This is a genomic window from Thiohalorhabdus denitrificans (assembly GCF_001399755.1).
Lineage (GTDB): Bacteria > Pseudomonadota > Gammaproteobacteria > Thiohalorhabdales > Thiohalorhabdaceae > Thiohalorhabdus > Thiohalorhabdus denitrificans.
The window spans coordinates 513,771-568,476 of the sequence record NZ_LJCP01000010.1 but is presented as its reverse complement, the minus strand read 5'-3'; the positions used below and the strand labels follow the sequence as shown (position 1 = coordinate 568,476).

The following is a 54,706-nucleotide window of genomic DNA, read 5'->3' as shown; positions in this document are numbered from 1 at the left end:
CGGTGGCTCCCATCGGCCTGGGGCTGGGCCGCATCGGCAACTTCATCAACGGCGAGCTGTGGGGGCGGCCCGCCGATCCCGATCTCCCCTGGGCCATGGTCTTCCCCCACGTCGACCGGGTCCCTCGCCACCCCTCCCAGCTCTACGAGGCCCTGCTGGAGGGGCTGGTGCTGTTCCTCGTGGTCTGGCTCTACGCCCGGGTGCCCCGCCGCCACGGCCGGGTCTTCGGGTTGTTCCTGCTGCTGTACGGGGTGCTCCGGTTCGGCGTGGAGTACTTCCGGGCCCCGGACCCCCACCTGGGGGCCGTTGCCCTGGGGCTCTCCATGGGCCAGTGGCTGTCGGTGCCCATGGTGGCGGTGGGCGCCTGGCTGGTGGCCGCACCGCCCGGACGGCACGGGGAGGCGGCTCCGGGGCGGGATTAGCCCCCTAGGCTTTCCTGGCCCGGCCGGGGCTCTCCTAGGGCCCTCGATGGGGGGCGGGGTCCGCCCGGTGCTCCACGCGCAGGAACCGTCCCACCAGGGGCCACCCCGCCAGGGCCGAAATCCCCGTTACCGCGAAAAAAAGTAGGCCCAGGGCGACGCCGCCGCCCGGCGGATGCCCGGTCCAGGTCAGGCCGTAGAGGAAGACCAGCTCCCGCGCTCCCAGGCCGCCGATGGTCACGGGGGCCAGGGCGGCGATGGCCGACAGGTAGAACAGCAGCAGGTAGAGGGTTCCCTCCAGGCCCAGGGCCTGCATCAGCGCCCAGGCGCTGGCGCCCTGCAGGACTTGTACGCCCAGGGAGATCCCTAACGCCGGCAGGGCCGTTCCCCGGAAGCGGGGGAACAGGCCGTTGGCCAGTGCCGGGTAGAGCAGGAGAGCGCCCGCCCCGGCCGCCGCCCACGCCCAGGCCCCGTTCCACAGGGCGGCGAGGCCCAGCGCCAGGGCCCCCAGGGCGGCCAGCCCTGCGGCCCGGTCCAGTACTAGGGCGCGAATCAGGGCCCCCAGCCCGACGCTGAAGCGCCGTCCCAGCCAGTACGCCTTCAGCCCGTCTCCGCCGATCCCCCCGGGAAGGTAGAGGTTGCAGAACATCCCCGCGTAGTAGAGCCGCAGCTGCTCCCCGATGGGGGGAAGGGCCTGGAGGGGGCGCAGCAGAACCTGCAGCCGTACCGCGCTGAGCGCCTGGGAGCCGTTGAACAGCAGCAGGGCGGCCCCCAGCCAGAGGGAGCTGGCTTGGGCCAGCTCCCTCCCCAGGACATCGAGGTCGAGGGCGCCGAGCAGGAGGGCGAGCGCCCCGGCCAGGAAGAGGAGGCGGACCAGGATCCTAGCCGCTGCCCACAAACTCTTCCTTGACCCGGTAGGGCCGCTTTTTCTGGGACTCATAGTAGGTCCGCATCATCAGCTCGGCGAGGAAGCCGGTGGTGATCAGCTGGAAGCCCACCACGGTGAGCAGGAAGCCGAGGAAGAGCAGGGGCCGGGTGCCGATGGTCTCCCCCAGCATCTTCAGCAGGACGAGGTAGAGGTCCACCAGCAGGCCTCCCGCCAGCACCACCAGGCCCGAGCTGCCGAACAGGTGCATGGGCCGGGAGGAGTACTTCTGCAGGAACACCATGAGGGCCAGGTCCGATAGTACCCGCATGGCCCGCCCCAGGCCGTATTTGGATTGCCCGCTGACCCGCGGGTGGTGCCGGACGTCCATCTCCGTGATCCGGGCGCCTTGAAGGTTGGCGAGAACCGGGATGAAGCGGTGCAGCTCGCCGTAGAGGCCCAGGTTCTTGGCCGTCTCCGCCCGGAAGACCTTCAGGGTGCAGCCATAATCCGAGAGCTGGATCCCCGTCAGGCGGCCGATCAGGAGGTTGCCCGCCTTGCTGGGCAGCTTGCGCGACAGCCAGCCGTCCTGCCGCCCTTTTCGCGTGCCCGCCACCACGTCCCAGCCCTCGCGCTCCATGCGCTCCACCATGCGGGGGATATCCTCAGGATCGTTCTGCAGGTCCCCGTCCAGGGTGGCGATGTAGTCCCCGCGGGCGGCGTCGATGCCGGCGGCCATGGCGGTGGTCTGCCCGTAGTTCCGGGACAGCACCAGGACCCGGATGCGGGCGTCGGCCAGGGCCTTGATGGCTTCGGCGGTGCCGTCCCGGGAGCCGTCGTCCACGAAGATGACCTCGTGGTCGAGCCCCGCCAGGACTTCCCGGAGGTTCTCCAGCAGGGGCCGGATGTTGCCCTTCTCATCCATGACCGGGATAACGACGGAGAGCTTCATCGGGCTTCCTTGCACCTAGGGGCGTGGCCGCGGGGAACCATCCCCAGACATATCACGGTCGTGGCCTCCTGCCAGCCCGGCGGGTTCGGGCGTTGCCGGGACCGGGGCCGGCTGACGGGCCCTGGCCGGGAGGCTTTGCCTGCCAGGCGGCAGGGCCAGGGCCGCCAGGCAGACCAGGACCCCGGCGCCCGTCGCCAAGCCTCCCACCCAGCGGTGGAAGGCGGGATTCGCCGCTTCCTGCGCGGGGAACAGGGCCAGCGGGGCCGCCACCGCCACCAGGGCGCCGCCGAGGGCCAGCAGGGCTCCCCGGGCCAGCCAGGGGCCCGGGCGCAGGCCGCGGGCCCGCAAGGCCCGGGCCGCCCCCAGGGCGGCGCCCACCCACAGCCACCAGCCCAGGACGCGCCCGGGCGAGAGCCCGCTGGCGTAGCGGACGCCCTCGGCGAAGGGGGCGAAGAGCAGTCGGGCCGGGGACGGCGGGCCCAGGGAGCCGGCCACCACCGGGGTGATCCGTCCGGGGTCGGGGGAGCGCAGGGCCTCCAGCACCCGCCGGTCCGGGGGGTTGTCGGTGCCCCCGGACCCGGGATGGACCAGGGTCCAGGTGCGCCAGGTGCCGCTCCAGCCGTGCCAGTCGCTGCTCGCCACCAGGGCGAGGCCGCGACGCCTGGCCTCCTCGAGGATGGCCCGTCGCGTATCCTCCGGGACATCCGGGTGGCCCAGGTTGGCGATCTCGAAGCCCTTCACGCCGGCCTCGGCAAGGTCGTTCACCGCCCCGGGGCTGAGCTTCCAGGCCAGGGCCAGGGCCGCGCCCCCGTGGCGCTCATGCACGGTCGTGAAGAAAGCGGCGACTTCCTCCTGGGAACGGGGCCGGTCGGGAAGGGTAGGGCCCGGTTCCACCCCGAGGCCCAGCACATGCCCTTGGGGCGCATTCAGCTCGACGCCCGGGATGACGCTCGGGAGGTTCGGGTCGCCGTTGTGCCCCGCGGCGCTGAAAGCGCCACCGGGGTCCTTGTGCTCCGTCACCGCCACCACGTCCATGCCCCGAGCCGCCAAAAGCTCGAGCCCGGGGCGGGGGGCAGGGAGGCCGTCGTGGGAAGCGTGGGTGTGCGTGTGCAGGTCCGCCACCACCGTCCCGGGGTCGGCCGCCTCCAGGCGCCAGTGAGGAAAGGGAGCCAGCAGGTAAAGCCCGACGTAAGCAAGGAAGATCAAGCCCGCCAGCGCGCCGCCCAGAACGGCGGCGAGGGGAAGGAGGGGGCCGTGCCGGGTCGCGTACCTCCACCCCAGCAGGCCGCCTCCCACCATGACCCATCCCAGGGTGGCGTAGACCGCCAGCCGGGGATCCGGAGCTCCCGCCAGGGCATGGCCCACGGCAGCGACGGGCTCCACCAGCACGCCGGTCCAGGGGTATTCCAGGGTGGCCCCGGCCACGGGCGCCCCGGTCCGGGCGTCGAAGGGGCCGTGAGGATCCACGGGGAGCAGGGCAAGAAGGGTCAGGACCACGGCCGCCCCCAGGCCCAGGACCTCCGCGCGAGCCCACCCCAAACGTTTCCGCAATTCCCGTTCTCCAGCCGGACCCCGTGTATCCCACCTTGGCCGGGGGGGGCGCGGACCGGGAACTCGGAGCAGTTCCTAAGGGATTCCTTTACCCGGCTCCGGCCGGGTTCCGGGGCTGTCTGTCCAACCGCGGAAGGGTGACCGCCTTCCGGGGGGAGGCTCGGTAATGTCCCTGATTGTTGGCGCATCGGGCAGCCAGCAAGGTGAGAAACGTAAGGGGGAAAGACGGGCGGCAAGGAAGGCGGCAAGGTATTGGACGCGAACAAGGTATTCTTCGGGCTATTCCTGTCTTCCCTGGTTTTCCTCGCCTTCGTGGGGGGCTCCCTGGCCACGGTGGCGGAGGTGTTCCCGGCCGAATACATCCGCAACGCCTATCGGGCTGCCAACGCCTTCGCTCTCAAGTCCACCAGCCAGGGCAGCCCCTACTGGTCGGACCTGTGGATGCCCACGCGGACGTCCAAGCAGGGGGTGGTGGCCCACGACCCGGATCGGGCCCGCCAGGGCCTGACCCTGTTCACCTCCGGTCACGGCCCGAAGGCCTACCTGCTGGATATGGATGGCGAGGTGGTCCATTCCTGGGAGCGGCCTTTCAGCGAGGTCTGGGATGATACCTCCACGGTGGCCGATCCCGTTCCGGACAGCCACACCTACTTCCGGAAGGCCCGGGTCTTCCCCGACGGCGACCTGCTGGCCATCTACATCGGCGTGGGCGACACGCCGTGGGGGTACGGGATGGTGCGGCTGGATCGGGACGCCCGAGTGATCTGGAAGAACCTGGACCGCTTCCACCACGACTTCGCGGTGGCCGAGGACGGCCGCATCTTCGGGCTCACCCACGCCTTCCGCCGGGAGAAGCTGGAGGAGGTCGATCACATCAAGCCCCCCTTCCTGGAGGACTCCCTGGCGGTACTGTCGCCCGAAGGGGAGACCACCAAGAAGATCTCCCTGGTGGAGGCCTTCAACGCCTCCGAGGAATACCGCCGGCTGCTCTGGCGGATCCCCTACTACAGCCTCGAGGATCCCCTCCACACCAACGGCGTGGACTACCTCGACGAGGAAGCCGCGGAGCGCCTTTCCCGCAAGGTCCCCGAGGCCGCCGAGGGGCAGGTGCTCCTGTCCTTCCGGGAGCTGGCCGGCGGCGCCCTGGCCCTGCTCGATCCGGAAACGGAGGAGGTGGTCTGGGCCCTGCGCGGTCCATGGCTCTCCCAGCACGATCCCGACATCCTGCCCAACGGCAACCTCCTGCTCTTCGACAATCGGGGGCATTTCGGGCCGGGCGACCGCTCGCGGATCGCGGAGGTGGATCCATCCACGGGGGGCGTGGTGTGGGCCTTTTCCGGAGACGAGGAACGCCCCCTGGAGAGCCGTATACGCGGGGCCCAGCAGCCCCTGGACAACGGCAACATCCTGATCACCGAGTCCAACGGCGGCCGGCTGCTCGAGATTACCCCGGACGGAGAGGTGGTGTGGGAGTACGTCAATCCGCGCCGCGCCATGGATGAAGACGGCAAGAGTTTCACCCCCGTGGTCAGCTGGGGGCAGCGCGTCACCCCGGAGTACCTTTCGTCGGGCTTCCGGGACCAATTCGGGGACAAACGGCTAGTAAAGGGACAGGGCCTGCAATGATCGGAAAAGCCGCGTTCGTGCCGCTCCTGCTCATGGCCGCCGGGTTCAGCGAGGCGGCCTTCGCCTATGTGGGGCCCGGTGCCGGGCTGAGCCTCCTCGGGGCCCTTTGGGGTTTGCTCCTGGCACTGGGGGCCGCCTTGCTGTTTCTCGTCCTGTGGCCCCTGCGCAGGATGCGGAGGCGGAAGAAGGAGCAGGCCCGGGCCGGGGAGGACACAGGTCCGGCTCAAGGAGAAGCTGAGCCGGCCGGACCCGAACAGGAGCACCGGTACGAAGAGACCGAGTCCGCCCGGGCCCGCCGGATGGACGAGTGACCGTGGAAGGCCGTTTGCCGAAGGCCCGGGCCCAGCAGGCAGGTGACTAGGCCCGTCATGGGAATCCTGGAGGCCCCCGCCCCCCTGTTCTCCTGGCTGGATGCCCAGATGGAGGGCCTGTTGCCGCCCTGGGGGCGGCTGGTTGCCTGGGGGGCGCTCGCCGCCCTGGTTTCCATGGGCCTGTATCGGGCCCTCTCGGCCCAGGGGCGTATCGCCCGGGGCAAACGGGAGCTGGCCCGGGCGCGGCGGGAGCTGGATGGCTATGACGGCGAGCTCGGGGGTGCCTGGCCCCTGATCCGGCACTTGCTTCGAACGGCCTTCGGGCAGGTGGGGCGGGTGGGCGGTCCGGCCGTGGCGGCCTCGCTACCGCTACTGTCCCTGCTGATCTGGCTGAGCACCGCCTACGGCTACGCCTACCCGCCGGCGGGGACCGAGCCGGAGCTCCGTCCCCGACCGGCGGAGCTGGAGGCCCGATGGCGGGAGGCGCGAAGGAACGGGACGGAGGAGCACGCGGCGCCCCGGGTTGTGGTTGCTGACGGCGAAGGCCGGGTGGTGGCGGAGGTGGCTCTGCGGGAGCCGGTCCCCATCCTCCACAAATGGCGTTGGTGGAATGCCCTTGTGGGCAATCCCGCCGGATACTTGCCCGACGAAGCGGCGGTGGAGCGGGTCGAACTGGAGCTGCCCCGCCAGGAGGTGCTCCCCCTGGGACCGTCCTGGGCCCGGGGCTGGGAGCTCAGCTTCTTCCTGGCCCTGATCGCCGCCTCCGTCGCGCTCAAGGTGCTGTTCCGCATCGAATAGGGGAAAGGCGACGGGCTTGGGAAGGGAAACGGCTGTCCATACTGGCTTCGAGGTGGACCCCTGGCTGCATGTCCTGGGGCGGTGGGCCAGCGGCCACCCCCGGTTCTGGACCCGCCTGGGGAACTGGGAGACGCGGTTGTTGCAAGAGCCGCTGGCGGATGTGGTGGTGGAGCGCCCGGTCTATATCGCCGGGCTGGCGCGATCCGGGAGCACTCTCCTCCTGGAGCTTCTGAACGCTTTCCCCGGGGTGGCCACCCACCGCTACCGGGACTTCCCCTTCCTGCACATCCCCTATCTGTGGAACCGCTTCCTCGATCGCGTTCCGCGGCGGGACACCCGGCCCCGGGAGCGGAGCCACCGGGACGGCATCACCATCACCCCCGAAAGTCCGGAGGCCTTCGAGGAGATGGTGTGGATGGCCTTCTTCCCGCTGCTCCATGACCCCGCTAGCAGCGACATCCTGGACGGATCCACCAGCCACCCCGGCTTCGAGTCCTTTTACCGCGACCATATCCGCAAGCTGCTCCTCGCCCGCTCCGGGGACCGCTACGTGTCCAAGGCCAACTACAACGTTACCCGCCTGGAGTACCTGCTGCGGTTGTTCGCGGACGCGCGCTTCCTGATCCCGGTGCGGGATCCCGTGTGGCACGTGGCCTCCCTGATGAAGCAGCAGCGCCTTTTCCGCGAGGGCCAGCGGGAGAATCCCCGGGCGGTGGGCCATCTGCGGCAGGTGGGCCACTTCGAGTTCGGCGCGGACCGGCGCCCCATAAACGCGGGAAACCGGGAGGCGGTGGAGGAGATCGAGACCCTCTGGAAAGAGGGCAAGGAGGTGGCGGGGTGGGCCCGCTATTGGGCGGAGATCCACACCTTCCTGGCCGACCGCCTGGCGGCCAACGCCGCCCTCCGGGAGGCCTCCCTCGTGGTGCGCTACGAGGAGCTGTGCGCCGCCCCGGCGGAGGTGCTGGACCGGATCCTGGACCACTGTGGCCTTCCGGCCCCCGAGGGGCCCCTGGCCAAGGCCGCCGAGCGGGTGCAGTTCCCCACCTATTACCAGCCCGGGTTCAGCGACGGGGAGCTGGAGATTATCCGCTCCCACACCGCGGGCCCCGCGGCCCGCCTGGGTCTGGGGAGGCAGGCGCAAAGCGCCGATCTGCTGGCGGGGAATACAGGTTAATCGCAGGCCCCTAATGGGTCTCACCCATTTATGGCGCACCCGGTGCGCCGCCATCTTTGAAAGGGGTGGGAGGTTCCGATGCCGGGCCGATCCGGAAAGCTCGGGCGGTTAAGCGCGGATTTATACCCGGGGTCCGAACGGTCTTGACCCTATCAGCGGAGGCGGTGGTGCCAAGGGATCAGGTAGCGCGAAGGATTCACGAATACTTGCACGCGTGCGGGGTGGAAGATCCCGTACGCCAACGAAAGATCTGCCGGCGAGTACGCGCGGGCCTGGAGGCCCGGACCGACGATCAGGCGCAGGGGGAGGGTGGCCCTCCCTTCCGCATGATCCAGCCCCTGATCGACCGGGCGCTGGCCGTGGAGGCCGGGCTACCGGACCCGGCGGAGGAGGCGGGCCCCCGGGGCTGCCAGCCCCGCCTGCTTCGGGGCGGGCGCTGCCACCGGCCGGTTTTGAGCAGCTCCCTCACATGGAAAGGGCCCACGCCCGTTCCCGTGCGGATGCATCCCCAGGATCTGAGCGCTTTGCCTTCCATGCGCCGGATAGGCCTCCCCATACCGCGGCAGGCGGTCTCCTGGTCCTGGGTCACCATAGGGAGCCTCGCCTTCGTCATCGTGGCCTTCTGGTGAACGGCCCATGCTGAGCGGCACCGCCTGCCATCGCCACCTGCGCCGTTGGACCCTCTTGCTGCTCATCGTCGCCACCACCGCGGCCGGTACGTGGGTCCTGTACGCGGTGCTCCAGGTGCAGGGGCTGCACCCCTTCGAGAAGGGACTGCTGGCCCTCTTCCCAGTTCTCTTTGCCTGGATCGCCACGGCCTTCTGGACGGCCATGGCGGGGTTGTGGGTGCAGGTGCGGGGCCGGGATCCCTGCTGGCTCTCCACGGCCGGCACGCCCCCTGGAGAGGCCGGCCGGGAGACCCGCATCGCCCTGGCCATGCCCATTTATGAAGAGGATCCCCAGCGGGTCCTCGCCGGCTTGCGGGCCACCTACGAATCCCTGCAGCAGACCGGTCAGGCCCACCGTTTCGACCTGTACATCCTCAGCGATTCCCGGGATCCGGAGACCTGGATCGCCGAGGAGCTCGCCTGGAACGCCCTGTGCGAGGCCGTGGACGGCTTCGGGAGCATCTTCTACCACCGCCGGCGTCATAATTGGGGCCGCAAGAGCGGCAACATCGCCGAGTTCTGTCAGACCTGGGGCCTGAACTACGACTACATGGTGGTGCTCGACGCGGACAGCGTCATGGACGGAGCAACCCTGGTGGAGATGGCCGCCCTGCTGGACGCCAATCCCAGAACCGCTTTGGTCCAGGTTCCGCCGGCCCCCGTCAATCAGGAGACCCTTTTCGCCCGCATCCAGCAGTTCGCGGGGGCGGCCTATGGCCCCCTGTTCGCCAACGGGCTGAGCTTCTGGCAGCTGGGGGAGGGCAACTACTGGGGGCACAACGCCATCATCCGGGTGGCCCCCTTCGTCCGGCATTGCGGGCTGCCCGAGCTCCCGGGCAAGCCGCCCCTGGGCGGCGAGATCCTGAGCCACGACTTCGTGGAGGCCGCTCTCCTCCGGCGCGCCGGCTGGCAGGTGTGGATGGCGCCGTGGTTGGGGGGGAGCTACGAGGAGGCCCCGCCGAACCTAGTGGAGCACCTCAAGCGGGACCGGCGCTGGTGCCAGGGCAACCTGCAGCACAGCCGGCTGCTGTTGGCCCAGGGGTTCCGGCTACCCAGCCGGGTCCATCTCGGCATGGGGATCCTCACCTACCTCAGCTCGCCCCTGTGGCTGGTCTTCCTGATCCTCGCCGGCGGCGAGGCCCTGCGCCGCAAGCATACCGATCCGGTCTATTTCCAGGAGGGGAGCCCCTTTCCGGTCTGGCCGCCCTCCTTCTTCCTGGAGGCGGCCACCCTGCTGGTGATCACCCTGGGGTTCCTGTACCTGCCCAAGCTGGCCGGCTACCTGCTGTTGCTCCGGGATCCCCGCCTCCGGGCCCGCTTCGGGGGCAGCGGGCCGGCGGGGATGAGCATGCTGCTGGAGAGCCTGTTCTCGGCCCTGCTGGCACCCATCCTGATGCTGTTCCAGACCCGGTTCGTGGTGGCCAATCTGCTGGGGCGGGCCGTGGGCTGGACCCCGCAGAGGCGGGAGGCGGCCGGGGCGGAGCTGTGGCCGCTGCTGGCGTCGGTGGGCTGGCAGACCCCCATCGCGGTGGCGGTGGGGCTCTGGGCCTACCTCAACCTGCCCACCTTCTTCCTCTGGCTGTTGCCGGTCCTGGCGGGGCCGTTGCTAGTGGTCCCCATCACGCTGTTTTCGGGGATGGTTTCCTGGGGGCGGGCGGCCCGGCGCCGGAGCCTGTTCCTCATACCGGCCGAGAGCGATTCACCGGCTGTGCTACGCAGGCTCAAGGAGCTCACCAGCAGCCTCACGCCGGTCCCCGGGGCGCCCCCCGCGGAGCGGGGCTACGTCCGCCAGGCCATCACGGATCCCTTCGTCAACGCCCTGCACGTCTCCTTGACCGGATCCGCGCACAAGCCCCTCAGCGAGCAGTATTACCTGGATTCCATGCTCACGAGGGTGCAGGAGCGGGGCCTGGAGGATCTGGGGGAGGCGGAGCTGCGGGTCCTGCTCAACGACGCGGACAGCGTGCAGCGCCTGCATGCCCTGGCCTGGGAGGAACCGGAGGCCGGAAAGGTTCGCCTGGCGGCCCCCGGGTGACGCGGACCCGGGCCGTGGAGCCATAGCTGCCGGAACGGTTGGCAGCCCGGTAGGGGCGCACGGGGCTCGGGGCGTAACGTCCGCCGGAGCCTAGCTCTGACCCGGGTTCCACTGGTAGAGCCAGGTCTCGGAGAGGGCCTCTTCCCCCAGGCGCAGGAAGCAGCGCAGGTCGATGGGCTCCTCGCCCTCCCACTCCAGATCGAACTTCACCCGCCAGGCATCCGTCTCCTCCATTGGCCAGACGGCCGGATGCAGAACCTTGCCCCGCGTGGCGGAGACCACCGGCTCCACCGGCGCGTCCTTTGCCAGGATGGGAAGATCGCCGCCCCGGAAGTCGATGACGAACTTGTGCACCTTGCCGTCGGGGCGGTCGCCGGGGGTGCCGCCCTGGCCGAGGCGGGTGGCCCCCACATGGGCCACGCCCATGCGGGGAACGGGGGCCTCCGGTCCCCAGAGGAGCCGGTAGGAGAACTCCAGCTCCTTTCCGGGCTTGACGGGTTCCTTGGGGTTCCAGAAGGAGACGATGTTGTCGTGGATCTCCTCCTTGATGGGGATCTCCACCAGGTGTACGTGGCCCTCGCCCCAGTCGTTCAAGGGCTCCACCCACAGGTTCGGCCGGCGGTTGTAGTAGACCCCGGCATCCTGATAGTGGCGGAACTCCCGGTCCCGCTGGAGGAGGCCGAAGCCGCGGGGACTGGTGTCCGTGAAGCTATTGAGGGCCAGTTCCTTGGGGTTCACGAGGGGACGCCAGACCCACTCCCAGTTCCCCCGCCACATGGCCAGGCCGTCGGAATCGTGGACCTCGGGGCGGAAATCGGGGGTATCGGGGGCGTCGTTCTCGCCGTAGAGGTACATGCTGGTGGCCGGGGCCACGCCCAGTAGCTCGATGGACTGCCGCGGATAGAGCGTGGACTCCACATTCATGATGGTGGTGGACCCGGGCCGGATCTCGAAGCGGTAGGCTCCGGTGATGCTCTCGCTGTCGAGGAGGGCGTAGACGTTTATGTGGTCCTGCCCGGGCTCCGGCCGCTCCAGCCAGAAGGCCCGGAAGAAGGGGAATTCCTCGCCCTTCGACAGCCCCGTGTCGATGGCCAGGCCGCGTGCGGACAGGCCGTACTGGAGGTTCTCGCCGACGGCGCGGAAGTAGCTCGCCCCCAGGAAGGAGACCATGTCCGGGGCGAAGTTCAGGAAGTAGTGGAGCCGGAAGCCCGCAAGCCCGATATCTCCCAGGTCCGTATCGGAGCCGAAGGAGGCGTCCTCGTAGTTGAACATTTCCGGGGAGAAGCGGATGGGTCGGACCTCGCCCTCCGCAACCTCGTAGATCTTCACGGGGTGGCTGTAGTAATGCCCCAGGTGGAAGAACTGGGTACGGAAGGCCCGATCCGAGTCGTACCAGAGGGCCTGTTCGGGTCGATAGCGGATGGAGGTGTAGCCTTCGTAGCCCAGATTGGAGATGGGCTCGGGCAGATCGGACTGGCGCGGCTGAAATGGTCGGTTGGACAGGTCGCGGGCCCGTTTCTTCACCTGGTCGAAGTCGAACGGGGTGCCGGGTCCCGGAGCCTCGGGTTCGGGTGAGGGGTTTTCCTGACCGCTGACCCTGCGGCTGGAGGCCCCCACAAGACCCAGGGAAGAGAGAAGAAAGCCGCAGGCAAAGAATTGACGTCGGTCCATGCCGGTCCGCCTATGTGGATCGCGGCCCGCCCCAAAGGAGCGGCCGCGCGTTCATCCAAAAGTTTCGTAGCTGAACCTCCACAGTAGGCCGGCGGAAAAACTGGAAAAAGGGGGGTGTCCGTTTATAGTCAAGTGGTTTCGGCGGGAAAAACGTAAAAATAGTCTACGGTCCCCCCGCCAAACGGGAATCGGAGCGGGGGGGAAACGGTTTTTTTCCGTCTCGAGGATGGCAGGAAGGGGGGACGCCTACAGGTCCACCTCCCCGGTTCGGGCGGCCCGCTCCACCATGGCCACGAACTCCTCCCGCGACAGCAGTCCGTGCTCGGCCACCAGGTCCGCCACCGGCATGCCGGTGCGCTCCGACTCCTTGGCGATCTCGGCGGCCTTCTCGTAGCCGATGGCGCGGTTCAGCAGGGTGGCCAGGCCCACGCTGACCAGGGCGTACTCCCGGGCGCGCTCCCGGTCGGCCTCCATGCCGCGTACGCCCCGTTCCGTGGTCGCCGTCACCGCGGCCGTGAGCCATTCCAGGGCGTCGAATAGGGCGGAGCCCAGGGCGGGCATCATGACGTTCAGCTCCATCTGCCCGGCCCGGCTCATGGCCTGGATGGCCGCGTCCTGTCCCACCACCTGGTAGAGGGTCTGGTTGAGCATCTCGAACATGACCGGGTTCACCTTGCCCGGCATGATGGAGGAGCCCGGCTGCACCGGCGGCAGGCGGAGCTCGGCGAGACCGGTGCGGGGGCCGCTGGATAGCAGGCGGATGTCGTTGCTGATGCGGGTCAGCTCCCCGGCGAGGGCGGCGATGCGGGCGGAGAAATGGGCCAGGTCGGCCATGGACTGCATGGCCGCGGCCATGTCCGGATGGGGGGTGATCGGCCGCCCGGTGAGCCGCGCCAGTTCCTCGGCGGCCTTCTCCCGGTAGCCGCGGGGGGCGTTCAGGCCCGTTCCGGCGGCGGTGCCGCCCAGACCGATGCGCTCCAGGGCGGAGCCGGCCTCCTCCAGGCGCCGCCCTTCCTCGCGCAGGGTCCAGGCGTAGGCCCCGAGCTCGTGCCCCAGGGTGGTGGGCACGGCGTCCTGGAGGTGGGTGCGCCCACTCTTGAGCGTGTCCCGCTCCCGCTCCGCCAGCTCCTCCAGGGCCCCGGCCATGTCGTCCACGGCCGCCCTGAGCCGGGGTAGCTTGGCCAGGGCCGCCAGCCGGATCGCCGTGGGAATGGTGTCGTTGGTGCTCTGGGACTGGTTGACGTGGTCGTTGGGGTGGACCGGGTCGTAGCGCCCCGGCTCGCCCCCCAGCTCCCGGTTGGCCAGGTTGGCCAGCACCTCGTTGGCGTTCATGTTGTGGCTGGTCCCGGCGCCCGCCTGGAACCGGTCCACCACGAAATGGTCCCGGAATTCCCCGCCGAGCACGCGGTCGCAGGCCGCCAGGATGGCCCCGGCGAGCCGGTCCTCGAGGGCGCCGCAGTCCCGATTGGCCACCGCGGCGGCGCGCTTGACGCGGACCGTCGCCTCCACGAAGTCCCCGTCCGGGCCGCGCCCGGAGATGGGGAAGTTGGCCAAGGCCCGGGCGGTCTGGGCCCCGTAGAGGGCGTCGACGGGGACCTCGAAGGACCCCAGGCTGTCGTACTCGGTCCGGGTGGTTGCGCTCAAGCCGCTGCTCCCTTTGCGCCGAAGGTCGGATTGGGTGGGGATGGAAATCGGGGTTCGGGTATTGTAGGCGCGACGGGGGTCGCCGCAAAGGCGCGACGGGGGCAAAGGTTGTCCGCGGCGGGGGGCTACCCTAGAATGGCCGTTCTAATGGATGTCGGATTCCTTTACAGCCGGGTCCCGGGCCCGGATCGCCCCACCGGAGGGATACCATGCGGAAAGCGATCGCGGTGCTCGCCGTCTCCATGCTCAATGCCCCGGCCTACGCCGACCTGAACGGCGACCCGAAGCAGGGCGAGGCGCTCTACCAGGAGCATTGCGCCGGGGCATGCCACACGGACAGCGTTCACAAGCGTGACGACGTGCGCGCCACCAATCAGGCGGAGGTGGTCTCCTGGATCCAGCGCCAGTGCACCCAGGCCATGGCGCAGGACCTCTCCATCCAGGATATCGAGGATCTCGCCACCTACCTGAACGACAAGTACTACCACTATGACGAATAAATCGTGACGGGAGGCCACCGTAAAGCCAGGATCGCCACGGTCCTCATCACCCTGGGCCTGATCGTGGGCCTTGCCGGGCTCGGCGCCTACGCCGTGTCCAGGGAGCAGGCCCCCGAGGTGGTCCTGGAGGGTCTCGACGGGGACAGTTTCCGCCTGTCGGATTACCGGGGGAAGCTGGTGCTGGTGAACTTCTGGGCCCCGTGGTGCCCGCCCTGCCGGCAGGAGATGCCCGATCTGCAGGCCTTCCACGAGGCCCACGAGGACACCGTGGTAGTGGGACTGGCCATCAACTACCGGTCCCGGGAGAATGTCGCCAAGATGGCGGACATGATGAACATCACCTACCCGGTGGCCTACGCCAGCCCCCAGACGGCCGAAAAATTCGGCTCCTTCCGCGGGCTCCCCGCCACCTACCTGGTGTCCCCGGATGGTGGGATCATCGGACACCATTCCGGCATCATGTCCCGCGAGGAGATGGAGGCCTACCGGGACCGGCATGTAGGCGGTGGTTCCTGATGGGCTATCCGGTTTACCGATCCCCCTTCCCATCAACACAGCTCGTGGGTGTGCGTGCATGAAACGTGGCGCTCGGCTTCGGGGCTCCGCCGCCCTGGTATTGGCCTCCCTGGCCGTTCTACCGAACTGGGGGTGGGCGGAGCGCCCCGCCGCGCTCCCGCAGGGGCCCCTGGATCTGGATCAGGCGGTCCGCATCGGCCTGGAGAACCATCCTTCCCTGATGGCCGCCCAGGCCCGCACCAAGGAGCGGGAGGCGCAAGTGCGCTCCGCCACTGCGGGTTACCGTCCGCGCCTCTACGCCGAGGGGATCCTTCGTCAGGGCCGCCAGATCGGCGGGGAGGACGAGGGGCGGTTCACCGATGACAGCGAGGCTCGGATCGTCCTGGAGCAGGACCTGTACGATTTCGGGGCCCGGGAGGCGGCCGGCCGGGCCGCCCGCTTCGAGCGAGAGGCCGCCGAGCTGGAGCTGTTCGACGCCCAGCAGCGGCGGGTACTCGCCATCCGGCGGCAGTTCTACGACACCCTCCTCGCCGATCGCCAGGTCCAGGTCTGGAACGAGGCCATGGCGGTGGCGTTCATTCGCTGGGATTACGGGCAGGGGCGGGAGGAGCTGGGGGAGATTTCCCCCGTGGAGCTGGCCAGGCTGGAGAGCCGCTTCCGCGATTTCCGGAGCAAATACCGCGGCGCCCAGTACGACGCCCGCCTCGCTCGGGTGCGGCTGGCCCATGCCATGGGCCTGGAGGACGCCATGCCCCGGGATCTGGTCCGGCCGGACCTGGACCTCGACCGCGAACTTCCGTCCGTCCAGGAGCTGCGGAACCGGGCTTGGCGCACGAATCCGCGCCTGATCGCGGCCCGGCAGCGCCTGGACGCCGCCCGGGCGCGCACCGAGCGTCGCAAGGCCCAGCGTCTGCCCCGAGTGGTCGGGGAGGTGGGGGCGCAGCGGTATTCCCGGCAGTTCGATTTTCGCAACGATGTGGAAGCCGCCATCCGCGTGGAGGCCCCCCTGTACGAGGGCGGGCGCCTGGGGGCGCGGGTGGAGGCGGCCCGGGCCGCCGCCCAGCAGGAGCGGGCCAGCTGGCTGGAGCTCCGCCAGCAGGTGGAGGAGAACATCTACGATGCCCACCTGGACGTCCAGTCCTGGCAGGAGCGGCGCGCCTACGCCGAGGCCCTGGTGCGCCACCGGGAGCTCAAGACCGATCTGGCCCGGACCGAATACGTGCTGGAGCTGGAGACCGACCTGGGCGACTCCCTGACCGAGCAGACCCGGGCCGAAATGAAGCTGGCCGAGGCGAAATTCGGGCTGGCCATGGCCTATGACCGCCTGGACGCGCTGGTCGGCGAGCCTCTCGCATCGAAAACGGAGAAACGACAATGAAGCGGGCTGTACTGGCAAGCCTGGTACTGTTGGCGTTGGGCCCGGTGGAGGCCGTCGGGCAGGCGGCGCAGGGTCCCTGGGAGGGACGCCTGGAAGCGCGCCGAGCCCTCTCCATGGGGGCCCAGGTGAGCGGTCCCGTGGCCGAAGTGGTGGTGGAAGAGGGGGACCGGGTGAAAGAGGGCGAGCTCCTGGCCCGGATCGATCCCTCCAGCTACCAGGCGGCGCTGGCGAAGGCCGAGGCCCGGCTGGAGCGGGCCGAGGCGGTGGCCAAGGAAAGCAGCCGGGAACTGGAGCGCCAGCAGAAGATCTATGATCGCGGGCTTTCCGCCCAGCACGACCTGGAGATCGCTCAGCGGGACGCCGACCGGGATCGGGCGGCGGTGGAAGAAGCCCGGGCCGCGGTCCGCCAGGCGCGCGTGGATCTCGGCTATACGGAGATCCGTGCCCCCATAGACGGCGTGGTGGTCAAGCGCAACGTCCATCCGGGCGAGACCGTAATCGCCAACCTGCGGCCGCCGCTGTTGTTCCGGCTGGCCACGTCGGCGGAGTCCCTGGATGTGGTGGTGAACGTGGGCGAGGAGCAAGTGGCCGGGCTCGGGGAGGGGGACGAGCTGGAGGTGACCTTCCCGGCCTTCGATCGGAACCCCCTCCGGGGCGAGGTGGTCCGGATCGGTCAGGCCCCCGTGGATGCCCAGCAGGAGGAGCCGCGCTACCCGGTCCGGGTGCGGGTGCCCAATCCGGAGGGCGACCTGCGCATGGGCATGCGGGCCCGGGTCGCCGCCCCGTAGTAACGCTCCGTCGCTTCCGTCCGCCCCGAAACGACCTTCCTAGGAGCCCGCTTTAGCGGGCGAACCTGGATCGGACCGAGCTTCGAAGCCGGTAGATGCTATCGCCCACTGAGGCGTGCTCGCACGGGCCTGACCGCGTGGGCGGGGCGTCCTCAGGAGACCGCGGCCTCGGGGTCGAACAGGAAGACCCTGCCGAAAACCCAGTCCCGGCGCAGCCGGTCGCTGCGGCAGATGCCCTCCACGATCCGCCCCTGCCAGGAGTGCGGGATCCAGCGGGTGGGGTCGAAACGGGGCGCCTTCTGCGGCCCGTACCGTTCCGTGAGCCGCTGGGGGTAGTCCTCCAGGTCCTTCGCCGCGAACCGGCCCCGCTCCAGGGCCGACCGCGCCACCGCCGCGGCGTCGCGGGCGCTCTCCACCGCCGGACGGATCCCCTCGCCGGAATAGTGGCGGGCCAGCCCCGCCGCATCCCCCACCAATAGGAACCGGTCCCCGTGGGCCTGGTTGGGCACCGAGTCGTAGATCTTGTAGGGGTGGCCGCGGAACTTGGTGAGGTCCGCCTCCAGTTCGGGAGTGAGTCGCCCCAGGTCCCGCAGTTTCTCCAGGAAGCGCGGATGGGCGTCCCGGATGCGGGGGTCGCCCAGGCGGCCGATGCCGATGTTGAGGAAGTCGCCCTTGGTGAAGTACCAGGCGTAGCCGTTGAAGTCCGGCTCCAGGAACAGCTCCGGCACCTCGAAATAGGGGGTATGGGCCTGGATGCGCTCGGCGCCCACCCGTGTCTCGCTCTCCAGGGTCACCACCATGCGCTCCTCCGGAGCGTGGGTGGTGAGCTGGCGGCGGATGGGGTCCTTGGATCCCCCCGCGCCGATGGCCAGCGGGGCCCGGTAGGTGCTGCCGTCCCGGGTGGTCACCTCGAAGGCCTCGGGCCCGGCCTCCACGGTGCGGATGGTCTCGTTGGCGAACCGCGCCCCCGCCTCCCGGGCCCGCTCAAGCAGGTAGTGGTCGAACTCGGCCCGGATGATGCCGTAGCTCACCGGGCGCCGGTAGTCGGTGCGGTAGGGGGTGTCGCCCACCCAGAGCACCGCCGAGGAGAAGGGGCTGATGGTGTGGGGGTAGGCCTCCGGATCCAGCTCCAGGGCGTCCAGGATCTGCGGGGTGATCCAGCCCGCACAGAGCTTGACCCGGGGGAACTCGGCCCCGTCCAGCACCAGCACGTCCACGCCCTGCCGAGCGAGGTCCCAGGCGGCGGTGGAGCCGCCGGGCCCGCCGCCGATGACCAGCACCTCGGCGTCGAATCCCTTCTCACTCATAGAGGTCCTCCCGGGTAAGCGGTACGGGGGCGAAGCGGGGCATGCGCTTGGACGACAGCACCTGGTAGAGGAAGATCTCCCCCTCCTCGAAATAGATGCTGCTCATGGCCAGGTAGAGGATCCAGGTGCGGTAGGTTTGCTCGTCCACGTGCTGGAGGCATTGGTCGCGGTTGCTGCGCAACCGCTCCACCCATTCGGCGCAGGTTTTGGCGTAGTGCTCGCGGAGGTTCTCCACATCCTGGACCTCGAAGCGGCTGTCCTCAAGCTGGGTGATGACCGTGGACAGTGAGGGCGGCTCCCCCTCGGGGAAGACACGGTCGCTGATCCACCGGCTGCCCGGGTTGGGGCGCCATTCCCGGCCGCGGGAGATGCCGTGGTTGAGGAACAGCCCGTTGTCCTTGAGGAGGCGGTGGATGCCCTCGAAGTACCGGGCCAGGTTGCGGTGGCCGACGTGCTCGATGATGCCGATGGCGCTGATGCGGTCGTACTGCTCCACACCCACCAGGTCCCGGTAGTCCTTGTATTCGACGAGCGCCTGGTCTTCCAGGCCCTCGCGCCGGATCCACTCCTGGGCGTACTCCGCCTGCTGGCGGCTCAGGGTGACGCCGTGGGCGGTGACCCCGTAGTGCTTGCAGGCATGCACCACGAAGGATCCCCAGCCGCAGCCGATGTCCAGGAGGGTCTGGTAGGGCTTCAGGCGCAGCTTGCGGGCGATGTGGTCGAACTTGGCCCGCTGGGCGTCCTCCAGGCTGGCTTCCTCGTGGGGGAAGTAGGCGCAGGTGTAGGCCATCTGCGGGTCGAGGAAGAGCCCATAGAAGTCGTTCGACAGGTCATAATGGTGGGCGATGGACCGGCGGTCCTTGGCGCGGGTGTGGCGGAACATGGCGCTCAGATTCGCAGCAGGGTGAACAGGATCTTGAGCTTCTCGCCCAAGCGCAGGGTGGGGGCCCGCTCGATGAGGGCGTTCTTGGTCTTCAGCCCGGCGATCAGGTCGCCCTCGATGTCCAGGTGCTTGTCCACGAAGGCCTCCGCCGCCCGGTATTCGTTGGCGCGGAGGATGAGGCGGCGCACGGTGCGCGGGCTGTCGAAGATGATAACGAACCGGGGGCTGTCCGTGTAGCGCAGCTCCCGCTCCCCGACGCGGATATTGAAATCCTTGCGGCTGCGGCGGAACAGGATGTCGGCGATGATTCCAAGGCGCCGGGACACCTTGTCCTCCTGGGGAAGCACTTCCGCGGCGGTATAAAACATGGGCTCCTCTCGTTACCCTGCAAGAAGTCCGTCAACCTGGCTCCGGGACACCGGATGGCCCGGAGCGTTCGATCCAGCTCGGGAGGCTGTCGATGCAGCGACACTATACCATCCACGGCCGGGTGCAAGGCGTCTTCTTCCGGGACTCGACCCGGCGGAAGGCCCGGGAGCTCGGGCTGGGCGGCTGGGTCCGCAATCTTCCCGACGGCTCCGTGGAGGCGGTGGCGGCGGGGGACCCGGAGGCTGTCCGGGCCCTGGAGGACTGGTTCCGCCAGGGCGGGCCGCCGGCGGCCCATGTGGAACGGGTGGATGCGATGGACCAGGAGGAGAAGGCGTTCGGCGAGTTCCGGGTCCGGTAGGGCGGGTGAGGTCCGGCCCGGACCCGCGCCTTGCTGTCCGCGGAAAGCCCGCCTAGCGGCCCTCCGCCCAGCGCTGCCGGTAGGCCCGATGGATCTTCTCGGGGTAGATGGTGCGCCCCATGCTGCCGTTGTAGGCGGCCAGGGCCCGCAGGATGTCCCCCTCCTCCCGCTCCAGGTAGTGGCGGAGGATGGTGCAGCCGTAGCGCAGGTTGGTGCGGGGCTCGAACAGGTTGTCCCCGGGGCGGCCGATCTCCTCGCGCCAGAAGGGCATGATCTGCATGAGGCCCCGGGCGCCGGCGTGGGACAGGGCGAAGCGCTGGAAGTGGGACTCCACCTGAATCACGGCGAAGACCAGGCCCGGCGGGATCTCCGCCTTGCCGGCCTCCTCGAAGACCAGGGCGGCCAGGCGGCGGCGCTCCTCGGCGTCGGGGACAAAGGGGCGCAGACGGCGCATGTAGTCCTTGAACCAGACCTGCTGGTCGAACCGGTCGGCGGGGGAGTGGGGCCGGTCAAGGGCGGCGCCGAGATCCTGGCGCAGCCGCGGATCCACCGGCTCGGCGGGCACCGGACGCGCCGCGACCAGCAGGCCGGCGAGGGCCAGCAGGGGAAGGGCGATGCGCACCGGCTATCCCTCCGGTGCGGACTCGGGAAGCTCGGGGGCGGACTCGGCGGATTTCACCACCAGCACGGGCGTGGGCGCCTTGCGGACCACCCGCTCGGCGGTGGAGCCCAACAGGGCATGGCGCAGGCCCGACCGCCCGTGCGAGCCGATCACGATCAGGTCCGCCGGCAGGTCTCCGGCGAAGCGGCTGATGGCGGCGAAGGGGCGCATGGCCGACTCCTCGCAGTGCACGGTGACGGTGGCGCCCATCTCCGTGAGCTCCTTCTCCAGGCCCTCCAGGTAGCGCCGGCACTGCTCCAGCATCTCCTCGGTGAGGTCCTCGGGCGGCATCACCAGCTCGGGCCATTCGGCGTAGATGAGCTGCGGGGTGACCACGTGCAGCAGGTGCAGCTCGGCCTGGAAGCGGATGGCCATCTCCGCGGCGGAGCGCGCCGCGTGGTGGGAGGGCTCCGACTGGTCCACCGGAGCCAGGATGCGGCGGAGGTGCATGACGGTCCCCTTTGGCTGGTATCCCCCCGGCAAGCCTACCGCCATTCGGAATGGGGATAAAGGGTGGGTCAGACGTCCCCGGCCCGTGTCCGCAGGAATTCCAGCAGCCCGTCCGCCGGGGCGTCCTCGCTCTCCGCCGCGGTGCGGGCCTTGTATTCGTACACCCCGCGGTCCAGGCCCTTGTCGCCCACCACCAGCCGGTGGGGGATGCCGATCAGGTCGGCGTCGTTGAACTGGATCCCCGGCCGCTCGTCGCGGTCGTCGTACAGCACCTCGTAGCCGGCCTCCCGGAGCTCCGCGTAGACCGCCTCGGCGGCGTCCGCCACCCGCTGGGATTTCTTCTTGTTGATGGCGATCAGGGCCACGTCGAAGGGGGCGATGGCCTCCGGCCAGCGGATGCCCGCGTCGTCGTGGTTCTGCTCGATGGCGGCGGCCACGATGCGCGAGACCCCGATGCCGTAGCAGCCCATTAGCATGGGGTGCTCGCGGCCGTCGGCGTCCAGGTAGGTGGCCCCGAGACTTTCCGAGTACTTGGCGCCCAGCTTGAAGATGTGGCCCACCTCGATGCCGCGGGTGGTGTCCATGGGGGTGCGGCACTCGGGGCAGGGGTCGCCTTTCACCACCATGCGCAGGTCGGCAGCCTGGGGCTCGGGCAGGTTCTCGTTCCAGTTGACGCCCATGAGGTGCTGATCGTCCCGGTTGGCGCCGCAGACGAAGTCGGCGAGCACCGCCGCCTCGCGATCCGCCACCACCGTCACCTTCTCCACGTCCAGCCCCACCGGGCCCACGGAGCCCGGCTCGGCCCCGGCCAGCTGCTTGACGCGGTGGCCGTCCAGGAAGTGGCATTCGCCGCCCAGGGCCGGGTGGGCGGCGGCCTTGTCCTCGTTGAGCTCGTGGTCGCCGCGCAGCACCAGGGCCACCGGGCCGTGGCGGCCCTCGGCAAACAGGGTCTTCACCGTGCGATCGGCGGGCACGTCCAGCATGGCGGACACGGCGGCGATGGTGTAGGCGCCGGGCGTGTCCACGGTGCGCAGTTCCTCCCCCGGGGCGGGGCGCTCCGTCTCCGGGGCCGCCGCCTCGGCCAGCTCCACGTTGGCGGCGTAGCCGCAGGACGGGCAGGAGGCGATCTCGTCCTCGCCGGACTCGGCGAGGACGTGGAACTCGTGAGAGACGCTGCCGCCGATGGCCCCGGTGCGGGCGCGCACGGGGCGGAAGTCGAGGCCCAGGCGGGAGAAGATGCGGCCGTAGGCCTCGAACATGGCCTCGTAGGTGCGGTCCAGGCTCGCCTCGTCGGCCTCGAAGGAGTAGCCGTCCTTCATGACGAACTCCCGGGCCCGCATGACGCCGAAGCGGGGCCGGATCTCGTCGCGGAACTTGGTCTGGATCTGGTAGAGGTTCAGGGGCAGCTGACGGTAGGAGCGCACCTCGCCGCGGATCAGGTCGGTGATCACCTCCTCGTGGGTGGGCCCCAGGGCGAAGTCGCGGTCGTGGCGGTCCTTGATGCGCAGCAGCTCGGGGCCGAAGTTGTCCCAGCGCCCGGATTCCTCCCACAGCTCGGCGGGCTGGACCACGGGCATGAGCACCTCCTGGGCGCCGGCGGCGTTCATCTCCTCGCGGACCACCTGCTCCACACGCTGCACCACCCGGTACCCGAGGGGCAGCCAGGAGTACAGCCCGGCGGCCAGCCGCCGGATCATCCCGGCGCGGAGCATGAGCTGGTGGCTGACGATCTCGGCGTCGGCGGGGGTCTCGCGCAGGGTGGGCAGGAGGTACTGGGATAGGCGCATGCGGCGCGCTCCGCTGGTTGTCACGGGAACGGGGGCCACGCCGCGGGGGCGGCATGGACACGGAAACGGGTCGAGACCGGGGAGCGGGCGGGGCCCGTCCGGCTGCCTGCTACGGTACCACGCCGGCGGCCGTTCCCACCACGGAGGAGCGGATCAGGCGCCGTCGGGGAGGGGGGTGCGCTTGTCGCGCTCGATCCAGGCGTAGGCCGAGTGGTTGTGGATGGACTCGAAGTTCTCGGCGCCCACCGTGTACCAGACGATCCGTTCGTCGTCCTCCAGCCGCCGGGCGATGTCGCGGACCAGGTCCTCCACGAACTTGGGGTTCTCGTAGGCGTGCTCGGTGACGTACTTCTCGTCGGGCCGCTTGAGGACCCCGTAGAGGTCGCAGGAGGCCTCGGCCTCCGCCAGCTCCACCAGGTCCTCGATCCAGACGAAGTCGCGGGCGCGCACCTGCAGGTCCACGTGGGAGCGCTGGTTGTGGGCGCCGTACTCGGAGATGGATTTGCTGCAGGGGCACAGGCTGGTGACGGGCACCTGCACCTGGATGGTGATCTGGTAGTCCTCGGGGGTGAGGTGGCCCCGCAGGGTGACCTCGTAGTCCATCTGGCTCTCCACGCCGGAGACCGGGGCCTGCTTCATGATGAAGTAGGGGAAGGCCATCTCCAGGTGGGCCTGCTCCGCCTCCAGGCGGGCGCGCATCTCCTCGAGGATGGAGCGGAAGGACTCCACGGAGATCTCCCGCTCGTGGTCGTTGAGGATCTCCACGAAGCGGGACATGTGGGTGCCCTTGAAGTGCTGGGGCAGGTCCACGTAGGCGTTGAAGTGGGCCAGGGTGTGTTGCTCGCCCTGGGTACGGTCCTTGACCCGCACCGGGTGGCGGATGTCCTTGATGCCCACCTTGTTTATGGGGATGCGGCGCTGGTCCGGCAGGCCCTGGGTGTCCTGGATCTCGCTGGCGCAGTCCGGGAGCTCCTGCTCGGAGACGGTACGGTCGTGCACGGCCATGTACGGAACCTTCATTGGCGGCGGGAGGCCCCCGCCGCGCAATAGGTGAGTGGGATGCTGGGGAACGGCCCCTAGCTTACTTTTGGGGGCATTCCCGTGCAACGGGGCGGGGGGCCGTGTGCGCGCGCAGGGCGGCGGTCATGCCCGCCGCATCCAGGCCGTAGTCGCCCAGCAGGGCGGTGCGCTCCCCCTGCGGGATGAAGGCGTCGGGCAGGCCCAGGCAGGTGACGCGGACCTCCGGGTCCAGGGAGGCCAGGAAGGCGCGCACCGCCTCGCCCGCCCCGCCCGCCAGGGTGTTCTCCTCCACCGTGACGAGGTGGCGGTGCGTGGCCGCCAGCTCGGTGAGCAGGGCGGTATCCAGCGGCTTCACGAAGCGCATGTTGACCACCGTGGCGTCCCGCTCTTCCGCCGCCTCCAGGGCGGGGCCGATGAAGGGGCCGAAAACCAGCAGGGCCTGGCCGCCGCTCCCCTCGCGGACCACCTCGGCGCGGCCCACCTCCAGCGGGCTGGGCGGCCCGCTGGTGGCCAGCCCCACCGCCTTGTCCTTCGGGTAGCGCAGGGCGGAGGGGCCCTCCAGGGCCAGGCCGGTGGCCAGCATGTTGCGCAGGTCCACCTCGTTGGCCGGCGTCATGAGGGTGAGGTTGGGCACCGGGCGCAGGAAGCTCAAGTCGAAGTTGCCGCCGTGGGTGGGCCCGTCCGGCCCGACGATGCCGGCGCGGTCGATGGCGAAGACCACCGGCAGGTTCTGGATGGCGATGTCGTGGATGAGCTGGTCGTAGGCCCGCTGCAGGAAGGTGGAATAGATGGCCACCACCGGCCGCAGCCCCTCGCAGGCCTGGCCCGCCGCGAAGGTCAGGGCATGCTGCTCGGCGATGCCCACGTCGAAGAAGCGCTCGGGGAAGCGCTGCTCGAACTCCACCAGCCCGGAGCCCTCGCGCATGGCCGGCGTGATGCCCGTCACCCGCTCGTCGGCCGCGGCCGTCTCGATCAGGGCGTCGCCGAAGACCTTGGTGTAGGCGGGGGCACCGCCGCCGGATTTGCGGGGGGCGCCGGTGGCGGGGTCGAAGGGGGTGACGCCGTGGTATTTGGTGGGCTCGTTCTCCGCCGGCTCGAAGCCCTTGCCCTTGCGGGTGACCACGTGCAGGAGGCGCGGCCCCTCCATGCCCCGCAGGTTGCCGAGGATGGGCAGCAGCTCGTCCAGGTTGTGGCCGTCCACCGGCCCCACGTAGTTGAAGCCCAGTTCCTCGAACAGGGTGCCCGGGGTGATCAGCCCCTTGAAATGCTCCTCGGCGCGGCGGGCGATGTCACGGGCGCCGGGGATGCGGGACAGGGCGCGGTCGGCGTTGTCGCGCATGCGGTTGTACCAGCGTCCGGCGATGAGGCGGGAGAAGCGCTGCGACAGGGCCCCCACGTTGGGGGAGATGGACATCTCGTTGTCGTTGAGGATCACCAGCAGATTGGCGTTCAGGTCCCCGGCGTGGTTGAGGGCCTCGAAGGCCATGCCGGCGGTCATGGCGCCGTCGCCGATGATGGCCGCCACCGCCCGCTCCTCCCCCTGCGCGGCGGAGGCCTGGGCCATGCCCAGGGCGGCGGAGATGGAGGTGGAGGCGTGGCCCACGCCGAAGGTGTCGTAGGGGCTCTCGGCGCGTTTGGGGAAGCCGGAGAGGCCGCCCGCCTGGCGGATAGTACCGAAGGACTCGCGGCGGCCGGTTAGCAGCTTGTGCACGTAGGCCTGGTGGCCCACGTCCCAGACCAGGCGGTCGTGCGGGGTCTGGAAGGTGTAGTGCAGCGCCAGGGTCAGCTCCACGGTGCCCAGGTTGGCGCCGAGGTGGCCCCCGGTCTCGCTCAGCGATTCCAGGAGGTAGCCCCGCAGCTCTTCGGCCAGGTCCGGCAGTCGGGCGGCGTCGAGGCCGCGCAGGTCCTCCGGGTAGCTGATGGTATCAAGCAGTTCGGCCATGGCTCAGTGGTCCCGGTCGATGATGTAGCGGGCCAGGGCCCGCAGGGGTTCGGCGGCTTCCCCGAAGGGGGTGAGCCATTCCAGGGCCCGCTCGATCTCGGTACGGGCCAGGCGCTTGGACTCCTCGAGTCCCAGCAGGGCGGGATAGGTGGCCTTGCGGTGCTCCGCGTCGGCACCGGCGGTCTTGCCCAGGGCCGCCGTATCGCCCTCAACGTCCAGGACATCATCCGTGATCTGGAAAGCCAAGCCGATATGCCGTCCATAGGCGCCCAGGGCATCCACGGTTTCCCCGTCCGCGGTGCCCGCCAGGGCTCCCAGCTCCACGGAGGTGCGCAGCAGGGCCCCGGTCTTCAGCCGGTGGATGCGCTGCAGGGCCTCCATGCCGATGGCCCGGTCCTCCTGGGCCAGGTCCAGGGCCTGGCCGCCCACCATGCCGGCGTGGCCCGCGGCGTGGGCCAGCCGCCGCGTCATCTCCAGGCGGGTGGGGACGTCCAGCTGCCCGGCGTCGGCGATGGCCTGGAAGGCCAGGGTCTGCAGGGCGTCGCCCACCAGCACGGCGGTGGCCTCATTGAAGGCCTTGTGGGTGGTGGGCTGTCCCCGGCGCAGGTCGTCGTTGTCCAGGGCGGGCAGGTCGTCGTGGACCAGGCTGTAGGCGTGGATGCACTCCACCGCCGCCGCCGGGGCGAGGGCCGGACCCGCGTCGCCGCCCACCGCCTCGCACCCGGCCAGCACCAGGATCGGCCGCAGGCGCTTGCCGGAGCCGAGCACGGCGTAGCGCAGGGCGCCGCCGAGCGGGGAGGGAGCGAGGTCCTCGGCGCCCGGCAGGAGGTCCTCGAGGGTGCGCTCGACGCGCTCCCGCCGGTCCTCGATAAAGCTGCGCAGAAGGGGCTCCACGGGGCCTACTCGCCGTCGCTTTCGGAGGGCTCGGCGCCGTCCTCGAAGGGGGCGAGATGCTCGCCTTCCTCGGTGTCGCCCACGAGCTTGTAGACCGTTTGCTCGGCCTCCTGGAGCCGTTGCTCGCACTGGCGGGAGAGGTGGATCCCCCGCTCGAAGTCGGCGAGATCCTGCTCCAGGCCCTGCTCGCCGGATTCGAGGCGCTCCACCAGGGTCTCCAGCTCGGCGAGGGCCTGCTCGAAAGACAGATCCTGGTCCTGTTCGCCGTTGGTGTCCGGGCTCGGTTCGGATGGTTCGGTCAAGGTCGGATTGCGGACTTTGCGTTGGGAAGGGGTGAAACGCCCGGCCGGGCGATGGCCGCTAAGTTACCCCAGCTCCCCGGGAGGGTCAATTTCCGGCCCCGGGGCGCGGGCCGTCGGCCCGGCAGGTACCGGATGCAGGCGCAGGAAGTATTCCCGGTTGCCGGACTCGCCCGCCAGGGGCACCTCGAAGGCGTCGCCGGGACGGAGCCCGGAGCCCTCCGTCTGCGCCCGCACCCCTTCCAGGGCCCCCTCGCGCAGTTTCCGGTCCCGGACCACGCCGCCGCGACCCACCTTGCCCCGGCCCACCTCGAACTGGGGCTTCACCAGCACCGCCACCACCGCGTCGTCCGTAACCAGCCGTCGCAGAACGGGTAGGACGCCGCCCAGGGACAGGAAGCTCAGGTCCGCCACTAGCCAGGGGAAGGGCGCGCCGAGCAGCGCGGGATCGGCGCTCCGGATGTCCGTGCTCTCCAAGCAGCGCACCCGCGAATCGTCCCGCAGGCGGGCGTGGAGCTGGTCGGTGCCCACGTCCACGGTCACCACCTCGCGGGCGCCGCGCTGCAGGAGCAGGTCGGTGAACCCGCCGGTGGAGGCCCCGACGTCGAGGGCGCGGGTGTCGGTGGGATCGAGGGCGAAGCGGTCGAGGGCGGCCTCCAGCTTCAGGCCGGCCCGGGAGACATAGGGGATGTCGCTTCCGGTGACGGTCACCTCTGCCTCCTCGGCCACGATCCGCCCGGGCTTGGTGACCACCCGGCCGGCCACCTGCACCGATTCCGCCTCGATCAGACGGCGCGCGCGGGCCCGGCTGGCCGCGTGGCCGCGCCGCACCAGTAGGGTGTCGAGGCGCAGGCGCCGCGCCTCCGCGGGGGAAGCCTCCTCGCTCACGGGTCTCTCATGCCTCCCGGTTGGGTGCTCTCGCGGGTCCGGCGGTGCGCCGGGATCCTTCGGCGGCGGCGCGCGGATCCCGGTCCAGGCGGCCCTGGGCCCGGAACCACTCCAGGGCCTCGGCCAGGGCCTCGTCGGCGGGACGGGCCCGGTGGCCGAGCTCGGCCTCGGCCTTGGCGCTGGTGAAGTACATGCGCTTCCGGGCCAGCTTCACGCCGGTCACGGTGGCCAGCGGCTCGCGGCCGGTGAGGCCCGCCCAGGCCTCGGCGCCGTAGGCAACGGGCAGCACCAGCCCCCGCGGCAGGCGCACCCGGGGCGGACGCCGGCCCATGAGGGCGGCCACCCGGGCCAGCACCTCGCGCAGGGCGAGGTTCTCCCCGCCCAGGATGTAGCGCTCCCCGAGGCGGCCATGCTCCAGGGCCGCCAGGTGCCCGGCGGCCACGTCGTCCACGTGGACCAGGTTCAGCCCGGTGTCCACGTAGGCGGGCATGCGTCCGGCCGCGGCGTCCAGGATCATGCGCCCGGTGGGGGTGGGGCGGGCGTCCCGCGGACCCACAGGCGTGGAGGGATTGACGATGACCGCCGGCAGCCCCTCCTCCCGGACCTGGCGCCGCACCTCCGCCTCGGCGAGGACCTTGGAGCGCTTGTACGGGCCGATCTGGTCCGCCTCCGGGGCGGAGCGCGACTCGTCCGCCGGCTCGCCGTCTGCGCGCGCCGCCAGGGTAGCCACGCTGCTGGTGTAAACGATGCGCCCCACACCGGTCCGGTTGGCGGCCCGCAGGAGGGTGCGTGTGCCCTCCACGTTGGCGCGGTACATCCGCTCCGGATCGGGGACCCAGAGGCGGTAGTCCGCCGCCAGGTGGAACAGGGCCTGGCAGCCCTCCAGGGCCGGTTCCAGGGTGGATGGGTCGGTGAGATCCCCCTCCACCACCTCCACCGGCAGGTCGGCGAGGTTGGCGCGCGGTCCGCCCGGGCGGGCCAGCACGCGTACCCGGTGGCCCGCTGCCAGCAGGTGCCGCACCAGGGCCGAGCCGAGGAATCCGGTCCCTCCGGTGACCAGCGTGGTCATGGGGCGGTTCCCTGTGGGGGTCCGAACCCCGTATCCATTCTACCCCGCGCGCCGAAAAGCTCCATCAGGCGTCCCGCCCGGTGGGACGGCCGATGGCGTGCACCGGCACGGTGGCCACGGTGCCCGATTCCTCCCGCGGCTGCGCGGAGGGCGGGTCCGGGACCATGGGCCCCTCGGTGCGCGGCCCGCGCAGGGCGGTCTTCAGGGCCTTCCAGGGATGGCGCACGGTGTCCTCCACGGCCGTGGCCTCGAAGCCGCAATGGGCCATGCAGTTCTCGCATTTGGGGTGGCGCCCCACGCCGTAGGCCTCCCAGTCGGTCTCCTCCATCAGGGCCCGGAAGGTGGGGGCGTAGCCGCCGTCGGCGTGCAGGTAGCAGGGGCGCTGCCAGCCGAAGATGTTGCGGGTGGGGTTGCCCCAGGGGGTGCACTGGTACGCTTGGTTGCCGGCCAGGAAATCCAGGTACAGGGCGGAATGGCTGAGGGGCCACCTGCGCCCCTTGCCCTCGCGGAAGATGCCGCGGAACAGCTCCTTGATGCTGCGGATGCCCATGAAGATGTCGTGGCGCTTGGCCCCCTCGTAGTCGAAGGCCGGGGAGACCGTGATCCCCTCCACGCCCAGGCGCGTGGCCTCGTCGAAGAAGTCCCGCGCGCGTGCCGGGTCCTCGCCCTGGAACAGGGTGCAGTTGATGTTGACCCGGAAGCCCGCCTCGCGGAGACGCCGGATGGCCTCGGTGGCGCGGTCGTAGACCCCCTCCTGACAGACCGAGGCGTCGTGGCGCTCGCGGTCGCCGTCCAGGTGGATGGAGAAAGTGAGGTAGGGCGAGGGGGTGTAGTCCTTCATGCGCTTGATGGCCAGCAGGGCGTTGGTGCACAGGTAGACGAACTTCCTGCGCTCGATGATGCCGGCCACGATCTCGGGCATCTCCTTGTGGAGCAGGGGCTCGCCGCCGGCTACCGAGACCACCGGCGCCCCGCACTCATCCACCGCCTCCAGGCACTCCGCGGCGCTCATGCGCTGGGCGAGGATGTCGTCGGGATAGGCGATCTTGCCGCATCCCTCGCAGGCCAGGTTGCACTGGAACAGGGGCTCCAGCATGAGTACCAGGGGGTAGCGGCGGCTTCCGGCCAGCTTCCGGCCGAGGATGTACTTGCCGACTCGGTATTGCTGCAGCAGGGGGATACCCATGATTGGCCTCGTTCGGTTTGCCGCGGGGAACGGTCTCTGTTCCGGGGCGGCGGCGCCCGGGAGGAGCGCCGGCTAGGCGTCCGCCGGCACCCGGGCGGGAGGGACGTTCGCCTCCCCGGCCGGCACTTCGGTCCCGTCGCCCGCGCCCAGCCGGGGCCCCGCGATCCGTCCCGCCTCCCGGAGGGTGGCCCGGGCCCTCCGGAGGTCCAGGCCCAGGGCGGCCAGGCCGGGGAGGGCAGCGGGTTCCCGGAGGAGGGCCCGCAACAGCCCGGCCCCATGGAGGGTGCCGTCCGGGCGGAGGGCAGCCTGCGCGACCCGGGGCAGCCCGCGCCCGGCGGGGTCCGCCACCACACGGACGGCCACGAAAGGGAGTCCGGCCTCCCGGGCGACCCGGGCCACGGGGCCGCTTTCCTGGTCCACGGCCGTGGCGCCAGTGGCCCGGTACAGGTCCGCCTTGAGCGCCGGAGGGGCCGCCACCTCCCCGGCATGGAGCAAGGGCCCCGGGCTCACCGGCAGGCGGGGGGCGAGGGCCCCCTGGAGCCGGGACCGCCAGGCGGCGTCCACTGGGGGCTCGGCGGGCGCGTGGAGCCGTTCCGGCAGGATCAGGGTCCCCGCGGGCAGGGCGGGGTCGAGCCCGCCCGCTACCCCCCAGCTCATCAGGGCCTCCACCTCCTCCGTCGCCAGCCGGCGGGCGGCCGCCTCCCCCCGTTGCGGGCCCGGGCCCGATACCTCCACGCGGGCTGCCGGGCGCTTCGCTTCGGCGGGGTGCGCGGGGAGGCATGCCGCCTCCAGGGGCAGGGCGGCGACGACGCCCACGGTCACCGCGGGGTCCCCCCGGTCTGGTTGCGGTAGCGGGCCAGGGCCTGGAGGGGGAAGTACTTGTTGTAGCCGTGGTACTTCAGGTGGAACACGCGGGGGAAGCCGGGGGCGGTGAACCAGGGGGCCTCCCAGCCGCCGTCCGCCCCCTGGGTCGCCAGCAGGTAGTCCACGCCGGCCCGCACCGCCGGGCTCCGGGCCTCGCCGGCGGCCATCAGGCCGAGCAGTGCCCAGGCCGTCTGGAAAGGGGTGCTGCGCGGTGCCCGGCGGGCCCGCTCGGGCTGGAAATAGGTGTCGTTCTCCTCCCCCCAGCCGCCGTCGGGCCGCTGCACGCTCTTGAGCCAGCGCACGGCCTGCCGGATCCATGCCTCGTTCATGTCGAGGCCCGCCTGGCTCAGGCCCTCCAGCACCGACCAGGTGCCGTAGACGTAGTTGGTTCCCCAGCGGCCGAACCAGGGGCCTTCCGGTTCCTGGGCCCGCTGCAGGAAGTCCACGGCCCCGCGGAGGGCGGCCCCGGCCTCCGGATGGTCCACCCGGCCCAGGAGCCCTACGCACCGGGCGGTGACATCGCTGGTGGGCGGATCGAGGAGGGCGCCATGGTCGGCGAAGGGGATCTCGTTCAGGTAGTGGTAGGTGTTGTCGGCGTTGAAGGCGCCGAAGCCGCCATCCCGGGACTGCATGCCCACCACCCAGTCCACCGCGCGCCGGATCCGGTCCGCCTCTTGTTCCGAGTCGCCGCCGTTGTGCAGGAGATTGGCCACCGTGGCCGTGTCGTCCAGGTCCGGGTAGTGGGGGTTCTCGTACTGGAAGCACCACCCCCCGCCTGCGAGGTCGGGGTTGTCCGCGGTCCAGTCCCCTCCCTCCTCGACCTGGCGGGGACGAAGCCAGTCCATGCCCCGGGACCCCTCCTCCGGAGGGGTGCCGCCGTTGGCCTCCGTAAGGGCGTGGCAGGCCAGGGCGGTATCCCACACCGGGGAGAGGCAGGGCTGGCAATAGGCCTCGTCCCCCCGCTCCACCACCAGGTTGCGCAGCGCCCGGCCGGCCCGGATGCGGTAGGGGTGGTCGGGGCCGTAGCCCAGATGGTCCAGGGCCTCGTAGGCGTACACCATGGCCGGGAAGATCCCGCCGAGGCCGTGCTCCCCGTTCAGCCGCTCGATGAACCAGTGGGCCGCCTCATGCACGGCCCGCTCGCGGATCCGCTGGGGGAAGAGGGGCTCCGCCCGGGCGGCGGTTCGCTCGATGGAGAGGATGAGCCGGTTCGGCCAGGACCAGACCGGGAAGTAGCGGCGTTCCCGTTCCGGGGGGACGGTGAACAGCTCCCGCACCCCCAGCCGCTGGGGGTTGCGGGCCCGAACGCGGCGTGTGTAGAGGATGGACAGGGGCACCATCACCGTGCGCGCCCAGTAGGAGACCTTGCTCAGGTGGAAGGGAAACCAGGTGGGCAGCAGCACGATCTCCGCGGGCACCATGGGCACGCCGCGCCAGGGGATCTGCCCGAACTGGGCCAGCAGGAAGCGGGTGAAGACGTTGGAGCGCGCCGCCCCGCCGTGGGCCAGGATGGCCTCGCGGGCCTCCGCCATGGGCGTCTCTTCCGGGTCCACGCCCGCCAGCTTCAGGGCGTAGTAGGCCTTGACGGAGCCGCTCACGTCGAAGGGCCCCCCGGGGTACAGGGGCCATCCGCCGTGGGCCGGGTCCCGGCGGGCCCGCAGGTAGCGGACCATCCTCTCCTGCAGTCCGGGGTCGATCTCCCCCATGAAGTGCATCATCAGGATGTATTCGGCGGTGATGGTGCAGTCGCCTTCCAGCTCGAAGCACCAGTGGCCGTCGGGGAACTGGTGGTCCACAAGGGCCGCTTCCGCCGCGGCGATGGCCTGGTCCAGGGGGTATCCGGTGGTCCGCAGGCCGCCGCCCTGGTCCGTCGTCCCGAGCGCGTCGTCTTTGTAGGAAGTGGGTCTTGCCAAGGTACGCCCTTTCCGAATGGTGCTTTCAGCCTTACGCGGAGGACGGCGGGGACGGGGCGGGGTGGCCCTCGGTCGGTTCTCGGGGCTCGGAACGGAAAGTCCGTGGATCCAGGCGGTTATCGATTCCATTGTTCGAGGCTGCGCGTTGAGCTTGTCAATGCCCTGGGGGAGGACCCCAATGCTCGCGAGGGTAGGAGGGACGACCCGGGGGCTTGACCCTTTCGGGTTGCGGCCGGGGACGGCTTCCGCCAAAGATGGAACCTGGAGCCCGGGAGGGAAGGTCCCCCTTCCTTGCCGGGCATCGCATTGGTGGTTTCCGGGGCCGGGCCCCGCGACAGCGCGACGGAGGGTTCCATGGGGCAGTCCAGCGGGTCCGGTTGGGGAACGGCGCGAATCCTGCGGGGCGGCCTGGCGCGGGTGGCCCGCATGCACCTGCGGACGCGATTTTCCGTGCACGCCGACGGCCGGGAGCATTGCCCGCCGGCAGGGCCCGTCCTGGTGGTCTCCAACCACCGGCGGGATTCGGACGGCCCCCTGGTGGGGGATCTCCTGCTGGGCGTCCGGGCCGGCCGGTTCGGCGAGAGGGTGCCGCATTTTGTTGCCCGGGAGGATCTGTTCCGGAAGGGGTTCCTGCGGGAATACCTCACCGGGTGGCCGGCCTGGGCCCGGGGGGTGCTGGGCTCCCTGGATTCGGGCCCGGTGCTGAGCCTTCTGAATGTCCATCCCATGCGCAGGGTCCCGGAGCGCACCCTGGGGGAGGTGCTGGAGGAGATCGCGAATCTGGAAGGGGATCTCCCCCTGGCAAGGGTGCTGCGGCCGTCCTGGGTCGGACGCTTCGAGGACCTGGCCCCTCGTTCCGGGGAGCCGCGCGGGATCCGCGCGGCCCTGGCGCCTCGCTACCGGCCCCTGCTACGCCTGCCCCATGGCCTGCGCAAGCTGAACCATCGTTGCCTGCGGCACCACCTGCCGCGGGAGCGGGAGATGGTGGCGGGGTACCTGCAGGCCATCCGGGATGCCTTGGCACAGGGGGAAGCCGTCCACCTGGTGCCCGAGGGCCGGGTCTCCCCGCACGGCGGGGCCGATCGGGTGCGTTCGGGGCTGCATCTGCTCCTGGAACGCGGCACCCCGCCTCCGGTGGTCCTCCCCCTGGGGATCACCCACGATGACGCCACTACCGCTCGTCCCCGGGTGTTCCTGAGCCTGGGAGCGGGGTGGGTGGAGGGGGATGCCCGGAGCCGGCGGGCCCGCGCCCAGGGGGTTCAGAACGCCATCCTGGCGCAGACTGCCCTGACTTTGACCCAGGTGGGCGGCGCCCACCTGGTGGAAGCGGGGAGGCGGGGCCGGCGGGTCACCGCCGCGGAGCTCGAGGAGCGGGCGGCGGCGGAGGCGGGGGGATACCACCGGGCCGGGGCCCGGGTGGACCCGGTGCTGCTCGACCCGGCCTCCCGTGCCGAGCGGGTGGCCGCCTTCATCGCCTTCGGCCGTCGCCACGGCCTCCTGCACCCGGAGCGATCGGGCGGCTTCACGGTGGGGGAGGCGGTGCTCGGTCCCCCCCATCCCTGGCGGCCCGCGGGGCGCATTCCCTACGGCGCCAACGAGCATGCCGCCTTCGCCCGCCATTGGGCGCCGGCGGAGGCCGCACCCTCCGAGGAAGCATGGGCGCCCCGGATGCAGGAATAGGAACGGTCCGGGCCTTCCTGCGGCCCCATGTTTTCCTTCCCGTGCTGCTGGCCGCCGCCCTGGTCTTCTTCCTGCTCAGCATCTCCGACCTACCCACGGTGGTCGCTCGCCTCAAGCGGATCTCCACGGCGGCGGTTGCTGCCGGCTTCGGGCTCACCGTGGCGTACCTCGTCCTCAAGGGGGCGGTGCTGCGCAACCTCCTGGTAGGACTCGGCTACCGCATGGGGTGGCGGCCCTTCCTGCTCGCCTTCTCCATCGGCGAGCTGGCCGTGACCGTACCCTCGGGGGTCTACGCCCAGAACTACGTGCTGAGCCGCCTGGGGGTAGCCCCACCAGGCCATTCCTCCGCCGCCACCACCCTCATGATCCTGGTGGAGACCCTGGTGGTGATGGCCGCCCTGGCAGTGCTCGGCATTCCCGGGTGGGACTGGCTCGGGCCCCTGATGGTGGCCCTGATCCTCCTCCATCTGGTGGGGGTGGCGGTGGTGGTGGAGTCCCGAGCGGTGCGCCGCTGGCTGGGGTCCTTCCGGGGGACCCTGAGGCCCCTGGCCGGGGGGGTGCTGGGCATGATCAGCGGGGTCAGGCAGCTGGGCCGATCCGGGAGGCTCTGGGTCGCCCTGGTGCTTACGACGGCCTATCTGCTCGTGCAGGGAATGGGGCTGCTGGTGGTGGGACGCGCCACGGGCCTGGAGGGCCTCGCTCCGGAGCAGGCGGTGGCCGTCTTCTTCGTGGCCCTGTGGGTGACGTTGCTGGTAGCCAGCGTCCTTACCCAGCTGGGAGTGATCGAGGCGGTGGCCCTGGGGGCCGCCCAGGCCTACGGCTACGGCCTCGACGAAGCCCTGGCCGCCATCCTGGGGTACCGGGTGGTGTGGCTGGGGGCGGTCTGGCTGATCTGCGGGGGCCTGGTGCTCCGGCTGCACCGGGAGCTGGCCTCCTCAGGCTAGCACCACGTCCAGGAAGCGCCGCACCGACTCCCCGGCGGAGGCGGTGCGCGGCAGGCCGGGGAAGGTCTCGGCCTTGGCCACGTCCGCGGCCAGGTCCAGGCGGCTCTGCGTAACGCCGTGGGTGTGGCCCCGCTCCCGGTGGTAGCGGGCCAGGTATTCCTGCTCGCTCTGTCCGGGGGTGGGAACGAACAGGGCCTTTTTGCCGAGCTGGGCCAGCTCCATGAGGGTGGTGTAGCCGGAGCGGCCGATCACCAGGCGGGCCCGGTTCATCATGGCCTGCTGGGCGGGACGGTCCAGGTAGTCGTGGACGGTGATCCGGCCCCGGCCCAGGCTGCGGGAGCGGGACTCTGGCTTGCCCAGGGCCACCACGATCCGGCCCGGCAGGCCTTCCACCTCGGCGAGCACCCGCTCTTCCAGCAGGGTGCGCTGGGGCTCCTGGCCGGAGAGGGTGATGAAGTAGTCCAGGTCCTCTTCCCCGTCCTGCGGGGTAATGGTGGACAGGGGCCCGATGTAGGCCAGGCGGTCGCCCCAGTCGCGGGCGAGGTGGTGGCTGAGGTCGCCGGAGAGGCCTCCGTCTTCCGCCTCGTCCGGAACGAGGATGCGCCGGGCGTCGGCGAACAGCCGCGCCTGGGTGCCCTCCACCAGGCCCTCCAGGCGTTCCGGACGGCCGGGAATGATGTGGCGCAGGGAGTGGAAGAGGAGATAGCTGGGCACCTCGGGCAGGCAGACCCCGATGCGGCTGTCCGAGACGATGCGCGTGAAGCCCTCGCGTCGGCACAGGTTCCGTGTGAAGCGGCGCTCCCTCCGGAAGGTGGCGAGAAACAGCGGCAGGGAGAGGCTCATCTGCAGGTAGAAGCCGGCCACGCTGCGGTTGGAGGCCTTGGGGAGGTCACGAAGCTCGATGAAGGCGCACCGGTCCCCGAGCTCGCCGCGCAGGAGCCGCAGGGCCCGGCCAGTGGACAGCACCGTGACGCGGCTCCCGGTGTCCAGGAGACCGCGGATAAGCGGCAGGGAGCGAGTGGCGTGGCCGAGCCCCCAGTCGTGCACCGCGAATAGGACCTTTTCTCCGCCCATGGCTGATTCCGGCTCCGGAAATGGGGCACGGCGAGGACGAACGAGGAGACGCTGGTCCCATACAGGCAGCTTTTGCCGGCTGCCTCAAGGGGAGGGGGAAGCCGGTCCGGGGGAAGGGACAAAAAAAGACCGGGCCGCAGCCCGGTCTCGCGACGGATCCGGCGGAGCCTACAGCTCGGAGGACTTCTCCGCGAGGTAGGAGGCCACCCCTTCGGGCGTGTCCTTCATGCCGCTCTCGCCTTCCTGCCAGCCAGCGGGGCAGACCTCGCCGTGCTCCTCGTGGAACTGCAGGGCGTCGAGCATGCGCAGGGTCTCGTCGATGTTGCGGCCCAGGGGCAGGTTGTTCACCACCTGGTGCTGCACCACACCGCTGCGGTCGATGAGGAAGGTGCCGCGCAGGGCCACCGACTCGTCCACAAGGACGTCGTAGTCGCGGGCGATGCTCTTGGTCAGGTCGGCCACCATGGGGAAGCTCACCTGGCCGATGCCGCCGTTGTCCACGGGGGTGTTCTTCCAGGCCAGGTGGGTGAAATGGGAGTCGATGGAGCAGGCCACCACCGCGCAGTTGCGCTTCTCGAACTCCTTCACCCGGTTATCGAAGGCGATGATCTCCGAGGGGCAGACGAAGGTGAAGTCGAGGGGGTAGAAGAACAGCACCCGGTACTTGCCCTCGGTCTCCTTGAGGAAGTGCCACTCCTCCTGGATCTGGTTGTTCGGGTGCACGACCGGGGCGGCGAAGTCGGGGGCCTGCTTGTTGACCAGCACGCTCATGGTGGGCTTTCTCCTAGGTTTGGGGTGTCGGATGCGGGTTGCAGATGGTATTTAGACTCATTCTAAACCAGGCGGTGTATGGTAGCATGCCCCTTTTCCCCGGCCAAACGGCCGGGCGCCACTCGGGGAATCCGTAATGCCAGGAAACGCCTTCGGCGAGCTGTTCCGCGTCGCCACCTTCGGGGAAAGCCACGGCCCGGCCCTCGGTGCGGTGGTGGAGGGCTGTCCGCCCGGCCTGTCCCTGGACGCCGCGGACATCCAGCGCGACCTGGATCGGCGCCGTCCCGGGCAGTCCCGCTACACCACCCAGCGGCGGGAGGCCGACGAGGTGGAGATCCTGTCCGGGGTCTTCGAGGGGGAGACCACGGGCACCCCCATCGGCCTGCTGATCCGCAACACGGATCAGCGCAGCAAGGACTACTCCGAGATCAAGGACAAATTCCGTCCCGGCCACGCGGATTATACCTATTGGAAGAAGTACGGGCGACGGGACTACCGGGGCGGAGGGCGTGCCTCGGCCCGGGAGACCGCCATGCGGGTGGCTGCCGGGGCCATCGCCCGCAAGTTCTTGTCCGACCGCCTGGGGGTTACCGTCCGCGCCTGTCTGGAGGCCATGGGCGAGGTGCGCCTGGAGCGGCGCGACTGGTCGGCGGTCCACGACAACGCCTTCTTCAGCCCGGATCCGGAGCGGGTGCCGGAGCTGGAGGCGGCGCTCAACGCCGTCCGCAAGGAGGGGGACTCCATCGGCGCCCAGATTTACGTGGAGGCCCTCGGCCTGCCGGCGGGACTCGGCGAGCCCGTCTTCGACCGGCTGGAAGCGGACTGGGCCAGGGCGCTCATGGGCATCAACGCGGTGAAGGGGGTGGCCGTGGGCGACGGGTTCGACGTGGTGAGCCAGCGGGGCTCGGTGCACGGCGACGAGATGGACGCCACCGGGTTCCTGTCCAACCACGCCGGCGGGGTGTTGGGCGGAATCTCCACCGGCCAGCCCCTGACCGCCCGGGTGGCCATCAAGCCGACCTCCAGCATCCAGGTGCCTCGCCGGAGCCTGGATGTCCACGGCAACGAGGTGGAGGTGGTGACCAAGGGCCGTCACGACCCCTGCGTGGGCATCCGCGCCGTGCCCATCGTCGAGGCCATGACCACCCTGACCCTCATGGACCATTTCCTGCGCGACCGGGCCCAGAACGGCGAGCGCGGCGACGGGTAACCGCGGGACATTCTCCACGGAGTATCCTGTCCCCATTCGAAGGAGCCACCCTTGGAGGCCGATTCCGGAACCGCAGAAGGTAACGGGTTAAGTCGCGACCTGGCCTTCCGCTTCGGCGGCTTCTACTTCGTCTATTTCGCCACCCTCGGCGCCATCCTTCCGTACTGGAGCCTCTACCTGGAATCCCTGGGCATGGTCGCCTTCCAGATCGGGGTGCTGGTGGGGGCCATTCAGATCACCAAAATCTTCGCCCCCAACGTGTGGGGGCCCCTCGCCGATCGCACGGGCCGCCGGCTGACGGTGGCCCGCTTCACCGCCCTCGGTACCCTTCTGGCCTTCCTGCCGCTCTACGGCCTGGACACCTTCTGGGCCATGCTGCCCGTGGTGGCCCTGTTCGCCTTCTTCCATGCCGGCCCCCTGCCCCTGGTGGAAGGGGCCGTGTGGGACGTGGTCCGCAGCCGGGGGATCCATTACGGGCGCCTGCGCTTGTGGGGCTCGCTGGGCTTCATCCTCACGGCGGTGGCTCTGGGGCCGCTTTTGGATTCCCTGGGCTACGTGCGGCTGCTGGACTTCATGAACGCCCTGCTGCTGGGTATCCTGGCCTTCACCTTCCTGGTCCCCGAGCCGGGGGTGGCGGCGGGGAACGGGGCCGGCGGGGGTTCCCTGCTGGAGACCTTACGCCGGAGGCGGGTCTGGGGCTTCTTCGCCACCACCTTCCTCATGCAGGCCAGCCACGGCGCCTACTATGGGTTCTTCTCCATCTTCATGAGCGCCCACGGCTATTCCGGCCTGGCCATCGGCCTGCTGTGGGGGCTGGGGGTGCTGGCGGAGGTGGTGGTGTTCCTGTACACGGACCAGCTCGTCCGCCGCTTCGGGGTGCGCTTCATCCTGGCGGCCAGCCTGGTTCTGGCGGCCCTGCGCTGGATGGTGATCGGCAGCACCACCGCCCTGGGGTGGCTCCTGGCCGCGCAGGTGCTCCATGCCGCCACCTTCGCCACCTTCCATGCCGCGGCCGCCCACCACACCCACGAGCTGTTCCCCGGCAGCCAGCGGTCGTCGGGCTTTGCCCTCTATTCCAGCCTGGCCTTCGGCTTCGGCGGCGGGGTGGGCTCCCTGCTTTCGGGCACTTTGTGGGACTGGATCGGGGGAGGGGCCACCTTCTGGGTGGCCGGCGGCCTGGCGGCCCTGGGAGTGGCGGTCATGGGCCTGACCCGGGTGGCGGCACCGACGCGGTCCTCGGTCTAGGACCGGGGTGGCGTAGGGCTGGGCGGCCGCGTCGGGCCTGGAAGGGAGGGGTGGGGAAGGGAGCCCGCGGCGGGCGGGTCAGTCCAGGCCGCGGCTCTCCAGGAGCTTGTTGACCAGCGCCTGGGTGTCGTCGGGCTCGTCGATCTTGTCCGCGGGGGTCCAGGAGTAGTCCGGCTCCAGGCGGTAGGAGCCGCGGAAGGTGTCCGGCGGATTGCCGTTCCAGTCCTCCTCCGAGAGCATGGAGAAGTACAGCGTACCATCCTCTTTTTCATAGAGATGGTATATTTTCCCCGGCTGGCGCTGGAAGTTGCACTGGGCCTTGTGCAGCTCCATGTCCTCCTGGGCGCTGTTCATGATCTCCTCGGCCTCGGCCTGGAGCGCCTTGATCTGGTCGGCAATAACTTTTAGCTTGCCGCTCACGCGGGTATTCACCATCTGGTCGGCCTTCTCGATCTCCTGGGCCGTGTCCACGAGATTGAAGGCCGGCGCGCCGCGCTCCACGGGGTAGGGAGAGCTATGGTCGGGGCCCTGATGAATTTCCCCCTTGTCCTGGGGAGTCTTTTGGGCGTTGTCTTCTCGGGAGTTCTTCGGGTCGTCGGCCATTTGATCCTCGATAAAAGGCATCTTAAAGTTAATAGGGTAGCCTTTCGCGCGAAGGCCCTTCAACCTTGGGCCGGCGCATCCACTCGGCGTTTCGCCGCTGGCTAGCCCGCAACCAGGAGCCGAATCTATGGATGAGCGGTCCCGTCGTGCCCGAACGCTGCTGGGCACGTTCTTTTTACCGGCCGCCCTTATGCTTGCCGGAGGTTTCTCGCCGGAGATCCGGGCCCAATCCACGGCGGAGGCCGCCAAGGGCCAGAAGATTTTTTTCAAGGTGTGCGTGCAGTGTCACACCCTGAAGGAGAAGAGCCAGGCCTCCGGGCCGGGCCTGGGCGGGGTCCTGAACCGGGTCCCCTCCGAGGAATGGCTCTTGAAGTGGCTGGAGGATCCGGAGGCCATGGTGGATTCCGGTGACGCCTACGCCCAGTCCATAGCCGATGACTATCCCCTGGACATGCCCAAGCTGGAGGTCATGCAGAAGGAATCCAACCGGGAGGCGATTGTCACCTTCCTGAAGGAGGTTCCGGACGCGCCCGAGAACTAGCCTTGTGTCTCTCCGGGGGGATGCCAGCCCAGGCAGCTCCCGGTTAGCACCCGCTGTCCCGGGGTCAGGTCCTCCCTCCAGCGGGCCCGGGTGGGTCCGAAGAGGACGATGACCGTGGACCCCAGGTTGAACCAGCCCAATTCCTCCCCCTTCGCCAACCGGATGGCCTCCTCCCCATCTTCCGGATAGTGCCAGCGCCGGATCTCCCTCCGGGTAGGCGGGGTGACGGTGCCTGCCCAGACGGTGCCGATGGTGGCCACCAGCATGGCGCCTACCAGGACCACGGCCATAGGGCCCGCGTCCGTGTCGAACCGGGCCACCACTCGCTCGTTGCGGGCGAACAGGTTCGGGACGTGGGCGGTGGTGGCGGGGTTCACGCTGAAGGCCCGCCCCGGGATGTGGACCATCTCCCGCAGGGTGCCGTCCCTGGGCATGTGGACCCGGTGGTAGTCCCGCGGGGCCAGATAGACGGTCAGGAAGCTTCCCCCCGTGAAGGGGGCGGCCAGATCCTCCGATCCTCCCAGCAGTTCCGGCACGCCGAATGCTGCGTCCTTGGCACGCACCGACCGCTCCTCCGCGAGGTGCCCGAGCTCGCTTACGGTCCCATCGGCCGGGCTGGCGATGCTGTCCGGTTCCGGGCAGAGGGGGCGCGCCCCCGGCTTCAGGGGTCGGGTGAAGAAGGCCTGGAAGTCGGGGTAGCCCTCCGGATCCGGTTCCGCGGCTTCCTCCAGATCCACCCCGTAACGGCGCAGGAACCAGCGGATGAGCGGCCGTCGCACCCAGGGGTGCCGCCGGCGGGTGAGGACGCCCAGCAGGCGGGAGAGGGCATGGTGGGGAAGGGGGTACTGGGCCCAGGCGCCGAGCCGGGCCAGGGCGTTCTTGAAAACGGGCATGCCGAGCGAGGTCTCCAAGCGTTCATGGGCCCCAAAGGATAGCCGGAATGCGGGTGCCAGGATACCCGGCCGGGGCATTGACCCTCCCGGTCCGATTTGCTTAAATACAGCCTTCATTTCGCCGCGTCCCCATCGTCTAGCGGTCCAGGACATCGGCCTTTCACGCCGAAGACGGGGGTTCGAGTCCCCCTGGGGACGCCATATGCGACGACGCCCCGCGGGGCGTCGGTTGGCTGCTCGCGAAAAGCCCGGCGGGGAACCGCCGGGCTTTTCGCGTTTTTGCGGACGTTCCTTCCATCGAGGGCCCCAGGGCCCGTTCCTGTCCCGGCCGCTTCGGCACCCATTCCCCGCGCGGGTTCCTCCGTCCCCCTGTTATCCTCGACGGAAGTCCATGACCGATCCCCCCTGGGCGTGCGTCTCACGGGGGTCCCCACCTGCCCTCCCATGCAAGGAGGCGTTCATGCGCATCACCGGCGACGAGCTGGAACGAGCCCGGGCAGCCACCGAGAATCTGCTGGAGGAGCTGGGGGTGGAGGCCTACCTGTTCCAGGTGGAGCCCCGGGACGGCCACTGGGAGGTGGGCGTGGAGTGCGCGGTTCGCCAAGGCTGGCAGCGGACCGTGCTGCGGGCGGGGCGCGAGCGGCTCCTGGAATCGTGGGAGCAGGGAGAGATCCGGGACGCCCTCCTGGAGGAGTGGGGGAGGGAGCTGGAGGACTGCCGCAAGGAGGGCGGCGGCTAGGCGAAGGTGCCTGAAAATCTCTTTCCCGCTTGGTGGCCGTGGGCCGTGGGGGAGGGGCTGCCAGCCGCCACACGCCGGGACGGGCTGTTCCGTTCCGGTCGCTGATCGCTCCCACAGGTACCCCCGGCTCAGGCGGGTCCGAGCAGGCCCCGGATCACCTCGGTCACGCACCGGCCCAGCACCCGGGGCACGTATCCGCCCTCCAGCACCAGCGCGGTGGGTGGCGGGCCGTCCGCGGCGGAGGCCGCGCGGCACGCCCGGACCAGCCAGGCATAGTCCCGCTCCAAAAGACGCAGGTCGGAGAGGTCCTCCTCCGCGTGTCCGTCGAATCCCGCCGAGAAAAGCAACAGGTCGGGTCGAAAGCCCTCCAGGGCCGGGAGGAGCCGGTCCTGGGCAACGGCGCGCAGGTCCGTGCCCGTGGCGCGCGGGGCCAGGGGTAGGCGGAGGGCGTTTCCCGGCCCCGTTCCGGTGGGTGCGCCGAAGCCCCCGTCCTGGTACAGGGACAGGAAGAGGAGTCCTGGCACTTCCGCCACCAGGGACTCGGTGCCGTCCCCGTGGTGGGCGTCGAAGTCCACGATGGCGACCCGTTCGGCGCCTTGGTGAATTCGGGCGTGTTGTGCCGCCAGGACCGCATGGTTCAGCAGGCAGAACCCCCGGGCGGAGGAGCCCCCGGCGTGGTGGCCCGGGGGTCGGGTGAGGGCGAAGGCGGCCTCCGCCTCGCCCTGCAGGGTGAGCTCCATGGCGCGCAGGGCGGCCCCCGCCGCGCCCCGCGCCGCCGCCAGGGAGCCGGGGGCCAGCAGGGTGTCCACGTCCAGGGGCTGCCAGCCCTCCACCGGCAGGCTGTGCTCCAGGCGGGCCAGGTAGTCGGCGGCGTGTACGGCGGTGATCTGGTCGTCGGAGGCCGCGGGGGCCTCCACCCCCCGCAGAAGCGGTTCCAGGCCGGAGGCGATCAGCTGGTCGCTGATGGCGTCCAGCCGGGCGGGCTGGTCGGGGTAGAGCGGGGGCAGGACGTATTCCGCGCAGGCGGGGTGCGTCACCAGGGCTACGGTCATGGGGGCTCCGCGTGGGGCTGGCACCTTACACCGCCAGGGCCGCCGGGTGAACCCGGACCGTGGCGGTGGGTCCCGGGGACGCCCGAATAAGGTGCCCCGGTCATCCCCCCATGTGCGTCATCTTTTCAAGGCCCCCTTCTGGGAGGCAAGTTGAAAGGGCAGAGCCCCCTCCGGCATCCCGCACGAGGTCCCGCCCATGCGCCCCCATTACCTGGATAAGCTCTTCGCCCCCGAGTCCGTGGCCGTGTTCGGGGCCAGCGAGAAGACCGGCTCGGTGGGCGGGCAGGTGCTGCGCAACCTTCTGGCGGCGGGGTTCCCCGGCTCGCTCTACGCAGTGAACCCCAAATACGATGCGGTGATGGACCAGCCGTGCTTCGAGCGGCTCGGCGATATCGGCCAGCGAGTGGACATGGCCGTGGTGGCCACGCCCGCGGAGACGGTGCCCGGCATCGTCCGGGAGTGCGGGGAGCATGGCGTCGAAGTGGCGGTGGTCATGTCCGCCGGCTTCGGCGAGGCGGGAGCCAAAGGCCGGCGCCTGGAGCGGGACCTGGAGGAATACGCCCGCTACTACGGCATCCGCGTGCTGGGGCCCAACTGCCTCGGGGTGATCCGCCCCGGCCGGGGGGTGAACGCCACCTTCAGCAACAACAGCGCCGAGCCGGGCAATCTGGCCCTGGTCTCCCAGTCCGGGGCCCTGTGCACCGCCATCCTCGATTGGGCCCGCCCCCATCAGGTGGGATTCTCCGCCATGGTCTCCCTGGGCGACGCCGCCGACGTGGACTTCGGCGACGTCCTCGACTACCTCGCCCTGGACGCCCAGACCTCCAGCATCCTCCTCTACGTGGAGGGGATCCACAACGCCCGCGGCTTCGTGAGCGGGCTGCGGAGCGCGGCGCGGCTGAAGCCGGTGATCGTGGTCAAGGCGGGGCGCCACGCCGCGGGATCGCGGGCCGCCATGTCCCACACCGGCGCCCTGGTGGGCGGCGACGACGTGTTCGATTCGGCCCTCGGCCGGGCGGGGGCGGTGCGCGCCCGGACCATCGATCAGCTCTTCGCGGCCGCCCAGATGCTGGCCGAGCGCCCCAAGGTGGGCGGCAGCCGGCTGGGCATCGTCACCAACGCCGGCGGGCCCGGGGTGCTGGCCACGGACCGGGCCATCGATGTGGGCGTGGACGTTCCGGAGCTCGCCGAAGGCACCGTGGAGCGGCTCAACCAGCGCCTCCCGGAGCACTGGTCCGGGGGCAATCCCCTGGATATCCTCGGTGACGCCAGCCCGGAGCGCTACGGCGAGGCCCTGTCCGCCTGCCTCGCCGACCGCAACCTGGACGGCGTGCTGGCCATGCTCACTCCCCAGGCCATGACCCGTCCCCGCGAGGCCGCCGATGCGGTGGTGGAGGCCCACCGGGCGAGCGACAAGCCGGTGCTGGCGTGCTGGATGGGCGAGGAACAGGTGGCCCCCGGCTGGCAGCGTTTCCGGGAGGCCCAGGTGCCCTACTTCGGCAGTCCGGAGGCGGCGGTGGAGGCCTTCTCCTACCTGGCCACCCATCGGCGCAACCAGGAGCAGCTCTTGCAGGTGCCGGGGCCACGCTCCTTCCGCTCCGAGCCGGATCCGGAGGGGGCGCGGCTGATTATCGAGGGGGCCCTGGCGGAACACCGGGAGGTGCTCTCGGAGATGGAGTCCAAGGCGGTGCTGACTGCCTTCGGGGTGCCGGTGCTGCCGTCGGTGGAGGTCACCTCCGCCAACCAGGCCCTGGTGATGGCCGAGTCCATCGGTTTCCCGGTGGCCATGAAGATCAACTCCCCCGATATCAGTCACAAGTCGGACGTGGGCGGGGTCCGGCTCAACATCGGCAACGCCCAGGCGGTGCGCCACGCCTACAACGAGCTGCTGGAGGAGGTGGCGAGGCAGCTCCCCGAGGCCCGCCTGCACGGGGTGGTGCTGGAGCGCATGTACACCCACCCCCACCGTCGCGAGCTCCTGGTGGGGGTGCTGCGGGACCCCGTCTTCGGTCCGGTGGTGAGTTTCGGGGCCGGGGGCACGGCGGTGGAAATCATGCGCGACCGGGCCGTGGCCCTGCCGCCCCTGAACAGCTTCCTGGCCCGCCGCCTGGTGGAGGAGACCCGGATCTCCCGCCTGCTGGACGCCTACCGCAACCTGCATGCGGCCGACCGCACCGCCCTGGAGAGCACCCTGCTGGGGGTCTCCGAGCTGGTCTGCGAGCTGCCCCACATCCAGGAGCTCGACATCAATCCGCTCATGGCGGATCCGGAAGGGGTCTGGGCGGTGGACGCCCGCGTCCGCGTCAAGGCCCCCACGCCCACCCTCGAGCCCTACGGCCACATGGCCATCCACCCCTATCCCTCGGAGCTGGGAGGGCACTTCCAGCTGGCGGATGGCACGGAGATCGTCATCCGTCCCATCCGCCCCGAGGACGCCGAGATCGAGCAGGAGTTCGTCCGCAACCTCTCGGAGGAGTCCAAGTACTACCGCTTCATGCGCACCCTGCACGAGCTTACCCAGGAGATGCTGGTGCGCTTCACCCAGATCGACTACGACCGGGAGATGGCCTTCGTCGCCGTGACCAAGCGGGGCGGGCGGGAGGTGGAGCTGGGGGTGGCCCGCTACACCGTCAATCCGGACGGGGAGAGCTGCGAGTTTGCCATCGTGGTGGCCGACGAATGGCGGCGGCAGGGGCTCGGTAGCCGGCTGGCGCAGATCCTGATGGAGACCGCCAAGGAGCGGGGCCTCAAGGTCATGGAAGGGGAGATGCTGTCCAACAACACGGAGATGCGCGCCCTCGCCGAACGCCTGCATTTCACCGTGCGGCCCAGCGACCAGGATCCGGGCATCCTGGTTCTGCGTAAGGAGCTGTAAAAAAACCAGGGCCCCGTACCGGGGGCCCTGTTCGGCACCGGTTCCGGTGGCCCTACATGCCGCCGAACTGCAGGCGGTCGGCCACGCCGTCCAGGGCCGACTGGGCGCATTCCTCGTCGATGTCCCCGCCCGGCGCGCCGCTGACGGACACGGCCCCGATCAGGGAGCCCTGGCTCTCGATGGGCAGGGCGCCTTCCATGGTCAGCACCTCGCCGAGGTGGTTCAGGTCCGCGGCGATGTCCGAACGGTTCTCGCGCACCTGGGCGCTGGAGGTCCCGGAGAGGATAACCGCCCCGGCCTTCTGCCGGGCGATGTCCATGGTCATGCGGGGGGCGTAGACGTCCCGAAGGAGGGCCTGCATGTCGCCACCCCGGTCTACCACCACCGCCGAGACCTGGTAGCCCTTGTCCCGGCAGGCCTCCACCGCGCCCTGGGCGATATCCCGCGCCAGTTCCATGGACATCCGCTTCACGCTTACCACATCCTGCTCCTGGGCCGGAGCATGGCCGGGGAACAGGAGCAGGGCGGCGGCCATGCCGGTGAGTGCGGCCTTCCAGCGGTTCCTTGTCTCCATGGGACTTCTCCTAGGTTGGTTGGGTTGGCTGCCATGGGGCTTGAACAGGCCGTGAGGGTGCCGAACAATCAAGGGATATCCGGCCTCTTCGCCCTGCCATTTGGCGGTGAGGACATCCGGTAGGAGGGGATACCATTGCGGAGATCCCCTTTCAAGGAGCCCCAGTACTATCATCGGCGAGTTCCCGGCTAGCCAGGCCGCAGGCTCGCCCCGGGCGGTAGGAACACCCATCCGGACCGGATCCCCGGTCCAATCCTGACGGAGGGAACGGCCATGGCCGTGGCAGGCGATGCGAGGCCGGATCTGGAGAAGGCCCGGAGGGATCCCCTGGCGGTATTCGCCACGCCGGAGGAAATCCGGGACCATCCCGCCCTGGACCGCGCCGAGAAGGTGGAGCTCCTGCGCCGCTGGGAATACGACGGCCGCGGGCTGGAGACCGCCGAGGGCGAGGGCATGCTCGGCGGGGAAACGGACTGCCTCGAGCGGGTGGAGGCGGCGCTGCTGGCCCTGACCGAGGAGGAGCCGCCCGGCGACCAGCAAGAGGAAGGCTAGGGAGGCCTCAGGGGCGCCCCATCACCAGGGCGTCTTCGCGCCAGGGTAGGAGGTCCGCCGGGATGCGCAGCCGGATGCGGTCTCCCCGCTCGATACCCCGCTCCTCGAACCAGCCCTGATTGGCCTCCAGGGCCAGCCGGGCGGGCCCGCGGGAGCGGTAGTGGATGTCCTCGCGCAGGGGGGCCATCCGCTCGATGTTGAGGACGCGGCCCCCGTCGCCGAGGAAGGCAATGGACAGGGGGAGGGGGGTGTTCTTCATCCAGAAGGCGCGGTGGTCCGCCTCCGGCCACACGAAGAGCATGCCCCGGTCCGCCGCCAGGCGGCTGCGCCCCATGAGGCCCCGGCGCCGGTCCCCGGGGGTGGCGGCGATCTCCGCCTCCAAACGCTCTCCGGCCACGGTGACCTCCACCCTATCGCCGGCCCCTTCACCGCCGGCGGCGGCCGCGTGGGCCAGCAGGCAGACCGTCAGGCAGACCGCTCCCAGGATGCCTCGCATTCAGCCCTCCTTTTCCCGGCTCGGGTGGATGGTGCCCAGGCGCTCCTTGAGAGCCCGGATGCGCCGATAGGAGCGGTCGATGCGCTCCTCACTGACCCGCCCCGTGCGGACCAGGTCCCGGATGATGCCGTGGACCCGCCCAGCGATATCCGGCTCGTAGATCAGGTTGTTGCCGAACAGCAGGATGTCAGCGTCCGCTTCCAGGGCCCGGCGGACCACGGTGCGCAGGTCGTGATGCTCCCGGATCGCCCCCATCTGCAGGTCGTCGAGGATGACCACCCCCTCGAAGCCCAGCTCTTCCCGGAGCAGGCCGTGGATGATCCGGCGCGACAGGGAGGCCGGCCAATCCGGGTCGAGCCCGCGGTGCATGAGGTGGCCCACCATGACCGTGTCCACCAGCCCCCGGGCGAGCAGCCGGCGGTAGGGGGTCAGCTCCGCCTGGGCCCAGGTCTGCGTGATGTCCACCAACCCCCGGTGGGTATCGCCTCGGGCGCTGCCGTGGCCGGGGAAATGCTTGACCGAGGTCAGTACGCCGGCGCCCCGGTGAGCGCGGACCACCGTGGCGGCGTGGCGGGATACCGGGCCGGGCTCCGCCCCGAAGCTGCGCCCCAGGCCGGCGATGACGGGGCTGTCCGGGTTGCGCGCCAGGTCCAGCACCGGCACTAGGTTGAGGTTCAGCCCCAGACGGTGCAGCTGCCCCGCCGTCTCCCGGGCGGCCCGCCGGGTCGCCTCCGTCCCGGCGGCGGCTAGCTCGGCGGGGGAGGGGGCCGCCGTGAAGCCGCGCTCCGGGGGCAGGCGGCTCACCCGGCCGCCTTCCTGGTCCACGGCGATCAGCAGGGGGCGGTCGGCGGCCTCTTGGAGCCGGGCGGTGAGCCGCCGCACCTGGCCGGGACTGCGCACATTGCGCCGTTCCGAGCCCGAGGCCACGTCCCGGTCGAACAGGATCACCCCGCCGATGTGCCGTTGGCGGATATCCTCCAGGATGGGGTGCTCCGGCCCCGGTAGCGTGCCGCGGAATCCCACCATGAGCATCTGGCCGATGCGGACATCCAGGCTTGGGCCGGCCGGTTGCGCTCCCGCCGGCGCCGCGGCGGAAGAAAGGGCGGCCCCCAGCCCTAGGACCAGGGCCGCCAAGCCGCTACCGGAGGGCTTCCGGGGGCGAGGGGCCGGCCGGGGGCTGGCGGGAAGCGAGGGCATGGGGTTGGGCCTCCCCCGTCAGGAGGACGGGTCCCCGGAGCGGCCGCTTCCGGGCGGGCGGGTGCGGCTGCCGGCCTCCAGGGCGAGGTTGGTGCGCAGGGTGCTCACCTGGGCCAGCGCCTTGTTCCGGTAACGGTCCGTGATCTCGGAGTCACCCTCCCCGAGGGCGGCAAGCCGCTCCACCGTCTCCCGCAGCACCTCGTCCAGCTCGTTCAGGGTCGCCATCCTCATTCTCCGTCGCGGTCGGGGTGGTGCGCAGGGTCCATGGCCGCCTGGTCCGCCGCGGGTCGGCGGAGTTCCCGGCTGCGCCGCAACAGCTCCCCCACTCCCGGCGAAAGGGGCTCCGGAAGCGCACGGGGAGCGAACCAGTCCGCCGCCAGGGCGTCGTCCCCGGCCCGGGGGATCCCCTCCCGGTAGTCCAGACGGACCGCGATCAATGCGTAATGGTAGCGCAGGTTCCCCGCCTCGTCGCGGTCGTGGACATCCACGGCCCCGAAGGCCTCCCGGGGCAGGGCATCCACCCCCGTCTCCTCCCGGAGCTCCCGGCGCGCCGCCTCCAGGATCGTCTCGCCCCATTCCAGGCGGCCGCCGGGAAATCCCCAGTATCCGGGCTGGGGAGGATCCCGGCGCTGCACGAGCAGGACCCGATCCTCCTTCCAGACCACCGCCAGCACCCCCGGTCGGGGCACGGGATCTTCTTTTCGCGCCGACGTTGTTTTTCGGTTCATTTCCTGCCTATAGTGCGGGAAAGGGCGGGTGTGCCCCGGAATTCCCCGAACCGGAATAGGGGCGGCCCGTAAACATACGAAGGGGGGGTTGTGGAGATGAGCCATGTCCAGGGAACCCACCCTCCTTGCATATTTCATACTGTCCGTCCTCCCGGCCTCAGAAGTTGCGGCCGCCGCCGAATTCAGGGAGAAGCCCGAGAACCCCGATGCGGCCCGGGCTTTTGATTTCCTACTGGATACGGACTTCAGCAAGCAGTGCGATTTGAGCACCAGCCCCCTGGAGGAGAACCTGTCCCAGCTCTTCGAAAGAAGCTATATGGGGCTGGAGTTCGAGCGCTGGGAGGTGGCGGAGCGCGGTGACGGGGCGTACCTCCTTACCCTCCACTATATCGATGGCAGGTCGGGACCGACCACGGCGCGCTGGGAGGTGCGCCCCGGCCCCGAGGAGGCCCGGTGGGAGGGCGAGAGCGCCGAGGTGCTAAGCTGCTTCTGAGCCCGCTCCGGTTTGTCCGGCCCAGCCGGTATCCGGGAACACCGTTGCACGGTTAGCGCCGCACGGGGGTCCCCCCCGCCGGGGAGGTCGCGGTACGATGCCGCCCCCATTTCGGCGTTCAACCACCCGGAGCCACGGATGACCGACACCCAGAAGTGGCTGCTCCTGGCGGGAGCGGCCGGAGCCGGCTGGTTGCTCTACCTGCTGGCGCCTGTCCTTACTCCCTTTCTGGTGGCCGCCCTGCTGGCCTACCTCGGCGACCCCCTGGTGGATCGCTTCGAGGCGCGGGGCATCCCCCGCACCGCGGCGGTGGGGGCGGTCTTCCTGGTGTTGCTGGCCGCGCTTTTGGCGCTGTTCCTGCTCCTGATTCCCCTGCTGGACAATCAGATCCGGGCCCTGATCCGGCAGCTGCCCCACTACCTCGGCTGGCTCCAGGGCACCCTTTTCCCCTTTCTCGCCGCGAATCTGGGCCTGGAGGCCGACGGCGCCTCCCTGGAGGCCCTCAAGGAGTCCCTCAAGAGGCACTGGCAGGAGGCGGGAGGCCTGGCGGCCGCCCTGGCGGGTACCGTGTCCCGCTCGGGCATGGCCATGGTGGGCTGGGCGGCCAACCTGGTCCTCATTCCGGTGGTGACCTTCTACCTGCTGCGCGACTGGGACCGGCTGGTGGCGGGGCTCCACGACCTGCTGCCCCGCTCCCGGGTGGAGACGGTCTCGCGACTGGTGTGGGAATCGGACGATGTGCTCGCCGGGTTTCTGCGCGGGCAGTTCCTGGTCATGCTGGCCCTGGGCCTGGTCTACTCGGTGGGCCTCTGGATCGCGGGCCTGCACCTGGCCTTCCTGGTGGGCCTGATTGCCGGTCTGGTGAGCTTCGTCCCCTATCTGGGCTTCATCCTGGGGGTGATCCTGGCGGGGGCGGCCATGATGGTGCAGACGGGCGCCCCCCTCGACCTGGTCTGGGTGCTGGCGGTGTTCCTGGTGGGGCAGGTCCTGGAGAGCGTGGTGCTGCAGCCCCTCCTGGTGGGGGACCGCATTGGTCTGCACCCCGTGGCCGTGATCTTCGCGGTCCTGGCCGGGGGGCAGCTGTTCGGCTTCGTGGGGGTGCTGCTGTCGCTGCCGGTGGCGGCGGTCCTCGCCGTGTTCGTGCGCCACGCCCACGAGCGCTACCTGGACAGCCGGCTTTACCAGCAGGGGGCGGGCGAGGAATGACGAACCGGAAACCGCGCGCCCTGTACCTGGGCGCCGATGTGGGTACCTCCGGCGTCCGGGTGTGCGCCCTCGACGGGCAGGGGAGGCTTCGCGGCCAGGAGGTGGCGGAGCTGCCGACGGGAGTGGGCGGGGATGGCCGCCACGAGCAGGAACCGGAGTCGTGGTGGGAGGCGCTGATGGAGGCCACCGCGAGGCTGGCCGCGGGCCTGCCGGATGCGCCGGTCCGGGGGCTGGCGCTGGATTCCACCTCCGGGACCCTGCTGCTGGCCGACCGCGGCGGCCGACCCCTGGGACCGGCGATCATGTACGACGACCGCCGGGCCACGGCGGAGGCGGAGGCCATCGCCCGCGCCGCGCCGGCGGAAAGCGGCGCCCACGGGGCGAGCAGCAGCCTGGCCAAGCTCCTCCACCGCCTCGGTCGGGGCGAGGGGGGGACGGCCGTCCACGCCCTGCACGCGGCCGACTGGTTGACGGGGCGCCTCACCGGCGACTACGGGGTGAGCGACGAGAACAACGCCCTGAAGCTGGGCTATGACCCCGTGCGCCGGGGCTGGCCCGATTGGGTGCAGGAGCTCGTGCCCGGGGAATTGCTCCCGGAGGTGGTGGCCCCGGGGACCCGGGTGGGGAGCCTGGCCGCCGATCCGGCGGCCCGCATGGGCCTCGCTAGGGGGATCCCGGTCCTGGCGGGCACCACGGACAGCATCGCCGGGTTCCTGGCCACTGGGGCCGGCGCGGTGGGGGAGGCGGTAACCTCGCTGGGATCCACCCTTGCCCTCAAGGTGGTGGCGGAGCGTCCCGTCTTCGCCCCGGAGCACGGGGTGTACAGCCACCGGCTCGGCGACCGCTGGCTGGCCGGCGGGGCCTCCAACAGCGGCGGAGCGGTGCTGCGGCAATTCTTTACGGACGCCGAGCTGGAGGCGCTGACCCCCCGCCTCCGTCCCGATCGGCCCACCGGCCTAGACTACCTGCCCCTGCCGGAGACCGGGGAGCGCTTTCCGGACAACGACCCGGAGCTGGCGCCCCGCTTGGAGCCCCGCCCCGAGGACCCTGCGGAATTCCTGCAGGGCCTTCTGGAGGGGATCGCCGCCATCGAGGCGCGGGGCTACCGCCGGCTCGCCGAGCTGGGCGCGCCCCATCCGCGCTCCGTGCGGACGGTGGGCGGCGGGGCCGCCAATCCCGCCTGGACCCGGATCCGGGCCGGGCTGCTGGGTGTGGCCATGGAGGAGGCGGAGCACGGCGAGGCGGCCTGCGGGACGGCCCGTCTCGCCGCCGGCTGGGTCAGCTGAGGGAGGGGGCCTCGTCGAGGTGCTCCAGGACTCGGCGGATGCCGGGAATGCCGTCCTCCACCATCACATCCAGGGGCCGCCGGCCCTCCAGGCCCTCCTCCGGGGTCACCACCCAGGTATAGACCCGCGGGTCGTCGGCGGGGAAGCGGTCCGCCAGGCGCTGATTGATGGCCAGCAGGGCGCTGGCCCGGCCCAGGATCTCGGGCTCCTCGGGTAGGGGCGCTCCCTTCCGGAACCGCTCCAGCTGCTTCTTCTCCCGCCGCGGCAGGCCGAGCAGGGCGGTCTGTTGCGGATCCTCCAGCCCCCAGCGCTTGAACAGCGTGGTTACGTTGTAGGCCAGGTAGCTCCGCTCGGTTGGCTCCGAGGCCGGCGGGGCGGACATACCCCCTCCTTATAAGGCAGTTAAAAAATACAACTTACCACGCGGGCAGCAGTCGCGTCCTCCGGCGGGGGCCCGGTTCTTCGGCATCGTGGAGCCCAGGGGATTCCCTCCCCGATCCCCGCCTTGGGGCAGAGCTCTTTGCGGGAGCGACCACAGGTCGCGGCTGGTAGCCGCTCCTACAGGACTCCTTTCGGGTTGGAAAGGCCATACGGCGCCCTAACAGAGGCGGGCTCGCAGGAAGGCATCCACGGCCGCCACGGCCTCGGCCAGGTTCTGCTCGGCGGTCCGGCCGGAGCGCTTGCGGGGCGCCAGGTCGTGGTTGCCGTCCTCGGTCCAGTGGACCTGGATGGCCGGCGACAGGGGGTAGCCCGCCACCTCCTCGGGCTTGCCGAAGGGATCCCGGGTGCCCTGCACGATGAGTGCTGGGGTGGCCAGGGCGCCGAGGTGGTCGATGCGGGTGCGCTCGGGCTTGCCGGGGGGGTGGAAGGGGTAGCCAAGGCATACCAACCCAGCCACTCCCGCCTCGTCCGCCACCAGGCTGGCCATGCGCCCGCCCATGGACTTGCCCCCGATTACCAGCCTCTCGGGGCCGAGCTCCTCGATCACCGCCCGCCAGGTGTCCAGGAGGACGGGCTGGCGGTCGGGAGGGCGCTTCTTGCCGTCCTCCCGCCGCCGGACCATGTAGGGGAACTCGAATCGCGCCACCCGCCAGCCGCGCTCCCCCAGGGAGCGGGCCACCGCGTCCATGAACGCAGTGTCCATGGGCGCGCCGGCGCCGTGGGCGAGGGCCAGGGTGAGCGGGGCGGACTCGGGCCCGTCGAGGAGGTAGGACATGGCTCCGGAGACCGCCTATCCGCCGATGTGGGACATTTCCACCTTGGGCCGGGCAGCGGTCTCCTCGGTGCGCAGCTCGGAATAGCGGTCCGCGCGGCCGGACCACAGGGCCTTCAGGAACTCCCCGATCTCCCCATCCGGGGCCCCGCCGCGCAGGAGGGCGCGGAGGTCGTGGCCCTGCCCGCCGAACAGGCAGGTATACAGCTCGCCCTGGGCGGAGAGCCGGACGCGGCTGCAGGTGCTGCAGAAGGGCTCGGTCACCGAGGAGATGATGCCCACCTCGCCGGCGCCGTCGGCGAAGCGGTAGCGGCTGGCCACCTCGCCGGGGTAGTTGGGGTCCAGCGGCTCAAGGGGCCATTCCGCGTCCAGGGTGTCGCGGATCTGGGCGGCGGTGACCACGTCGTCCATGCGCCAGCCGTTGCTGTTGCCCACGTCCATGAATTCGATGAAGCGCAGGATGTGGCCCGTGTCCCGGAAATGGCGGGCCATGGGGAGGATCTGGTCCTCGTTCATGCCGCGCTTGACCACCATGTTCACCTTGACGG

At 70.4% G+C, this 54,706-nt stretch carries 56 protein-coding genes and 1 tRNA gene (2 of these 57 only partly in view); 24 read left to right on the top strand and 33 right to left on the bottom strand.

Features of this window, described 5'->3' with window-relative positions:
- Positions 1-422: the 3' portion of a prolipoprotein diacylglyceryl transferase gene (lgt, locus tag AN478_RS09310; protein ID WP_054966327.1), read on the top strand. The gene continues 379 nt to the left of window position 1, outside the view; 422 of the gene's 801 nt are visible here — the last part of the coding sequence; its start codon lies beyond the left edge, outside the window; the stop codon is at positions 420-422.
- A gap of 34 nt (positions 423-456) precedes the next feature.
- Here the strand turns inward: lgt and AN478_RS09305 are convergent, their stop codons facing one another.
- From AN478_RS09305 to AN478_RS09295, 3 genes are read right to left on the bottom strand one after another with little or no spacing between them, the layout of a single operon-like run.
- Positions 457-1,317, bottom strand: a complete 861-nt coding sequence (locus AN478_RS09305; RefSeq protein WP_054966326.1) for a lysylphosphatidylglycerol synthase transmembrane domain-containing protein — start codon at positions 1,315-1,317, stop codon at positions 457-459.
- Positions 1,301-2,236, bottom strand: a complete 936-nt coding sequence (locus tag AN478_RS09300; RefSeq protein ID WP_054966325.1) for a glycosyltransferase family 2 protein — start codon at positions 2,234-2,236, stop codon at positions 1,301-1,303. The genes AN478_RS09305 and AN478_RS09300 overlap by 17 nt, the downstream gene beginning before the upstream one ends.
- Before the next feature lie 15 nt (positions 2,237-2,251).
- Positions 2,252-3,787 (bottom strand): hypothetical protein, encoded by a 1,536-nt coding sequence (locus tag AN478_RS09295; RefSeq protein ID WP_143004040.1) that lies wholly within the window; start codon positions 3,785-3,787, stop codon positions 2,252-2,254.
- A gap of 252 nt (positions 3,788-4,039) precedes the next feature.
- Between AN478_RS09295 and AN478_RS09290 the strand changes: the two genes are divergently transcribed.
- The 6 genes from AN478_RS09290 to mdoH all read left to right on the top strand — a co-directional run bounded on the left by AN478_RS09290 (position 4,040) and on the right by mdoH (position 10,399).
- The gene (locus AN478_RS09290; RefSeq protein WP_054966323.1) at positions 4,040-5,413 is read left to right on the top strand and encodes an arylsulfotransferase family protein; all 1,374 of its coding nucleotides are present in this window, start codon (positions 4,040-4,042) and stop codon (positions 5,411-5,413) included.
- Positions 5,410-5,724 (top strand): hypothetical protein, encoded by a 315-nt coding sequence (locus AN478_RS14135; protein WP_074471204.1) that lies wholly within the window; start codon positions 5,410-5,412, stop codon positions 5,722-5,724. The genes AN478_RS09290 and AN478_RS14135 overlap by 4 nt, the downstream gene beginning before the upstream one ends.
- A 57-nt stretch (positions 5,725-5,781) precedes the next feature.
- Entirely contained in the window at positions 5,782-6,522 is a 741-nt protein-coding gene (locus AN478_RS09280) for a hypothetical protein (RefSeq protein ID WP_054966322.1), read from the top strand.
- Between the two features lie 16 nt (positions 6,523-6,538).
- Positions 6,539-7,696, top strand: coding sequence for a sulfotransferase family protein (locus tag AN478_RS09275; protein WP_054966321.1), 1,158 nt, complete (start codon positions 6,539-6,541; stop codon positions 7,694-7,696).
- 221 nt (positions 7,697-7,917) lie between these two features.
- Positions 7,918-8,325, top strand: coding sequence for a hypothetical protein (locus AN478_RS09270; RefSeq protein WP_143004041.1), 408 nt, complete (start codon positions 7,918-7,920; stop codon positions 8,323-8,325).
- A 7-nt stretch (positions 8,326-8,332) separates the two neighbouring features.
- Positions 8,333-10,399 (top strand): glucans biosynthesis glucosyltransferase MdoH, encoded by a 2,067-nt coding sequence (mdoH, locus tag AN478_RS09265; RefSeq protein WP_054966319.1) that lies wholly within the window; start codon positions 8,333-8,335, stop codon positions 10,397-10,399.
- Positions 10,400-10,489: 90 nt separating this feature from the next.
- On the opposite strand, the gene AN478_RS09260 is transcribed toward mdoH, so the two are convergent.
- Together AN478_RS09260 and AN478_RS09255 are read right to left on the bottom strand one after the other, a co-directional pair.
- Positions 10,490-12,070 (bottom strand): glucan biosynthesis protein, encoded by a 1,581-nt coding sequence (locus tag AN478_RS09260; RefSeq protein ID WP_054966318.1) that lies wholly within the window; start codon positions 12,068-12,070, stop codon positions 10,490-10,492.
- 246 nt (positions 12,071-12,316) lie between these two features.
- Positions 12,317-13,714 carry an aspartate ammonia-lyase gene (locus AN478_RS09255; RefSeq protein ID WP_054966317.1) on the bottom strand — a complete coding sequence of 466 codons (1,398 nt, stop codon included), beginning with the start codon at positions 13,712-13,714 and terminating at the stop codon, positions 12,317-12,319.
- A 209-nt stretch (positions 13,715-13,923) separates the two neighbouring features.
- Here AN478_RS09255 and AN478_RS09250 point away from each other — a divergent pair, with 209 nt between their 5' ends.
- Genes AN478_RS09250 through AN478_RS09235 form a run of 4 tightly spaced genes read left to right on the top strand, consistent with a single transcriptional unit; the run spans position 13,924 to position 16,896 of the window.
- Positions 13,924-14,214: a c-type cytochrome gene (locus AN478_RS09250; protein WP_054966316.1), complete on the top strand. Its 291-nt coding sequence runs from the start codon at positions 13,924-13,926 to the stop codon at positions 14,212-14,214.
- 3 nt (positions 14,215-14,217) lie between these two features.
- Entirely contained in the window at positions 14,218-14,730 is a 513-nt protein-coding gene (locus tag AN478_RS09245; RefSeq protein WP_054966315.1) for a TlpA family protein disulfide reductase, read from the top strand.
- A gap of 58 nt (positions 14,731-14,788) precedes the next feature.
- Positions 14,789-16,108 (top strand): TolC family protein, encoded by a 1,320-nt coding sequence (locus AN478_RS09240; protein ID WP_082432990.1) that lies wholly within the window; start codon positions 14,789-14,791, stop codon positions 16,106-16,108.
- Positions 16,105-16,896: an efflux RND transporter periplasmic adaptor subunit gene (locus tag AN478_RS09235; RefSeq protein ID WP_054966313.1), complete on the top strand. Its 792-nt coding sequence runs from the start codon at positions 16,105-16,107 to the stop codon at positions 16,894-16,896. Before AN478_RS09240 ends, AN478_RS09235 begins: the two co-directional genes overlap by 4 nt.
- A 152-nt stretch (positions 16,897-17,048) precedes the next feature.
- Here the strand turns inward: AN478_RS09235 and AN478_RS09230 are convergent, their stop codons facing one another.
- The 3 genes from AN478_RS09230 to AN478_RS09220 are packed head-to-tail and all read right to left on the bottom strand — an operon-like array spanning position 17,049 to position 19,454.
- Positions 17,049-18,203, bottom strand: a complete 1,155-nt coding sequence (locus tag AN478_RS09230) for an NAD(P)/FAD-dependent oxidoreductase (protein ID WP_054966312.1) — start codon at positions 18,201-18,203, stop codon at positions 17,049-17,051.
- Positions 18,196-19,086 (bottom strand): SAM-dependent methyltransferase, encoded by an 891-nt coding sequence (locus AN478_RS09225; protein WP_054966311.1) that lies wholly within the window; start codon positions 19,084-19,086, stop codon positions 18,196-18,198. Before AN478_RS09225 ends, AN478_RS09230 begins: the two co-directional genes overlap by 8 nt.
- 5 nt (positions 19,087-19,091) lie before the next feature.
- Entirely contained in the window at positions 19,092-19,454 is a 363-nt protein-coding gene (locus AN478_RS09220) for a hypothetical protein (RefSeq protein ID WP_054966310.1), read from the bottom strand.
- 92 nt (positions 19,455-19,546) lie between these two features.
- Between AN478_RS09220 and AN478_RS09215 the strand changes: the two genes are divergently transcribed.
- The gene (locus AN478_RS09215) at positions 19,547-19,813 is read left to right on the top strand and encodes an acylphosphatase (protein WP_054966309.1); all 267 of its coding nucleotides are present in this window, start codon (positions 19,547-19,549) and stop codon (positions 19,811-19,813) included.
- A 52-nt stretch (positions 19,814-19,865) separates the two neighbouring features.
- On the opposite strand, the gene AN478_RS09210 is transcribed toward AN478_RS09215, so the two are convergent.
- The 12 genes from AN478_RS09210 to shc all read right to left on the bottom strand — a co-directional run bounded on the left by AN478_RS09210 (position 19,866) and on the right by shc (position 32,786).
- Positions 19,866-20,435 carry a lytic transglycosylase domain-containing protein gene (locus AN478_RS09210; RefSeq protein WP_231627369.1) on the bottom strand — a complete coding sequence of 190 codons (570 nt, stop codon included), beginning with the start codon at positions 20,433-20,435 and terminating at the stop codon, positions 19,866-19,868.
- Positions 20,436-20,438: 3 nt separating this feature from the next.
- Positions 20,439-20,924 carry a universal stress protein gene (locus AN478_RS09205; protein ID WP_054966308.1) on the bottom strand — a complete coding sequence of 162 codons (486 nt, stop codon included), beginning with the start codon at positions 20,922-20,924 and terminating at the stop codon, positions 20,439-20,441.
- Between the two features lie 68 nt (positions 20,925-20,992).
- Positions 20,993-22,711 carry a proline--tRNA ligase gene (locus tag AN478_RS09200; RefSeq protein WP_054966307.1) on the bottom strand — a complete coding sequence of 573 codons (1,719 nt, stop codon included), beginning with the start codon at positions 22,709-22,711 and terminating at the stop codon, positions 20,993-20,995.
- A gap of 153 nt (positions 22,712-22,864) precedes the next feature.
- Complete coding sequence (folE2, locus tag AN478_RS09195; RefSeq protein WP_054966306.1) at positions 22,865-23,716, bottom strand: GTP cyclohydrolase FolE2; 852 nt, start codon at positions 23,714-23,716, stop codon at positions 22,865-22,867.
- A gap of 76 nt (positions 23,717-23,792) precedes the next feature.
- On the bottom strand, positions 23,793-25,673 hold the full coding sequence (dxs, locus tag AN478_RS09190; RefSeq protein WP_054966305.1) for a 1-deoxy-D-xylulose-5-phosphate synthase: 1,881 nt from the start codon (positions 25,671-25,673) through the stop codon (positions 23,793-23,795).
- 3 nt (positions 25,674-25,676) lie between these two features.
- Positions 25,677-26,567 (bottom strand): polyprenyl synthetase family protein, encoded by an 891-nt coding sequence (locus tag AN478_RS09185; RefSeq protein ID WP_054966304.1) that lies wholly within the window; start codon positions 26,565-26,567, stop codon positions 25,677-25,679.
- A 5-nt stretch (positions 26,568-26,572) separates the two neighbouring features.
- Entirely contained in the window at positions 26,573-26,869 is a 297-nt protein-coding gene (locus AN478_RS09180) for an exodeoxyribonuclease VII small subunit (RefSeq protein ID WP_074471205.1), read from the bottom strand.
- A gap of 63 nt (positions 26,870-26,932) precedes the next feature.
- A complete protein-coding gene (locus tag AN478_RS09175; protein ID WP_054966303.1) occupies positions 26,933-27,754 on the bottom strand; it encodes a TlyA family RNA methyltransferase in 822 nt (273 codons plus the stop codon).
- Between the two features lie 7 nt (positions 27,755-27,761).
- Positions 27,762-28,823, bottom strand: coding sequence for a hopanoid-associated sugar epimerase (gene hpnA / locus AN478_RS09170; protein WP_074471206.1), 1,062 nt, complete (start codon positions 28,821-28,823; stop codon positions 27,762-27,764).
- A gap of 64 nt (positions 28,824-28,887) precedes the next feature.
- A complete protein-coding gene (gene hpnH, locus AN478_RS09165; RefSeq protein ID WP_054966302.1) occupies positions 28,888-30,009 on the bottom strand; it encodes an adenosyl-hopene transferase HpnH in 1,122 nt (373 codons plus the stop codon).
- A 72-nt stretch (positions 30,010-30,081) separates the two neighbouring features.
- Positions 30,082-30,831, bottom strand: a complete 750-nt coding sequence (locus tag AN478_RS09160) for a phosphorylase family protein (protein WP_054966301.1) — start codon at positions 30,829-30,831, stop codon at positions 30,082-30,084.
- Positions 30,828-32,786 (bottom strand): squalene--hopene cyclase, encoded by a 1,959-nt coding sequence (gene shc / locus AN478_RS09155; RefSeq protein WP_054966300.1) that lies wholly within the window; start codon positions 32,784-32,786, stop codon positions 30,828-30,830. The genes AN478_RS09160 and shc overlap by 4 nt, the downstream gene beginning before the upstream one ends.
- A gap of 354 nt (positions 32,787-33,140) precedes the next feature.
- On the opposite strand from shc, the gene AN478_RS09150 reads away from it, so the two are divergent.
- Both AN478_RS09150 and AN478_RS09145 read left to right on the top strand, forming a co-directional pair.
- Positions 33,141-34,466, top strand: coding sequence for a lysophospholipid acyltransferase family protein (locus AN478_RS09150; RefSeq protein WP_054966299.1), 1,326 nt, complete (start codon positions 33,141-33,143; stop codon positions 34,464-34,466).
- Positions 34,442-35,410, top strand: coding sequence for a lysylphosphatidylglycerol synthase transmembrane domain-containing protein (locus tag AN478_RS09145; RefSeq protein WP_054966298.1), 969 nt, complete (start codon positions 34,442-34,444; stop codon positions 35,408-35,410). Before AN478_RS09150 ends, AN478_RS09145 begins: the two co-directional genes overlap by 25 nt.
- Here the strand turns inward: AN478_RS09145 and AN478_RS09140 are convergent.
- Positions 35,402-36,484 carry a glycosyltransferase gene (locus tag AN478_RS09140; RefSeq protein ID WP_054966297.1) on the bottom strand — a complete coding sequence of 361 codons (1,083 nt, stop codon included), beginning with the start codon at positions 36,482-36,484 and terminating at the stop codon, positions 35,402-35,404. The two genes, AN478_RS09145 and AN478_RS09140, sit on opposite strands and share 9 nt — an antisense overlap.
- Positions 36,485-36,652: 168 nt before the next feature.
- Complete coding sequence (locus AN478_RS09135) at positions 36,653-37,255, bottom strand: peroxiredoxin (protein ID WP_054966296.1); 603 nt, start codon at positions 37,253-37,255, stop codon at positions 36,653-36,655.
- A gap of 136 nt (positions 37,256-37,391) precedes the next feature.
- On the opposite strand from AN478_RS09135, the gene aroC reads away from it, so the two are divergent.
- Positions 37,392-38,465, top strand: a complete 1,074-nt coding sequence (aroC, locus tag AN478_RS09130; protein WP_054966295.1) for a chorismate synthase — start codon at positions 37,392-37,394, stop codon at positions 38,463-38,465.
- A 51-nt stretch (positions 38,466-38,516) separates the two neighbouring features.
- Positions 38,517-39,710, top strand: a complete 1,194-nt coding sequence (locus tag AN478_RS09125) for an MFS transporter (RefSeq protein WP_054966294.1) — start codon at positions 38,517-38,519, stop codon at positions 39,708-39,710.
- A gap of 78 nt (positions 39,711-39,788) precedes the next feature.
- On the opposite strand, the gene AN478_RS09120 is transcribed toward AN478_RS09125, so the two are convergent.
- Positions 39,789-40,313, bottom strand: coding sequence for a DUF2452 domain-containing protein (locus AN478_RS09120; protein WP_082432986.1), 525 nt, complete (start codon positions 40,311-40,313; stop codon positions 39,789-39,791).
- Between the two features lie 127 nt (positions 40,314-40,440).
- Here AN478_RS09120 and AN478_RS09115 point away from each other — a divergent pair, with 127 nt between their 5' ends.
- Positions 40,441-40,854, top strand: a complete 414-nt coding sequence (locus tag AN478_RS09115) for a c-type cytochrome (RefSeq protein ID WP_054966293.1) — start codon at positions 40,441-40,443, stop codon at positions 40,852-40,854.
- Here AN478_RS09115 and asd read toward each other — a convergent pair.
- Complete coding sequence (asd, locus tag AN478_RS09110; protein ID WP_082433007.1) at positions 40,851-41,747, bottom strand: archaetidylserine decarboxylase; 897 nt, start codon at positions 41,745-41,747, stop codon at positions 40,851-40,853. The genes AN478_RS09115 and asd overlap by 4 nt on opposite strands.
- A gap of 125 nt (positions 41,748-41,872) precedes the next feature.
- Here asd and AN478_RS09105 point away from each other — a divergent pair.
- Positions 41,873-41,948: transfer RNA gene (locus AN478_RS09105), tRNA-Glu, on the top strand.
- A gap of 259 nt (positions 41,949-42,207) precedes the next feature.
- A complete protein-coding gene (locus AN478_RS09100; RefSeq protein WP_054966292.1) occupies positions 42,208-42,486 on the top strand; it encodes a hypothetical protein in 279 nt (92 codons plus the stop codon).
- A gap of 128 nt (positions 42,487-42,614) precedes the next feature.
- On the opposite strand, the gene AN478_RS09095 is transcribed toward AN478_RS09100, so the two are convergent.
- On the bottom strand, positions 42,615-43,538 hold the full coding sequence (locus AN478_RS09095; RefSeq protein WP_054966291.1) for a histone deacetylase family protein: 924 nt from the start codon (positions 43,536-43,538) through the stop codon (positions 42,615-42,617).
- A gap of 196 nt (positions 43,539-43,734) precedes the next feature.
- Here AN478_RS09095 and AN478_RS09090 point away from each other — a divergent pair, with 196 nt between their 5' ends.
- Complete coding sequence (locus tag AN478_RS09090) at positions 43,735-46,413, top strand: bifunctional acetate--CoA ligase family protein/GNAT family N-acetyltransferase (RefSeq protein ID WP_054966290.1); 2,679 nt, start codon at positions 43,735-43,737, stop codon at positions 46,411-46,413.
- Between the two features lie 52 nt (positions 46,414-46,465).
- Here the strand turns inward: AN478_RS09090 and AN478_RS09085 are convergent, their stop codons facing one another.
- A complete protein-coding gene (locus AN478_RS09085; RefSeq protein ID WP_054966289.1) occupies positions 46,466-46,987 on the bottom strand; it encodes a GlcG/HbpS family heme-binding protein in 522 nt (173 codons plus the stop codon).
- A 273-nt stretch (positions 46,988-47,260) separates the two neighbouring features.
- On the opposite strand from AN478_RS09085, the gene AN478_RS09080 reads away from it, so the two are divergent.
- On the top strand, positions 47,261-47,539 hold the full coding sequence (locus AN478_RS09080; protein ID WP_054966288.1) for a hypothetical protein: 279 nt from the start codon (positions 47,261-47,263) through the stop codon (positions 47,537-47,539).
- A gap of 7 nt (positions 47,540-47,546) precedes the next feature.
- On the opposite strand, the gene AN478_RS09075 is transcribed toward AN478_RS09080, so the two are convergent.
- The 4 genes from AN478_RS09075 to AN478_RS09060 form a co-directional block, all read right to left on the bottom strand.
- Entirely contained in the window at positions 47,547-48,035 is a 489-nt protein-coding gene (locus AN478_RS09075) for a DUF192 domain-containing protein (RefSeq protein ID WP_074471208.1), read from the bottom strand.
- A complete protein-coding gene (locus AN478_RS09070) occupies positions 48,036-49,169 on the bottom strand; it encodes a glycoside hydrolase family 3 protein (RefSeq protein WP_231627368.1) in 1,134 nt (377 codons plus the stop codon).
- Positions 49,170-49,250: 81 nt separating this feature from the next.
- Positions 49,251-49,457 (bottom strand): hypothetical protein, encoded by a 207-nt coding sequence (locus AN478_RS09065; protein WP_054966286.1) that lies wholly within the window; start codon positions 49,455-49,457, stop codon positions 49,251-49,253.
- A 2-nt stretch (positions 49,458-49,459) separates the two neighbouring features.
- Positions 49,460-49,921 (bottom strand): NUDIX hydrolase, encoded by a 462-nt coding sequence (locus tag AN478_RS09060; protein WP_231627367.1) that lies wholly within the window; start codon positions 49,919-49,921, stop codon positions 49,460-49,462.
- A gap of 142 nt (positions 49,922-50,063) precedes the next feature.
- On the opposite strand from AN478_RS09060, the gene AN478_RS09055 reads away from it, so the two are divergent.
- The 3 genes from AN478_RS09055 to AN478_RS09045 all read left to right on the top strand — a co-directional run bounded on the left by AN478_RS09055 (position 50,064) and on the right by AN478_RS09045 (position 52,945).
- Positions 50,064-50,453 (top strand): hypothetical protein, encoded by a 390-nt coding sequence (locus AN478_RS09055; RefSeq protein ID WP_054966284.1) that lies wholly within the window; start codon positions 50,064-50,066, stop codon positions 50,451-50,453.
- 138 nt (positions 50,454-50,591) lie between these two features.
- Positions 50,592-51,659: an AI-2E family transporter gene (locus AN478_RS09050; protein ID WP_054966283.1), complete on the top strand. Its 1,068-nt coding sequence runs from the start codon at positions 50,592-50,594 to the stop codon at positions 51,657-51,659.
- A complete protein-coding gene (locus AN478_RS09045) occupies positions 51,656-52,945 on the top strand; it encodes an FGGY-family carbohydrate kinase (protein WP_054966282.1) in 1,290 nt (429 codons plus the stop codon). Before AN478_RS09050 ends, AN478_RS09045 begins: the two co-directional genes overlap by 4 nt.
- On the opposite strand, the gene AN478_RS09040 is transcribed toward AN478_RS09045, so the two are convergent.
- The 3 genes from AN478_RS09040 to moaA form a co-directional block, all read right to left on the bottom strand.
- Positions 52,938-53,327: an antitoxin Xre/MbcA/ParS toxin-binding domain-containing protein gene (locus AN478_RS09040; protein WP_054966281.1), complete on the bottom strand. Its 390-nt coding sequence runs from the start codon at positions 53,325-53,327 to the stop codon at positions 52,938-52,940. The two genes, AN478_RS09045 and AN478_RS09040, sit on opposite strands and share 8 nt — an antisense overlap.
- Positions 53,328-53,543: 216 nt before the next feature.
- A complete protein-coding gene (locus AN478_RS09035; protein WP_054966280.1) occupies positions 53,544-54,161 on the bottom strand; it encodes an alpha/beta family hydrolase in 618 nt (205 codons plus the stop codon).
- A gap of 15 nt (positions 54,162-54,176) precedes the next feature.
- A protein-coding gene (gene moaA, locus AN478_RS09030; protein ID WP_054966279.1) for a GTP 3',8-cyclase MoaA crosses the window boundary here: on the bottom strand, positions 54,177-54,706 show its 3' portion. It continues 478 nt past the right edge of the window; 530 of the gene's 1,008 nt are visible here — the last part of the coding sequence; its start codon lies off the right edge, out of view — the gene reads right to left on this strand; the stop codon is at positions 54,177-54,179.

Coding starts and splice junctions, on each gene's coding strand:
- AN478_RS09100 (WP_054966292.1), top strand. CDS start 42,208: ATGCGCATCACCGGCGACGAGCTGGAACGAGCCCGGGCAGCCACCGAG.
- AN478_RS09205 (WP_054966308.1), bottom strand. CDS start 20,924: ATGCACCTCCGCCGCATCCTGGCTCCGGTGGACCAGTCGGAGCCCTCC.
- AN478_RS09140 (WP_054966297.1), bottom strand. CDS start 36,484: ATGGGCGGAGAAAAGGTCCTATTCGCGGTGCACGACTGGGGGCTCGGC.
- AN478_RS09035 (WP_054966280.1), bottom strand. CDS start 54,161: ATGTCCTACCTCCTCGACGGGCCCGAGTCCGCCCCGCTCACCCTGGCC.
- AN478_RS09055 (WP_054966284.1), top strand. CDS start 50,064: ATGTCCAGGGAACCCACCCTCCTTGCATATTTCATACTGTCCGTCCTC.
- AN478_RS09065 (WP_054966286.1), bottom strand. CDS start 49,457: ATGGCGACCCTGAACGAGCTGGACGAGGTGCTGCGGGAGACGGTGGAG.
- asd (WP_082433007.1), bottom strand. CDS start 41,747: ATGCCCGTTTTCAAGAACGCCCTGGCCCGGCTCGGCGCCTGGGCCCAG.
- AN478_RS09215 (WP_054966309.1), top strand. CDS start 19,547: ATGCAGCGACACTATACCATCCACGGCCGGGTGCAAGGCGTCTTCTTC.
- AN478_RS09075 (WP_074471208.1), bottom strand. CDS start 48,035: ATGCGAGGCATCCTGGGAGCGGTCTGCCTGACGGTCTGCCTGCTGGCC.
- AN478_RS09115 (WP_054966293.1), top strand. CDS start 40,441: ATGGATGAGCGGTCCCGTCGTGCCCGAACGCTGCTGGGCACGTTCTTT.
- AN478_RS09145 (WP_054966298.1), top strand. CDS start 34,442: ATGGGCGCCCCGGATGCAGGAATAGGAACGGTCCGGGCCTTCCTGCGG.
- folE2 (WP_054966306.1), bottom strand. CDS start 23,716: ATGGCCGTGCACGACCGTACCGTCTCCGAGCAGGAGCTCCCGGACTGC.
- dxs (WP_054966305.1), bottom strand. CDS start 25,673: ATGGCCGAACTGCTTGATACCATCAGCTACCCGGAGGACCTGCGCGGC.
- AN478_RS09050 (WP_054966283.1), top strand. CDS start 50,592: ATGACCGACACCCAGAAGTGGCTGCTCCTGGCGGGAGCGGCCGGAGCC.
- AN478_RS09225 (WP_054966311.1), bottom strand. CDS start 19,086: ATGTTCCGCCACACCCGCGCCAAGGACCGCCGGTCCATCGCCCACCAT.
- AN478_RS09090 (WP_054966290.1), top strand. CDS start 43,735: ATGCGCCCCCATTACCTGGATAAGCTCTTCGCCCCCGAGTCCGTGGCC.
- hpnH (WP_054966302.1), bottom strand. CDS start 30,009: ATGGGTATCCCCCTGCTGCAGCAATACCGAGTCGGCAAGTACATCCTC.
- AN478_RS09230 (WP_054966312.1), bottom strand. CDS start 18,203: ATGAGTGAGAAGGGATTCGACGCCGAGGTGCTGGTCATCGGCGGCGGG.
- AN478_RS09120 (WP_082432986.1), bottom strand. CDS start 40,313: ATGGCCGACGACCCGAAGAACTCCCGAGAAGACAACGCCCAAAAGACT.
- AN478_RS09080 (WP_054966288.1), top strand. CDS start 47,261: ATGGCCGTGGCAGGCGATGCGAGGCCGGATCTGGAGAAGGCCCGGAGG.
- AN478_RS09250 (WP_054966316.1), top strand. CDS start 13,924: ATGCGGAAAGCGATCGCGGTGCTCGCCGTCTCCATGCTCAATGCCCCG.
- AN478_RS09240 (WP_082432990.1), top strand. CDS start 14,789: ATGAAACGTGGCGCTCGGCTTCGGGGCTCCGCCGCCCTGGTATTGGCC.
- AN478_RS09040 (WP_054966281.1), bottom strand. CDS start 53,327: ATGTCCGCCCCGCCGGCCTCGGAGCCAACCGAGCGGAGCTACCTGGCC.
- AN478_RS09150 (WP_054966299.1), top strand. CDS start 33,141: ATGGGGCAGTCCAGCGGGTCCGGTTGGGGAACGGCGCGAATCCTGCGG.
- AN478_RS09260 (WP_054966318.1), bottom strand. CDS start 12,070: ATGGACCGACGTCAATTCTTTGCCTGCGGCTTTCTTCTCTCTTCCCTG.
- AN478_RS09135 (WP_054966296.1), bottom strand. CDS start 37,255: ATGAGCGTGCTGGTCAACAAGCAGGCCCCCGACTTCGCCGCCCCGGTC.
- AN478_RS09220 (WP_054966310.1), bottom strand. CDS start 19,454: ATGTTTTATACCGCCGCGGAAGTGCTTCCCCAGGAGGACAAGGTGTCC.
- AN478_RS09280 (WP_054966322.1), top strand. CDS start 5,782: ATGGGAATCCTGGAGGCCCCCGCCCCCCTGTTCTCCTGGCTGGATGCC.
- AN478_RS09045 (WP_054966282.1), top strand. CDS start 51,656: ATGACGAACCGGAAACCGCGCGCCCTGTACCTGGGCGCCGATGTGGGT.
- AN478_RS09300 (WP_054966325.1), bottom strand. CDS start 2,236: ATGAAGCTCTCCGTCGTTATCCCGGTCATGGATGAGAAGGGCAACATC.
- AN478_RS09235 (WP_054966313.1), top strand. CDS start 16,105: ATGAAGCGGGCTGTACTGGCAAGCCTGGTACTGTTGGCGTTGGGCCCG.
- AN478_RS09095 (WP_054966291.1), bottom strand. CDS start 43,538: ATGACCGTAGCCCTGGTGACGCACCCCGCCTGCGCGGAATACGTCCTG.
- AN478_RS14135 (WP_074471204.1), top strand. CDS start 5,410: ATGATCGGAAAAGCCGCGTTCGTGCCGCTCCTGCTCATGGCCGCCGGG.
- AN478_RS09200 (WP_054966307.1), bottom strand. CDS start 22,711: ATGCGCCTATCCCAGTACCTCCTGCCCACCCTGCGCGAGACCCCCGCC.
- mdoH (WP_054966319.1), top strand. CDS start 8,333: ATGCTGAGCGGCACCGCCTGCCATCGCCACCTGCGCCGTTGGACCCTC.
- AN478_RS09085 (WP_054966289.1), bottom strand. CDS start 46,987: ATGGAGACAAGGAACCGCTGGAAGGCCGCACTCACCGGCATGGCCGCC.
- aroC (WP_054966295.1), top strand. CDS start 37,392: ATGCCAGGAAACGCCTTCGGCGAGCTGTTCCGCGTCGCCACCTTCGGG.
- hpnA (WP_074471206.1), bottom strand. CDS start 28,823: ATGACCACGCTGGTCACCGGAGGGACCGGATTCCTCGGCTCGGCCCTG.